This window comes from Kitasatospora sp. NPDC088742 (assembly GCF_055584905.1).
Window position 1 is genome coordinate 140167 of record NZ_JBVJLD010000007.1, and the last position, 45836, is coordinate 186002.

The following is a 45836-nucleotide window of genomic DNA, read 5'->3' on the forward strand; positions in this document are numbered from 1 at the left end:
CGACACGTACAAGGGCACGGTCCCGAAGGGGAGGCTGACGAAGGTTCAGACCTACACCCTGGTGTGCGGCGAGGACGGCCGCTGGCGGATCGCGGCCTTCCAGAACACCAAGCGCAGGCCTCTGATGGAGGCCGTCTCCTTCCGTGCCGCCCCCGGCCTGGTCCCGTCGGCCCAGCGCGGCTGAGTGGGCGACGCCGCCCTGGAAGCCCCCCGGCCCGGACGCGATCGGACTGCGGGACCCGCCACGGTGAACCCTCCGTAGGGGCTCAGGCGTAGGGGTTGAGCGTCCAGAAGCGGACGGTGCCGGTGCGGCGGTCGAACCAGAACCTGGCGCTCGTCCGGTTCCCGGCGCGGTCGACGGCGTCCGGGCGGACCCAGTCCGGGTCCTTCGGGCCGGCGGTCCCCTTCTTCAGCGGCTTCTCGAACCAGGACGCGGCCTCCGGCGGGGCGCCGGGGACGAAGGGGTGAGCCGTCGTCAGCTCGTCCAGCCTGCCCGGGGCCAGGCGGGCGTACCCCGACATCGTGAGCTCGTGCGAGGGGATGCCGCGGTCGTCGTTGTCCCGGCTGCTCACCCATCGCGCGTCGGTGAGCGGGCCGAGTTCGGGGAAGGCCTGTTCCAGCGGCGCGGTGTCAGTGTGCCAGCCGGGCTTGTCCTCGTCCTCTGCCACCGCGGACCGGACCGCCCACACGGCGGGCAGCGCCGTCAGCCCCGCCGCGATGCCGAGCAGCTTCCGTCGTCGCATGATGATCATCATCTCCCCGTGTCACCATGCCGGACGCACGGTGCACCCGCTCGGTTCCGGCAGGTGGAGCATGGAGCGTCAGGCCGCGGCCGTCGGGGGCGTGCTCAGTGCTCTGGGGCTGGGGCTGGAACTGGTCGCGCAGGACGAGCGCACCTACCGCGCGCTGCTGGCCCGGCTGGTGGCGCTGGGGCTGGTCCTGGTCCGCCCCTCGGCACAGGCTCCCTCGGGTTTCCGGGCGGCCCGTCCGGCGAGCGCCATGGAGGCCCTGCCGGCGCGCCAGCAGGCGGAGTTGGTGGCCCATCAGCTGAGGGTCGAGCAGTCCGGGGCCACCGCGGCCCGGTTGATCGCCGACTGCGCGGCCTCCGGCGGGCAGGCGCCGAGCGGTGCCTACGAGGAGCTGATCGGCATCGAGGCGATCCGCGAGCGGCTGGACGATCTGGCCCGGACCGCCCGAACGGGGCCGGGCCGGGCGCCGGGATGTCCTCGCAGGAGTGCGCGGCCATGACCCTGCGCGCCCAGGGGCACACCGGCGAGGGGATCGCCGAACGGCTGGGTGTCTCCCCGCGCACCGCCTGCCGGGTGGCCGCAGACCTGATGGAACGTCTGGAGGCCCGAAGCCGCTTCGGGGCGGGCGTGCACGCCGTCCAGAACGGCTGGCTCCCCGCCACCCGCTGACCCCTCGTCAGGGCCCGTGCCCCGGACACCTCTGACCTCCCTCCCGCCCTCCGGCCGCCCGCCCTCGCCGGTGCACCGACGGCTGTCCGCGGCCGGGTCGGCGCCCGTCCGTGTGGCCGGCCGGGGTGTGCTATTTTTTGTGAGCAGTCGTTCAACTACGGAGGTGGAGATGGGGCGCAAGCAGCTCTGGGACCGGGACGAGGTGCTGGCCTCGGCCATGCGGCTGTTCCGTCACCGGGGGTACGTCGGCGCCTCCCTGCGGGACATCGAGGAGGCCACCGGGCTGCACCCGGGAAGCCTCTACCGGGAGTTCGAGAGCAAGGACGGCCTGTTCCACGCCGCGCTGGAGGTCTACAACGAGCGGGTGGTGCGGGACCGGGTCCGGCTCCACCTGCTGGAACCGGACGACCCGCTGGCCGGCATCCGTTCCTACTTCACGTCGGTCATCGACACCGGTGTCGATCCCGATCCGGGCTGTCTGCTGACCAACACCGCCGTCGAGTCGTTCACCCTTCCCCAGGCCTCGGCCGGGGTACGGAACGGCCTGACGGTGATCGAGGACGGCTTCGCCGACGCACTCGGCCGCGCCCGGCGCCGCGGTGACGTGCCGTTCGAACTCGACGTCGCGACCACGGCAGCCCACCTGCTGGCGCTGTACCAGGGCCTGCTGGTGCTCGTCCGGGCCGGCCGGCCCCGCGCCGCACTGCACGCCGTCACCGAAGGCGCGATGGCGTCGATCGGTTCACTGAGGACCCCACGAAAGCAGGACGACCATGAGTGACACCCAGCAGCTCTGGAACGACTACGCCGCCTGCTGGTCGGCCGACCCCGCCGACCGGATCGCCGCCCTCGGCGCGGTCGCGGTGGACGAGGTCGCCTACCGCGACCCCGGCACCGAGGTCGGCGACCTGACCGAACTCGCCGCCTACATGGCCGGGTTCGCCGCGGCCTTCCCCGGCCACCGGTTCCGCATCGACGAGGTGCTGGAGCACCACGACCGCTCCCTCGCCCGCTGGACCCAGCTCGACGGGCAGGGCGAGAGCGCGTCGGCGGGCATCAGTGCCGCCCGCCACCACGAGGACGGCCGCCTCGCCGACATCTCCGGGTTCTTCCTCCCCGCGTAGCCGGATCCCGGTTCCGCCCGGGTGCCCGGGTGGAACCCGCTGACGACCGGTCAGCCGGGCCCGAGGCCGTGGCCGGTGGTCGCGGTGTGCAGGATCAGGAGCAGGGCCATCGAGGCGTTCAGGCAGGACATCGCCGAGACGGTGGTGCCCGCCGCCGCGACCAGCGCGGCGAGGCCGGCCGGGCTGGCGGCCGGTGGCCAGCGGCGGACGGCCGGGCCGGGGGCCAGCAGGGCGGCGACCCGGCGCGGGACGGGGCCGGGGGCGGCGAACTGGGCGAGGGCGGTGGCGGCGGGCAAGCGGGGGAGGGCGAGCGAGGCGCGGCCGACCGCGCGGGCGACCAGGCGGCGGTCGCCGACGGCCTCGGCGGCCTCCTCGTCGGCCCAGCGTTCGGCGGAGAAGACCACGGCGTCGCGCAGCGGCGCGAGGAAGGGGTTGACGGAGGCGGCGAGCCGGACGGTGAGCAGGTGGCGGTGGTGACGCCCCGTCAGGTGGGCGCGCTCGTGGGCGTACAGGGCGCACCGCTCGTCCTCGTCGAGGTGGTCGAGCATCCCGGTGGAGACCACGATCCGGCCCCGCCCCCGGCGGCCGGGGACGGCGTAGGCGTAGGGGGCCCCGTCCTCCAGCACCGCCACCTCGTCGCCGTTGCTCTGTGAGGCCAGTGGGGCCAGAGGTGCCAGTGCCCAGCGGGCCCGCAGGCGTCCGCGCAGGTGGCGGCCGAGGGTGACGGCGGCGGCGACCAGGACCACCGCGAGGGCGACGATCGATCCGGTGCCGACCGCCTCGTCCCAGGGCACGGCGGCCCGGACCTCCGGGTCGGCCCAGGCGTCGGGCAGCGGGTTGCCGGGGATCTGGGCGGTGCCGACCACGCCGAGCAGGCCGAGGCAGAGCGTGGAGCAGAGGGCCAGCACCCCGCTGATCCAGCTGAGCAGCCGGGTGGTGGTGCGCGGGTGCAGGTGCTGTCCGGCCAGCCGGGCGATCGGCAGCGCGGTCAGCGGCAGGATCAGGGGGAGGAACACGAAGACGCCCACGGGGTGCTCAACTCCCGCTCTCGGGAGGGGAGTCGGAGCCCAGCAGGGCACGGATCAGCTGCTCGTCGTCGGCCGACAGCGCGGTCACGAAGCTGGCCAGCACCGCCTGCCGGTCGCTCTCGGCGTCCAGCATCCGGCGCATCCGCAGCGCGGCCAGCCCGGCCCCGTCGGCGGCCGGGGTGAAGAGGTAGGCGCGGCCGTCCCGGACCCGGGTGACGGCCTTCTTCTCGTGCAGCCGGGTCAGGATGGTGATCACGGTGGAGTAGGCGAGCTCGCCGTCGAAGTGCTGCTGCACCCAGGCCGCCGAGGCGGGCCGCCCGGCGCGGTGCAGCACGTGCAGGATCTGCGCCTCCAGCTCGCCCTGCGCACGCCGTCGCGGACGGTCGTCGTGGCCGGGCTCGGGCTCGGTGTCTCGCACCATCGGTCCTCCTCGGGCACGTCGCGGCGGTGTCGGCCGTTCATCGTAGCGAGACCCCGTACGGTGGCCTCGCCCCAGGGGATCTTACGATCCCTTTACCTCTACATTGCTGTAGATTTAAAACACCGTCAGCTCCGCCGACGGCACCGAGACTCGAAGGAGACCGTTCATGGGTGTCAGCCTCAGCAAGGGTGGAAACGTCTCGCTCACCAAGGAGGCGCCCGGCCTGACCGCCGTCGTCATCGGCCTGGGCTGGGACGTGCGCTCGACCACCGGCACCGAGTTCGACCTGGACGCCAGCGCGCTGCTCCTCGCGGAGGACGGCAAGGTGCGGTCGGCCGGCGACTTCGTCTTCTTCAACAACCTCAAGAGCGCCGACGGTTCGGTCGAGCACACCGGCGACAACCGCACCGGTGAGGGCGACGGCGACGACGAGCAGCTCAAGGTGAACCTGGCCGCCGTCCCCGCGGACGTGCAGCGCGTCACCTTCCCGGTCTCGATCTACGACGGCTCCGGCCGCGGCCAGAACTTCGGCCAGGTCCGCAACGCCTTCATCCGGGTGGTGAACCAGGCCGGCGGCGCCGAGATCGCCCGCTACGACCTCTCCGAGGACGCCTCCACCGAGACCGCCATGGTCTTCGGCGAGCTCTACCGCAACGGCGCCGAGTGGAAGTTCCGCGCCATCGGACAGGGTTACGCCTCCGGTCTGGCGGGAATTGCCCAGGACTTCGGCGTCGCACTCTGAGCGGGCGTCACACCCGGCGAGTAGGGGAAGCAGGAGTATGAGCATCAACCTGACGAAGGGCCAGGGCATCAGCCTGGCCAAGGCCGACGGCGGCGCGCTGAGCGTGGTCCGGATGGGACTCGGCTGGCGGGCCGCCGCGCCCAAGGGCTTCTTCGCCAAGCTCACCGCCCGGCCGATCGACCTGGACGCCTCCGCGGTGCTCTACAACAAGGGCGGCGGTCTGGTGGAGGTGGTCTTCTTCCAGCAGCTCACCAGCCGCGACGGCTCCGTCCGGCACAGCGGCGACAACCTGGTCGGCGGCAGCGGCGCGGGCGGCGACGACGAGACCATCGTGGTCGACCTGTCCCGGGTGCCCGCGTCGGTCGAGCAGATCGTCTTCACGGTGAACTCCTTCACCGGCCAGACCTTCGAGCAGGTGCAGGACGCCTTCTGCCGCCTGGTGGACGAGTCCACCGGCGTCGAGCTGGCCCGCTACACCCTCACCGGCGGCGGCCCGCACACGGCCCAGATCATGGCCAAGGTCCGCCGCGAGGGCGCCGGTTGGACGTTCTCCGCGATCGGCGAGCCCGCCCGCGGCCGCACCTTCCAGGACCTGATGCCGGCCATCGCCCCCCACCTGTAGCCGGCCCGGCCCGGCCCGTCAGCACCACACGTATGGGAGAGAACCCCGATGGCCCTGTGGGACCGCCTCAAGCAGTCCGCCCAGACCATGCAGACCCAACTCGAGAGCAAGAAGAACGAGTTGAAGAGCGGTGGCTTCCGCGACGCCTCCATGGCGATGTGCGCCCTGGTCGCCGCCGCGGACGGTTCGGTCGACCCGTCCGAGCGCCAGCGGGTGGCGGCGCTGATCGCCACCAACCCGGTGCTGCAGAACTTCGAGGCCGCGGACCTGCACCGCCGCTTCGACGACTACCTGACCACCGTCACCTCCGACTTCGAGCTCGGCAAGGTGACGCTGCTCCAGGTGATCGGCAGGGTCGCCAAGAAGCCCGTCGAGGCACGCGCCGTCATCCAGATCGGCATCGTGATCGGCGGCGCCGACGGCGACTTCGACAAGACCGAGCAGGCGGTCGTCCGCGAGGCCTGCTTCGCCCTGGCCATCTCCCCGGACGAGTTCGACCTCTGACGGTTCCTCCGGGTGCGAGGGGCGGTACCGGACCTCTCCGGTACCGCCCCTCGTCGTCTCCTCGCGTCGTGCCGTGCCACGCCCTGTCCGGGCCGTCCGAGGACGGTTCAGGCGGTTGCCGCTATCAGGGCGGGGAGTTCGCGCATGTCGGTGAAGACCACGGTGCCGGGGCCCTCCAGCCAGGCGGCCGGGGTGAGGCCGCCCGCGAAGCCGAGTGCGCGCATGCCGGCGGCCCGGGCGGCGGCGACGCCGAAGCGGCTGTCCTCCACCACCAGGCAGCGGGCCGGTTCGACGCCGAGGGTGGCGGCGGCGTGCAGGAAGAGGTCGGGGGCGGGCTTGCCGTTCGCCACCTCGCTCGCGCTGAAGACCCGGCCCTCGAAGCGGGAGTACATCCCGACCTGGCCGAGGGTGCGGCGCAGCCGCTCGTGGCTGCTGCTGGAGGCCACGCAGGTCGGCAGCCCGATCGCGTCGAGGGCTGCCCCGATGCCGTCCACGGGCGTCAGTTCGTCGGCGAAGGCCTGGTCGTAGAGCGGCTTGAACTCGGCGTCCCAGTCCTCGGGGAGGGCGCGTCCGAGGTGGGCCTCGATCTCCGAGGTCATGTACCGGTGCGAGCGCCCCACGAAACGGTGGACGATCTCCTCCTCGCTCAGCTCCCAACCGAGCGCCGCCAGTACCACCGCGTCGACCCGTACGGCGAGGCGCTCGCTGTCCAGCAGGACGCCGTCGCAGTCGAAGATGACGAGCTCGACCGGCTCGGTGGTGGCTGAAGTGATCATCGGCGCAGTCTACTGAGGGGCTGTCGGGCGGGGTCAGGCCAGGGCTAGTGCCGTGCAGGGAGACGGCGAGGGCCGCAACGGCGAGGCCGGCGAGTTGGCCGCGGTGGATGCGTTCGTGCAGGACGGTCCGGGCGAGCAGGACGGTCGCGGCCGGGTAGAGGGCGGTGACGACCGCTACCACGGTGAGGTCGCCGCTGCGGACGGCGAGCAGGAAGAGCAGGTTGGCGACCGAGTCCAGGGCACCGGCCGCGATCGAGATGCCGTAGGCGGGGCGCTCGGGGCCGAGGCGGCGCCGGAAGGCCGCGGCGGCGGCCAGGACCACGGCGGAGGAGACCGCGCGGCCGACCACCAGCGGCGCGACCCCGCTGTCTGACGCTGGAGGAGTTGAGCCGCCGCGCCCAGGTGAGCAAGGGGGCGCTGGTCGGGCTGGAAAAGGCCCAGGGCAATCCGAACCTCGCCACCCTGGTCCGGCTCGCCGACGCGTTGGGGATCTCGGTCTCCGACCTGATGCAGGGCCGGTCGGAGAGCCGGGTGCGGGTGGTCGCGGCGGACGAGGTGGAGCCGCTCTGGCGGGGCGAGGGCGGTGGTGAGGCCCGGCTGCTCCTCACCACCCGGGGGGCCTCGCCGGTGGAGCTGTGGCGCTGGCGGCTGGAGCCCGGCGAGGAGTACCCGAGCCACCCCCACCAACCCGGCGTGGTGGAGACCGTCACGGTGACCACCGGGCGGATGGTCCTGCTGGTCGACGGCGCCGAACACCCGGTCCGGGCTGGTCAGACGGCGACCTTCGACGGCGACGCCCCGCACGCTTACCGGGGCGCCGGCGCCGAGGCCTGCCACTTCCTGATGACGGTTCAGCTGCCGCCGGGGACCTGAGCCCCTGCCGTCGTCAGCGGCCGAAGGTGGCTGCCGCGGTGGTGGCGAAGGCGTGGTCCTGTTCGGGGGCGCCGCCGCCGACGCCGAGGGCGCCGATCAGGTGGCCTGCGTGGTCGTGGACCGGGATGCCGCCGGGGATGAAGAGGAGGGGGCGGTCGAGGGCGGTGGTGAGGGAGTGGAACGGGCCGTCGGGCTTGACGAGGTCGACCAAGTCGGCGGTGGGGGCGTTCAGTTGGAGGGCGGTGTAGGCCTTGCGGGTGCTGGTCTCGCCGGAGATCAGGACCGCCCGGTCGTCGCGGCGGAAGGCGAGCATGTGGCCGCCCGCGTCCAGGACGGTGATGCTGACGGTGGCTCCGGCGGCCTCGGCGGCGGTCCGGGCGGCGGCGACCAGGGCCTCGGCGTCGGCAGTGGTCAGCGGGGTGACGGTGGTGGTGCTCATGGTGGTGCTTCTCTCGGTTCGGGGCTGACGGACGGTCAGTGGTGGGCGGGTACGGGTACGGGTACGGGGGCAGCGAGGGGGGTCGTCGAGGTGCGGCGCTCCAGGGCGGCCGACCAGAGGGCCAGGACCAGCGCGGCGGCGGCGAGCACGGCGCCGACCCAGTTGGGGGCGGTGTAGCCGAGGCCGGCCGAGATCACCATGCCGCCGAGCCAGGCGGCGAGGGCGTTGCCGAGGTTGAAGGCGCCGATGTTGACCGCCGAGGCCAGGGTGGGGGCGCCGTGTGCCTGGTCCAGGACGCGCTTCTGGAGCGGCGGGACGGTGGCGAAGCCGAGCGCGCCGACCAGCAGAACGGTGACCGCGGCCAGCACCTTGCTGTGCGCGGTGAGGGTGAACAGGGCGAGCACCACGGCCAGGCCGCCGAGGGAGGCGTACAGCATCGGCATCAGCCTGCGGTCGGCGTAGCGGCCGCCGATCAGGTTCCCGAGGAACATGCCGACGCCGAACAGGACCAGCAGCCAGGTGACGGCGCCCTCGGAGTAGCCGGCCACGTTGGTCATCATGGGGGCGATGTAGGTGATGGCGGCGAAGACGCCGCCGAAGCCGAGCACGGTCATCGCCATCGCCAGCAGCACCTGCGGGTTGCGGAAGGCGGTCAGTTCGCGGCGCAGGTGGGCGCCCTCGGGGCGGGGCGTGGCGGGCACCAGGCGGGCGATGCCGAGCAGTCCGGCCGCACCGAGCACGGCGACCCCGGCGAAGGTGGCCCGCCAGCCGACGGCCTGGCCGACGAAGGTGCCGAGCGGGACGCCGACGATGTTGGCCACGGTCAGGCCGGTGAACATGGTGGCGATGGCCCCGGCCTTCTTCTCGGGGGCGACCAGTTCGGCGGCGACCACCGAGCCGATGCCGAAGAAGGCGCCGTGGGCGAGCGAGGTGACGATCCGTCCGGCCAGCATCAGCGGGAAGGTGGGGGCGGCGGCGGAGAGCAGGTTGCCCACCACGAAGAGGCCCATCAGCAGCATGAGCATGGTCTTGCGGCTGATCCGGGTGCCGAGCACGGTCATCAGCGGGGCGCCGAGCACGACGCCGAGCGCGTAGCCGGTGACCAGCAGGCCGGCGCTGGGGATGGTGACGCCGTAGTCGGCGGCGATCTGGGGCAGCAGGCCCATGATCACGAATTCGGTGGTTCCGATGCCGAAGGCCCCGATGGCCAGGGCGAGGAGCGCGAGAGGCATGAGAGCCCTCCGTACGATTGCTTGTGCGCCGGTCTTACGTGCTTCGACAATAGTTGCAGGCGCGGGCTATCGGCAAATGCTTGATACGCGCCTGGGCCGGTATCGGCGGTGTCGGCTTATCCTGGAGGCTGTCGCTCACGGAAGGAGACCGGCCGATGACCGCCACGGACCCGGCGCTGACCGCCCTCGCCAACGGGTGGGGTGCCCTCTACGTGCTCTACGGCCGGATCGAGGCGCACGTCGAACGCGCCCTCCAGGCCGAGCACGAGCTGAGCGTGCGCGAGTACTCCCTGCTCGACGTGCTCAGCCGCCAGCACGACGGGGAGGGCGGGCACCTCCAGATGAAGCAGGTCGCCGACGCGGTCGTGCTCAGCCAGAGCGCCACCACCCGCCTGGTCACCCGCCTGGAGGACCGCGGCCTGCTCGCCCGCTACCTCTGCCCCACCGACCGCCGCGGCATCTACACCAACGTCAGCGAGGACGGCCTCAAGCTCCTCACGGAGGCCCGCCCCACCAACGAACGCGCCCTCCGCGAGGTCCTCGAAGAGGCGGCCCGCAACCCCGAACTCGCTCCCCTGGTGGCAGCCGTCGAGGCCGTCAAGCCCGCACTGCCGCAGCGGCTTCCGTGATCAGTGCGTCGCAGGCCAGCTTCGAACTGAGGCGAATCCGCTCGACGTCGGCGAGGCTCCGGGCGTCCCGGATGGCGAAGGTCGACCCGACCGCGTAGTCGGCCGCGACGGCCAGTTCCGGGCAGATGATCCGCAGTGTGGTGCTCGGGCCGGTGACCGCGCTCCTGGTCCGGTGAACGGCAGTCGAGTAGTGCTCGTCGGTGTCCTCGGCCCCGCCCGTCGGGCCGAGGCCTCGGCTCCGCTCCCTCGCGCGGACCGTCTGCGCCCGGCGGTGGTCGGCGAGTGCCGCCACCAACTCGGTGACAGTGGACAGGACTTCGGTGCGGTGGGCCCTCGCGTCGGCCGCCGCCTCGGTGGCGCGGGCGGCCCGGGATTGAACCCAGGCCGAGAGCAGAGCCCCGGCGAGCGCACCGAACACCGCCGCCGTACTCGCGCCGACCGTGACCCAGGTGCTGGTGTCCATCACATGCCTCTCAGTGTCGGCGACCCTTCGGTTCTGACCCTTCCCGCCGACCCTCCGGTTCAACGGCGAACCGGGCGGTGTCCTCCCGCGAGCGGTCGGCTCCAGCGTGCGGCGCGGGATCTGCCGCACCGTCAGGAGTGGCGCACCGGGGCGCGAACGCCCAGCTGGGAGCGGGTGCGGAGCGCGTTGGAGAAGTCACCAACTCTCTTTGTTGGCAAAGCCGTTCGAAGGGAAATAGGAAACAGGAAACTGGTCGGATCCGTGCTTTGACCAGTGGATCGCATGCCAAGATTCCGACGGGGGCGAGGAGAACCGCTTCCGGCACGCGTCCCCGGTGGGGGTTGCGGACCACGGGAATTCGGAACGGAGTGGCATGGACGGCTCCACAGCACAGCCCGGCGCCTTCGGCCCGGAACTCCGCAAACGGCGGATCGCTGCGGGGTTGACCCTCACCCGGCTGGCCGAACTGCTCAGTTACAGCAAGGGCTATCTCAGCAAGATCGAGCGTGGCCACAACCCGCCCCCACCCGGACTGGCCCGCCGGTGCGACGCGCAGCTGAGTGCCGGCGGCGCGTTGGAGAGCCTGGTGGCGGTCGATCCCCGTCGTGCCACGAAGGGGGCAGTGGGTGCGAGGCGCTCACCGCACCCGGGCGAGGAGGGTGGTGCAGGCCGGTTGCCCGGGCTCGGGCGGCGGCAGCTGCTCGCCGTCGGGGCGTCCTCGCTCCTGGGCGGCGGTCTGGTCGACCCCCGGCAGCCGGCCGCCCTGAGTGCGCCGGCGGCGGAGGGCCTCGGGCCCCTGGAGATCTTCCAGTCGCAGTTCGGGCAGATGCGGCGCCTCGGCCAGACCGTTGCCTCCGGCACGCTCCTGCCGCTGCTCGACGCCCAGGCGCGCACCCTGACCGAGCTGGCGGCCCGGGCCGGAGGGGCGAACCGCGACCGGATGCTCGTCCTCGCGGCCAGGTACGCGGAGTACGCGGGCTGGATCGCCCAGGAGGCCGGAGAGGATTCCACGGCGCTGTGGTGGACCGCTCAGGCGGTCGAACTCGCGGAGGCCGGTGGCGACCGTCATCTCGCCTCGTACGCCCTGGTCCGGCGGGCGTTGGTCACCTTCTACGCGGGCGATGCGGCACGGACGGTTCAGCTCGTCGGGCCGGCCCAGTCCGGTGGCCTCCCGCCGCGGATCCGTGGCCTCGCCGCTCAGCGTGAGGCACAAGGGCACGCCCTCGCGGGGGACGAGAGCTCCTGCATGCGCAGCCTGGACCGGGCGAGGGAGTGGCTGGCGAAGGCCCGGGCCGAGGACGACGGAGGCGCACCGGTCCTCGGGACCGGCAATCTCGCCGATCCCGCCGCGATGGTGACCGGCTGGTGTCTCTATGACCTCGGACTGGCCGACCGGGCGGCGGAAGTGCTCGACGGCGAGCTCCGGAGGATCCCGGTGCACGCCGTCCGCAGCCGGGCCCGCTACGGGTTGCGGTGCGCACTGGCGCACGCCGCGCGCGGCGAGCCCGAGCGTGCTTGCGAGATCGCCTCCGAACTCCTTCCCCACGTGGCCGAGTTGGGGTCGGCCACCATCCGTGCGGACGTCGGGCGGCTTGCCCGTGAGCTGTACCGATTCCGCACGAGTCGTCCGGTGCAGGAGATCCAGCCGCTGCTCGCCGCGGTGCTGCACCCGTAAACGCGGCGGAGCGCGTCCGCCCGCCGTCCCACCAACCGTTTTCCAGCCAGCTCGGAGAGGTGTTCCGCCATGCCCGAAATCTTCGTCAACTACCGCACCAGCGACCAGGGTTCCACCGCGACCACGATCGAACGCGACCTCGCGCGGCGCTTCGGCGAGGACCGGGTCTTCCGCGCGAGCAAGTCGATCGGGGTGGGGCGGCCGTTCCCGCAGGAGCTGCTGACCGCCGTCCGGCGCAGCAGCGTGCTGCTGGCCGTGATCGGTTCGAAGTGGCTCGCCGCGCCGGACGGGAACGGAGGTCGTGCCCTCGACGATCCGAAGGACTGGACCCGACGGGAGATCATCGAGGCGTACGAGACCGGGGCACGGGTGGTGCCGATCCTCGTCGGCGGTGTCGGAGTGCTCAAGCGGAAGGAGCTGCCCGAGGCGCTGGCCTGGCTCGCGGACTGCCAGTACCGCCGGTACGACGACCGCGACGCGGAGTACAACCTCAGGCGGATCGGCGACGACCTGGCCGAGGCGGTGCCCGAACTCGCCGAGGCGGAGCGGCAGGTCAAGGCGGCGACCGGATCGGCCGGCGGCGGAGAGGCCCGGAGCGGAAGTGTGGTGCGGGCGGGGGAGTACCGGCACGAGCAGAGCGGCGGCATCGGCAACGTCGGCGGTGACGTGGGGACGTTCATCAACAACGCCAGCGGCCCGGTGCACACGGGGGACGGGCCGCAGCACACCACCATCCGCAACGGTGGCGTCGAGTTCCACGGCGACGGTGGCAGCTACCTCGAACGCGGCGACGTGCACAACGAGTTCGGCGGTCGGCGCGACCGTGACGGCCGCCGGCGGTGAGCGATGGCCGGGGCGGCCGGGGCGGGACGCGGATCGGCCACACCGTGGGACCGACCCATACGGGCAACGGACCGCAGAACAACTACTACCTGTCGACCGACGAACAGATCCGTCGTAGTGGAGACGATCCGCTGCGCATGGCGAACGACAGCCGGGTGTGGCTGAGCCGGCGTTTCGTCAGCCCCCCTGGGTACGGCGAGGCGGCGGAGCGGCTGGAGAAACCCGGTACGGCCGTTGCCATCGCCGGTCTTCCGGGGGTCGGACGTCGCACCGCCGCGGTCATGCTGTTGCACCACCAGGGCGAGACCCACGCGCCGTTCCGGGAGGTGGCCCTGGACGAGAAGCCGGAGGACCGGCCTCCCGAGGTGGCGGACGGTGAACGCGTCCTGATCGACCTGACCGCGATGGCCGACGGGGAGTTCACGGCTGCACAGGTTCTGGTCAGGGCGTACTGGGAGAAGGCCGAACGGGCCGGCGGCCGGCTCGCGGTGGTCCTCCCGGCCGAGCACGAACACCTTCTCGGGGCGGAGTTCAGCCAGCTGCGCGCCGGCATCGGCCGGCCGGACGGCGCGACTGTGCTGGCGCGGCACCTCAGGGCCGCCGGAGTCGAGGTGTCGGCGGCCGGTGTGCGCCTCCCCGTTCTGACGGAGTTCCTGGAGCGCTCGCCCATGAGGGAGCTGCAACGCCTGGCCGGGCTGATGGTCGCGGCCGGTGCCCGAGGGGGATCGCTGCCCAACTGGGCCGCCGACGCGGCGGATGCACTGAGGAAGCGCGCCCCCGAGGTGGCCCGGCGGGTCGCCGCGCTCGCCGACGGGCGGCAGAAGGCGCTGCTGTTCACCGCCGCGATGCTGGACGGGGCCAGGGCCGATTCGGTGTTCCACCTCTCGGACCGTCTGCTGACCGGTGTCGGCCATCCGGACGACGCGCTGCCGCGCCTGGACCGGGTCGACCTGTTCCGACGCCTGCGAGACCTGGGGCTGAGGGTGGATCAGGATCGCATTCAGTTCGACAAGCTGGCGTACGGGCCGGCCGTGCGAGCCCATTTCTGGCTCTACTACTCCGACCTGCGCCCGACGTTCGGGAAGTGGTTCGACGAGGCGGTCAGAAAGGGCCCGGGGCTGGAGCAGGCCGCCAGGCGCGATCTGGTGAGCCGGTTCACGGAGCAGGCGCTGAAGGTCGACGACGTTCAGGAGTTGACCGGACTGGTCGAGTCGTGGGCCGAGGAACGACGGCTGCTGCCCGAGGCGATGGCGGTCCTGGAGCAGGGACTCCGGGACGAGGAAACGGGCCCGGCCTTCCGCAGGAAGGTCTACGACTGGTCGCTGGAGCAGAAGTTGGAGCCGAACCTGGTCCGGGCCCTGGCGCACATCTGCGTCGACGTGATCGGTCCGGACCATCCCGACCAGGCTCTGGTGCGTCTGCACCATCTCGCCCGACGGGACTCGGACGAGCTCGCGGCGTACGCCCGGGACCACCTGCTGGAGCTGGCCGGGAGGGACCGACGGCTGTACCGGCGGCTCCTCACCCGGGTCTGCGAAGGGATGGAGCGGTGGCAGCCCCTGGCACGGGACGCGGAGATCTTCCTGGAGCTGGTGGCGCGGCCACCGTCCCTGGCAGGCCGTCAGGACCTCGTCCGGGGTTGGCGCGGGGCGCTCGCTACGGTGCCGCCGAAGATCTGGGTGCCGGGAGTCGTGGCCTGGCTCGAGGCCGCCAGGGCGGACCGGGAGCGGGGCGTTCGGCTGATGCGGATCCTGATCGAGGCCACCGAGGGCGGTCCCGGTGTGCTCAGCCGGTACTACCTGTTGGCGCACGCGTGGGCGAGCGAACCAGGAGCGGAGGAGGCGGTGCTGAGCCGGGCGGAGGTCGCGGCACGGTTCCGCAGTGAGATCGATCTGGCGCAGGGCATCGGACCACTGGGCCCGGCCGCGGCCGGGACGACTGAGGGGAGGGGCCGGTGACGGCCACCGAGAAGAAGCTGTACGTGGCCATGACGCTGGCGGCGGGGCTGTTGACCGTGCTCGCCGGGGCGGTGGCCAGATGGCCGGTGTGGATGTGGGCGGTGCCGACCGGTGTGGCCCTGTTGCTCGCCGTCCTCCTCGCCTCCGCACGCTCGGCGCCGAAGCCTTTGGTGCCGGTGTCGGACGGTCCGCCTTGGGAGGAGACCCGGGTGGACGACGTGGCCCTGCCGAGCTGCGTGCCCGACTACGACTTCCGCTTCTCCGCGCTGGTCTGGTGGCGTCCGATCCCGAACAGCTCCGGGCTGATCCACGCCGACCCGGCCGGTCTGGCCATCGAGACGGTGCTGAACCGGGCGCGGGTGCTGACCGAGCGTGAACTGCCCGAGCGGGTCGACCTGGTGGCGCACGCGCTCAACGGCCTGCTCGGCACCCAGGTGCGGGACTCCAACCAGTTGGTGGAGGCGATGGGCGGCCGGGTCGAACTCCGACTGCCGGAGGACGACCGGAGCCGGCTCGGCAAGCTGTCGTCGGTGCGCAAGACGGAAGAGGTCTGGGAGCACGAGCGGCGCTTCGAGCAGAGCAAGCGGGCCTACCTCGGTGAGGACGTGCTGAGGACACCCGGCAGTGCGGTGGGCTGGTGGCTGGCCCGGCACGAGGACCGGATCCTGGAGGCGGTCGACCTGATCGGCCCGCTCGCCCAGCTCTCGGCGGTGGCCAACGGCGAACCGGTGGACAAGCTGTACGAGCACCTGGTCGGCCCGAGGTTCGGTACCGAGGACGGCCCGGTCAGGGGCCCCCGGGTGGTCGGTCCGCTGGCTGACCTGCTGGACGACCTCGACCTCGACGAGGGTGGTCCGGAGCGCAAGGTGTACACGCACCGAATGGCGGACTTCACGGACGCGACGGGCCGGCCGGACGAGGCCCGGCTGATCCGGGAGCGGTTCCTGGGCGACGACGGTGGTGACCAGGGTGAGGGTGCCGGGAGGGGTGAAGTCGGTTCGTAGGACTGGAGATTCACTCTTTTCGGTGCTGGGCACGGGAGGGTGGGGGTGGTGGACTTCGGGCATGAATCGTTCGAGTGCGATGCGACGTGTGGTGGCGGCTGCTCTGGTCATGGGTGGGTGCTTGGCGGTGGCGCCCGTGCAGGCGGTGGCGGCGCCGTCGGTGGGGGCGGGGGTGAGCAGGGAGGTGCGGGCCGGGACTCCGGCGGCGCAGCGGGTGTTGACGTTCTTCGAGGAGTACCGGGCGGCGGCGCTGGGGGAGAGCGGGGAGGATCCGGGGGAGGTGCGGAAGGAGTACCTGTCGCCGCACCTGAACTTCCGGCTGGACGCGTGGGCGGCGCAGTACGACGCGGATCCGGTGTTCCGGGCGCAGAACGTGCCGGGGAACTGGCGGGTGCACCAGGAGGACGAGCGGTGGGGCTTCGCCTCGGTGCGGCTGACCGAGGTGTGGGGTGACGCGGCGGACCAGGACGTCTGGTACACCGTGCGCCTGACGGACCGGAAGATTGTGGAGATCAACGACCAGCCCGCGTTCTGACCGGGTCCTGAAGGGATCCTGGACGGCTCGGCGGCCCCGGCCACTCCGCCGGGTCGTCCAGGTACGTGGCGCGGACGTGGGAGAGGTAGGCGTCGGGGGAGGCGAAGGGGCGGTCCTGGGCGCCGCGGCGGTGCAGGTCCAGGCGGGCCTCGGAGTGGAGGCGCAGGGTGGTGGTGGCCGCGCGAGGCCCTTCGGGGGAGGAGGAGGGGGAGGGGGAGTCGAGGACGGGGACTTCGGGCGGGAACATCGCCAGGGCCTCGGCGGTGGTGGCGGCCGGTGGGTGGCCGGTGCGGTTGGCGCTGCTGACGTAGAGGACGGGGTGGTCGTCGAGCAGGGGGAGGACCGGTTCCCAGCGGGCGCCGAAGAGCATGGTCCAGCCGTCCCTGGTGGCCGGGGCCAGCCAGGACGGGGCGTCGGCCCGCAGGGGGAGGAGGAGGGTGACGCGTTCCTCGGTGAGCAGGCGGCGGATGCCGGCGGTGAGGCCGAGCGGGCCGTCCAGGGCGGTGAGGGTCCGTGGGTGGTGGGCCCAGAGTGCGACGGCCTGGTCGGCGGGGCGGCCCTTGGCGGCGTTGACGGCGAGCGGGTCGGTGCCGGCCACCACGTGGGTGAGGGGGGACGGGTTGGGCAGGACCACGGCTGCGCCCCGGTGGAGCGCGGCGCGGACGGTCTCGACGTTCCGGGCGGGCGCAGCGGTAGGAGAGGCTGCGGCGGGCTGAGGGGTGGTCACTTCGTCGCCTCCTGGAGGCCGTCGAGGTAGGCGGCGAAGGCCTCGTCCTCCACCACAGCGCGGCCGGTACGGTACACCCTGGCCTTGGCCCAGGCCGTCGCCGTCCGGGCCCGGCCCTCGTCGAGGTGGTGGCCGAGGCGGGCCGCGACCGCCTGGACGACGCGGGCGTTGGCGAGGTGGGTGAGGACGACGTGCGGGGCGGTGCCGAGCACCCGCTCGTGGTCGTACGGCTGGAAGAGCTGCGGATCGACGAACGGCGTGCCGGTGGAGATGGTGCCGACGCCGGTGCCGACCACCGGCATGGTGACGGTGAGCGGGTGGCCGGTGTGGTCGGCGACCGCCGCGGCCAGGCGCGGGAGGGCGGTGAGGTCGGGGGTGGTCCACCAGGCGGGGGCGTCGGTGCCCAGCAGGGCGGCCGCGCGGGCCGGGTCGTGGGCGAGCAGGAGGAGGAGCTGCTCGGTCGCGGGCAGGCCGCTGCGTTCGGCGAGGCCGAGCCAGGAGGCGGTGACCACCCGGACGCCGGTGCGCAGCGCCTCCACGGTGTTGGCCAGGCCGAGGCCGAGGTCGTTGTGCGCGTGGGTGGCGAGCACCACGTCCTCGCCCGCTCCGGCCGCCACCTGGGTGAACATCGCCGAGGCCTCGGCCGGGAGTTGACGCCCGACGGTGTCGGCCAGCAGCACCACGGCCGCTCCGGCCGCCGTCGCCTCGCCGGCGAACGCCGCCATCAGGCCGTGGTCGGCCCGGGAGGCGTCCGCGAAGCAGAGGTCGACGGCGACGGACGGGTCCGCGTCGCGGGCCGCCTTGACCAGCGGGACGGCCGACTCCAGGGCGGCGCGGGCGGGCTGACGGGTCATCACGTGGGCCATCGCCTCGGAGGCCGGCACCACCACCATGACCCGCGCGTGCGCACTGCCCCGCACCGAGGCGACGGCCTGCCGCACGTCCGCCGCCCTCCCGCGGCAGACCGCCGCGACGCCCACCGCGCCCTCGGCCTCCGCCGCGACCCGGCGCACCGCCTCGTACTCCTCGCCGCAGACGGCCGGGAACCCGGCCGCGAACACCACGTGGCGGGGCCCGTCCGCGCCGAACATCCGGCCCTGCTCCAGGGCCAGCCGCACCCGGAAGTCCGCCGACATCAGTGTCTTGGCCTGCGCGCCGTCCCGGGCCGACTCCTCCCAGAGCACGATCCGCCCCGCCCGCGCCGACTCCCGTACCAGGTCATGTCCCATGGGCACGCACCCTAGAGCGCCGGTGTGCGCCCCCGGGAGCGTAATCAGGGAAGTATGCCGGAGGGGAAGGGAATTCGCCGATCCGCTTGCGCGGCGGGCGCGGGGCGGCTACTGGATCACGGTGTCGCGTGGACGGTCCGCCAGGCGGCCGTCGAGGTGTTCCACCGGTCGCCGGTGAGCTCGGTCAGGGCGGCCGGGAAGAGGCCGCCCTCCTCGCCCTCCCGGTGCGCCCGCAGCTCCCCGGCCATCCGGACCACCAGCGGCCCGGCTCCGTCGAGGTCGTCCTGCTCCAGCAGGCGGACGGCCTTCCCGGCGAGGTCGGTCACCGACTCGTGCTCGGCGGTGAACTCCTTGAGCAGCGGGATCTCGCGGCACCCGCGGTAGTGGCACATGCCCAGATCCTCCCCGCCGCCCGGAGAGCGCCGGGGCCCGCCACGCCGTACGGCTGCGGCAGGGCGCCGCGAGCCGGGCGTCCGGCCAGAATGGCGCCCGTGAGACTCGACAGCGCACGTGCCGCCGCCCGCCACTGGATCACCACCGAGGGACGCGCCCGCCCCGGCTACCTCGGGGCGTACCTGACCGGTTCGACCACCGCACTGCCCGCCGGGGCCGAGCTACCCCAGGGCTCGGGCCTGGACGTCGTGCTCGTCACCGCGGCGGAGGGGGAGGTCCCCCGGCACGAGCGGGCCGAGCACCAGGGGGTGCCGCTGGAGGTGACGCACCTGCCCGGGGAGCGGCTCGGCTCCGCCGAACGGGTGCTGACGGACCACCACCTGGCGCCCGGGCTCCGGCACGGCGTGGTGGTGGACGACCCGGGCGGGGCGCTGGGCCGGCTCCAGCGGGAGGTCGCGGCGCGGTTCGCCGAGCCGGACCTGGTCCGGGCCCGCTGCCTGAGCGTCCACGAGGAGATCACCACCGGGCTCGGCCACCACGACTCCGGCCAGGCCTGGTACCGGCAGGTGGCCGGCTGGCTGTTCCCCACGGCCGCCACCGCCCACCTGGTGCTGGTCGCCGCCCTGCGGGACCCGGCGCTGCGGCTGCGCTACCTGCGCGCCCGCGAGGCCCTCGCCGAGCACGGCCTCTCCGAGCGCTACCCGGAGCTGCTGCGGCTGCTAGGCGCCGAGGAGCTGACCCAGGGTCAGGTCCGCCACCACCTCGACAACCTGGCCGTCACCTTCGACGAGACCGTGGCGGCCGCCCGCACGCCCACCCCGTTCGCCGCCGAGCTCTCCCCGCAGGCCCGCCCGATCGTCGTGGACGCCGCCCACCACCTGGTCGCCCGGGGCGACCACCGGGAGGCGATGTTCTGGACGGTGGCCACCTTCGTCCGCTGCCACGCCGTCCTGGCCGTCGACGCCCCGGACGCCCACGAACGCCTGACCCCGCACCTCACCGCCGCCGTCGCCGACCTCGGCATCAACACCGCCACCGACCTGACGGCCCGTCGCAAGGCCACCCTCGCGGCCCTGCCGGGCCTGCGGGAGCTGACGGAGCGGATCATCGCGGCGGGGAAGTGACGGGCCCCCGACGGAGCTTCAGGGGTGGTCGGCCGCCCGGGTACGACCGGGGACCGGGATCCGGCGGGTGAGTTCCCGGATGGCGCGGGCCGTCGCCGCCGCTGCCTCCTCGGGCGACGGCCGCGGGCCGCTGCGGTCCCAGTACCAGTCGGTCAGTTCGACCACCGGCGCCAGTTCCTCGCAGTCGCCGTAGGCCTCCGCGACGTTCTCCAGGATGAGGGCGAGGCCCTCGCCCGGGTCGAGCCAGCCGTCGACGACCTCGGCGGCCCACCACCCGGCCAGGGAGAGGCGGCCGTCCCAGTAGCCCTGCGGTGGGTGGAAGCCGAAGCCGAGCTCGTCCATCACCCGGTCGAACAGGTCCGGTGCCTCGTCGCGTTCACCACTCATCAGCGCGGCGAGGTGCAGCAACGAGGGCGTGTAGAGGCCGGCCTCCAGGGACCGCAGCGCGGCCGCGATCAGCGACCGGGGGTCCTCGTGGCGGCCGTCGACCCAGTGGTGGGCGATCCGCCGCAGCTCCAGTGCCGCCTCCGCCGCCGTGGCCGGCACCGCGTTCGTCTCCATGGCGGGCATGCTGCCACGGGGCCCGGCACGGCCGGTACCGGATTCGGGTGTGAGGGAGGGGGCCGGGCCGGCAACCTGACGGTCTGTCGGGAGGGCCGAGTCGGGTCGCCCCGTAGGCAGCCGTGGACGTCCGGGTGGGCCGTAGAATCACCCACTGCCTCCCCGGTGCCGCTGGCGCTGCCGGGCCACCCACACCGCCCCGTCCCACCGCCGGGGCCGGGCCCGAGCACGACGAGGTCCACCACGCATGTCCTCCTCCACCGCCGCCACCCTGGCCGGCCGCCTCCGCCCCGACTGGCTGTCGGACCCGAGGGTCTGGCGCACCGAGGTGCTGGCCGGCCTGGTGGTCGCGCTGGCCCTGATCCCGGAGGCGATCTCCTTCTCGGTGATCGCCGGGGTCGAGCCGCAGGTCGGGCTCTTCAGCTCCTGCACCATGGCCGTGGTCATAGCCGTGGTGGGCGGGCGGCGGGCGATGATCTCGGCGGCCACGGGCGCCGTCGCCCTGGTGATCGGGCCGCTCAACCGGGAGCACGGTCTCGGCTACCTGGTCGCGGCGGTGATCCTGGCCGGGGTGTTCCAGATCGTGCTGGGCGCGCTCGGGGTGGCGAAGCTGATGCGCTTCGTGCCGCGCTCGGTGATGGTCGGCTTCGTCAACTCCCTGGCCATCCTGATCTTCCTGGCACAGATCCCGGAGCTGACCCACGTGCCGTGGGCGGTCTACCCGCTGCTGGCGGCGGGCCTCGCGCTGATGGTGTTCTCCCCGAAGCTCACCCGAGTGGTCCCGGCGCCGCTGGTCACCGTCGTGGCGCTCACCGCCCTGACCCTCGGCGCCGGGATCGCCGTCCCGACGGTCGGCGACAAGGGCGGCCTGCCGGACTCGATGCCGCTGCCCGGCCTGCCCGACGTCCCGTTCACCACGCAGACCCTCGCCACCATCGCCCCGTACGCGCTGGCGATGGCCCTGGTCGGCCTGCTGGAGTCGCTGATGACCGCTCAGCTGGTGGACGAGCTCACCGACACCCGGTCCGGCAAGACCCGCGAGTCCGTCGGCCAGGGGATCGCGAACATCGTGACCGGTCTGTTCGGCGGCATGGGCGGCTGCGCGATGATCGGCCAGACGATGATCAACGTCAAGGTCTCCGGCGCCCGCACCCGCCTCTCCACCTTCCTGGCCGGGGCCTTCCTGATGGTGCTCTGCGTGCTGTTCGGCCCGGTGGTCTCCGAGATCCCGATGGCGGCCCTGGTCGCGGTGATGGTGATGGTCTCGGTCGGCACCTTCGACTGGCACTCCGTCATGCCCCGCACGCTGCGCCGGATGCCGGCCGGGGAGATCGCCGTCATGGTGGTCACCGTCGTGGTGGTGGTCGCCACCGCCAACCTCGCGGCCGGGGTGCTGGCCGGATCGCTCAGCGCCATGGCGGTGTTCGCCCGCCGGGTGGCCCGGCACGCGGAGCTCTCGGCCGTCCGGGACCCGGAGGGCGGGCGGGTGGTCTACTCGCTGGACGGCGCGCTCTTCTTCGCCTCGGCCAACGACCTGGTCACCCGCTTCGACTACGCAGGCGACCCGGACCGGATCACCATCGACCTGAGCCGCGCCCACGTCTGGGACGCCTCCTCGGTGGCCGCGCTGGACGCCGTCACCGCCAGGTACGCCCAGCGCGGCAAGACCGTCGAACTCACGGGCCTGAACGCCCCGAGCGCCGACCTGCACGCCCGCCTCTCCGGCGAACTCGCTTCCGGAAACTGACCGTTGGCGCCCGCACGGCCGCTCAGAGCCTTGACGCGATCCCCTTGGCCAGCGTTCCGAGGCGGCTGCGGATCTGGCCGGAGTACTCGTCGGTCATGCCCCGGACGGTCGGCTCGAAGGCGTAGTTGACGGCGAAGTTGACCGAGCCCTTGCGCACGTACAGGTGGCCGCCGATCTTGGCTTCGTCGTACAGCGCCAGATCGCCCACGTCGGCCACCGGGGTGCCCGGTTTGGTGCTCCGGTTGACCTCGTAGGGCAGCAGGACGATGAACAGGCTGCGGCCCTTGGCGGGGTTCAGATAGCTGCACTGGGTGAGGCCGGGTACGGCGGTGTCGTCCCGGCGCCCGGTGGCCGGCTGCCCGAGGACGGCCGTGACCTCGTCCGCGGTCGCCAAGGCGCAGACGTCCGGCGAGGGCTTCGTGGGTGCGGCGCGCGTCTCGGCATCGGAACCGCTCCCGCACGCGCTCAACGCGGACAGGATCACCAAGCCCAGGACCCCCGACCGGAATCCGTGCCGTGCCGGCCTCCCGAAACGCGCCATGCCCGACCCCTCTCGTCCGATCGGCGGTCGCGGCGCCATCGGCCCGAGACCTCTCCTGAACAACATCCCTTTGGCAGTGACGATATGACGATCAGTCAGATCATCGCTAGGTGCTTGTCGAGAAAGTGATGTTCACGCACCGGCCGACAGCCGGGGCCTCAGGCCCCGCGCGCCCGCAGGCGGCCGCGGTGCTCCAGCCGGGTCAGCCGGGCGTCCTCCCGCTCGGCCCAGCGGCGGACCCGGTCCGGGTCGAGGGCCGGGCCGTGGCCGACGTGCAGGCGGGTGGGGGAGAGGTCGAGCATCCGCCGCAGGCTGGTGAGGTTCTGCCGGGCGTCGTCGTGGAAGGGCGGGTTGGCCGGGCGGCCGGGGAGCAGGCCCATGAAGGAGTTGGCGATCAGGTCCCCGGCCACCAGGTCGCCGTCCCCGGTGAGGACCGAGACCGAGCCGGCGGTGTGCCCGGGGGTCGGCACGATCCGGGCGTCCAGCCCGAAGTCCGCCAGGTCGGTCTCGCCGGTGACGGCCAGCGCGGGCTCGAACGGCTCGACGCGGACGTGCAGTTCACGCCGCCGCGCCATCAGCCGGCCCATCGGCCCGGTGGGCAGGTACGGCTCGCGCACCCGGCCGGAGCGGTACGGGCCGAGGTCCGCCACGTGGGCGGCGACGGGTGCTCCGGTGAGGCGGTGCAGCTCGGCGGCGGAGCCGAAGTGGTCGAGGTGGCCGTGGGTGATGACGATCAGCGCCAGCTCGGCTGGATCCACCCCGTGGGCGGCGATCCGGTCGAGGACCCGCTGCCCGCTGCCGGGGACGCCGGAGTCGACGAGGACGGGGCGGCGGCCGAGCAGCAGGTGGGCGTTGACGGCGTGACGGCCGAGTACCGGGATCGGGACGACCCGGGTGCGGGTGGTGGCGGGCATGGCTCTCCTCGGGAGGTTGGCAGGACGAAGTGCCGCCGTGGGTACGGCGGTTGTGCTGTTGCGGTGGGTGTCAGGTGGGCGTCAGGCGGATGTCGGGCGGGCGTCAGGTGGGTGTCAGAAGCGGCGGCGGTACTCGGCCGGGGTGGTCCCCAGTCGGCGTCGGAAGGTTCGGTGCAGCGTCTCGACCGAGCCGAGGCCGCTGGCGGCGGCGACCTCCGGCAGGCCGAGCCCGGTCTCCTCCAGCAGCCGGCGGGCGGCCTCCAGCCGGGCCGACTCCACGTAGGCCGCCGGGGTCCGCGCGGTGCGTTCGCGGAACAGGCGGGAGAAGTGGCGCACGCTCAAATGCATCCGGGCGGCCAGGACTTCGGCGGACAGGTCCTCGGTGAGGTGCTCGGCGATCCACCGCCGCAGCGCGTCGATCCGGTCGTCCTCGGCGGTCCGTACGGAGAGCGGGACGCTGAACTGGCTCTGCCCGCCCGGCCGTTTGACGTACATCACCATGGCACGGGCGGTGGCGAGCGCCAACTGCTGGCCGTGGTCCTCGGCGACCATGGCGAGCGCCATGTCCAACCCGGAGGTGACCCCGGCACAGGTCCACACCCGGCCGTCCCGGACGAAGATGGGGTCGGCGTCGACCCGGACCTCCGGGTGGTCGGCGGCCAGGCGGGCGGCGGTCAGCCAGTGCGTGGTGGCCGGCCGTCCGTCGAGCAGCCCGGCGGCGGCCAGCAGGTGCGCCCCGGCGCAGATCGACCCCACCCGCCCGGCGCCGGGCGCCGCCCGCCGTAGCCACTCAACCACCTGACGGTCCACCACCGGCTCCACCGCGCCGCCGTCCCCGGCCGGCTCGATCGCCCCGGCGACCAGCAGGGTGTCCAGCGGCCCGCGTACCTCCTCCAGCCGCAGGTCGGCCAGCAGCCGCAGCCCGCTGGAGGTGGCGAGCGGGCCGCCGTCCGCGGTGGCCACCCGCACCTGGTAGCGGCCGTCCGCAGGGCCTCCGGCCGCGGCCCCGGCGGCGAGCCGCGAGGCGACCGAGAAGACCTCGGCGGGGCCGGTGACGTCGAGCAGTTCGACTCCCGGGAAGGCGGCGATCACCACACGGTGCGGAGCGGGCATGCCCCGATCCTGCCGCCCGCCCGCAGATGTCCGCAATGACGGGCTTCTGTCACATCCGGCCACCGGTCCCCGTGCGCTGACCCCTCGGGCGGCCCGCGTAGGCTGCGGACATGACCGGGACGGGCGGCGACCGCCGCATGGCACAGGCCTTTGACGGACTGTCAGCCGACTACGACGACGCGCACCACGACGCCATCGCGGCCGCCCTGACGGACTGGCTGGCCCCGGCCCCCGGCGAGGCGGTCGCTGACGTGGCCTGCGGCACGGGTGCGGTCACCCTGGCGGTGGCCCGGCGCCGGGGCGGGCGTCACGGGGGAGTGCCGGTCCTGGCGGTGGACCTGTCGGCCGGGATGGTGGCGGCCGGGAGGGCCCGGGCCCTGGCGGCCGGTGTGAGCGAGGCCGTCGACTGGCGGGTGGGCCCGGCGGTGCCGCTGCCCGTGGCGCCCGGCGCGTTGGACGTGGTGCTCTGCGCCTCCTCGCTGCACTTCCTCGGCCGGGAGGCCCTGGCGGACTGGCAGCGCGCGGTCCGCCCCGGCGGCCGGGTCGGGTACAGCCTGCCGCTGGCCTCGGGGTTCCGCCCGCGCGGGGTGTTCGCGGAGCTGCGGGCGGACCTGCCGCTGCCGGAGACGGCGGAGGACGCCGTCCGCTCGGCCGGGGAGGCCGGGTTCACCGGGGCCGGGGCCCGGGTGCTCCCCGTGGGCGAGCGCGCGGTGGTGCTGGTGCGGGCTCAGGTGGCGACGGTCGCCACCGGGTCGAGGCCGTAGGTGCGGGCGTAGCCGTTCTCGGTGCCGACGAGGAGCTCGACCACCTCGAAGTAGCGGTCCCAGAACGGGGTTTCCCGCAGGGCGTCGACCAGCAGCTGGTAGGCGTGGTGGTCGTCGGCCTCCCAGACCCAGACGTCGGTGACCCGGGTGGAGTAGAACTCCGTGTCGTAGAACCGGGACCGGACCCCCGTGGTCCTCGCCTCGACGGCCGGCAGCACCCGGGTGGTGAAGGCGTGCAGCCGCTCCTCGACGGTCAGGGCGAGCCACTCCGGCGTGGTCTTCAGCAGCATGAACGCCGTCACCGGCGCGGCGGTTTCGTGGGTGGCGTGGTGCGTGGTCATCAGGAGGCCTCCAGGACGGCGGGCTTGAGGGTTTCGGCGCACCAGCGGGCGAAGGAGAGGGCGGACGCGGCCGAGGCCGGGCGGACGGCCGTGGCGTCCAGCCCGGCGTCCTTGGCGCGCTTCATCTCGACCACGCCGCGGGCGAAGTCCTCGTCGAGGCCGTAGCCGGCCAGGGTGGCGTACAACTCCTCGTATGGCTGGTGCTCGTAGCGGACCGGGCGGTCGAGCTGCTCGGTCAGGATCCGGGCCCGGTCCACGGGGGAGAGGTCCTCCGGGCCGAGCACCGGGACGCTGCCGACGCCGCTCCAGGAGCGGTCCAGCAGCAGTCCCGCCGCGGCCGCCGCGATGTCGGCGACGGCGACCAGCGGAGCCTTCAGCCCGGGGTCGACCGAGTCGGTGAAGACGCCCCGCCCGACGATCGACGGGACGTCCTCCAGCAGGTTCTCGTAGAAGGAAGGACAGGCCAGGGAACGGTAGGCGACGCTGGAGCCGGCGATCAGGTCGTCCATCGCCAGCGAGGCGGTGACCAGGCCGGCCCGGTCGGCGAGCAGCGTCCCCCGGCCGAGCGCGGAGATCCCGACCACGTGCCGGACGCCGTGCGCGGCGAAGGCCCTGACGGCGGGTCGGGTGAACCCGCTGTACGCCTCCTCGGGCGTCCGCGAGCCGTCCGGCGGGACCAGCCAGAAGACGGCGTCCGCCCCGTCGAAGGCTTGGTCCAGGACGGCGGCGTCCCCGTGCGATCCGGTGACCACCTCGACCCGGCCGCGCACGGTGGCCGGCAGCCGGGCGGGGTCGCGGACCACCACCCGGACCGCCTCCTCGACGGACGGGGCCAGCAGGAGGGGGAGCAGGTGGCGGCCGATGTTCCCGGTGGGAGCAGTGATGACGATCATGAAAACCTCGTGGGTTCGTGCGGGTCGGTACGTCCCTCATCCTGCTGAGGCACGAGGCCCTGCCACAATGGGAATCCCAGCACGCAATCATTGCCCGAAATGGAATGATGCAGGTGAACGCCCCCTTCCCGGCCATCGACGCCAACCTCGCCGTCGCCCTGGACGCCCTGCTGACCGAGCAGAGCGTCACCCGCGCCGCCGCCCGGCTGCACACCTCGCCCGCCGCCATGAGCCGCACCCTGGCCCGGCTGCGCCGCCTCCTCCAGGACCCCCTGCTGGTCCGGGCCGGCCAGGTGATGGTCCCCACCCCGCGTGCCCAGGAGTTGCGCGAGGAGGCCGCCGCCGTGGTCCGCAGCCTCGGGGCGCTGCTCAGCCCGGGCGCGGGCGTCGACCCCACCGAGCTGCGCAACACCTTCACCCTCCAGGCCGCCGACCTGGTCGGCTCGGCCCTCGCGCCCGGGCTCCTGCGCCTGGCCCGGCAGGAGGCGCCCGGGGTCTCGTTCCGCATCCTGGCCGAGGAGTTGGAGGCCGGGCCCGCGCTGCGCGACGGCCGGATCGACCTGGAGGTCGGGTCGATCGACCACGTGGACCCGGAGACCCGGGTGGAGGAGCTGGCCTCGCTCCGGATGGTGGCGGCCGTCCGTCCCGGACACCCGCTCACCGAAGGGGAGTTGACCCCGGCCCGGCTGGCCGCCGCCGAGCACGTGGCCGTCAGCCGGCGCGGCCGGTTCAGCGGTCCGCTGGACGCGGCCCTGGCCGAGCACGGTCTACGGCGCCGGGTCGGTGTCGTCCTGCCGGGCCACCTGGCCGCGATGACCCTGGCCGCCCGCAGCGACCTCGTCTGCCTGGTCCCGGCGGCGCTTCCCGGAGCCGCCCCCTCGCCCCTCACCCACGACGCCGAGGCGCTCGGGCTCCACCTGCTCGACGTCCCGCTGCCCCTCCCGCCGCTGGCCATCGGCATGGCCTGGCACCCGCGCCACACGGCGGACGGAGGCCATCACTGGCTCCGCCGCGCCGTACGGCGTGCGCTGCGCGCGGCGTGAAGGGGCCGCGAGCGGATTGGGTCGTCAACGGGACTGCGGGGCGGCCGAGTTGTCCTCCCCCCAGAGCTCCAGGTGGCGCCCGGCGACCACGCTCGCGATCCGGTCCGCCAACTCGCCGACGGCCACCCCCGGCACCTGCCGGCCGTCGCGCAGCCGCAGTGCCACCGAGCCCTCCGCGGCCTCCCGTGCCCCGATCACCGCCTGGTAGGGCACCAGCCGGGCCTGCCGGATCCGCGCGCCCAGGCTGCCCTGCTCCGGCCCGGCCAGTTCGGCCCGCAGCCCGGCGTCCAGGAAGCGGGCCACCAGCCGCTCGGCGTCCGGCAGTTGGGCCTCCGAGACGGGCAGCACCACCAGCTGGACGGGTGCCAGCCAGGCCGGGAACGCGCCGCCGTGCTGCTCGATCAGATGGGCGACGGCCCGTTCCACGCTGCCGATGACCGCGCGGTGCACCATCACAGGACGGTGCTTGGCGCCGTCCGGGCCGACGTACTCCAGGCCGAACCGCTCCGGCTGGTGGAAGTCCACCTGCACGGTGGAGAGGGTGGACTCCCGTCCCGCCCCGTCGGTCACCTGCACATCGATCTTCGGCCCGTAGAAGGCGGCCTCGCCCTCCACCGCCTGGTACTCCACGCCGGAGGCGTCGAGCACCTCGGTCAGCAGCGCGGTGGCCCGCTCCCACTTCTCCGGCGCCGCCACGTACTTGCCGCCGGGGCCGGGCAGCGAGAGCCGGTAACGGGCGCCGGTGATGCCGAGGTCACGGTGCGCCCGCCGGATCAGGTCGAGCGCGGCCCGGGCCTCCCCGGCGACCTGCTCCAGGGTGCAGAAGACGTGCGCGTCGTTCAGCTGGATGGCCCGCACCCTGGTCAACCCGCCCAGCACGCCCGACAGTTCGGCCCGGTACATGCCGCCGAGTTCGGCCATCCGCAGCGGCAGCTCGCGGTAACTGTGCGCTCGGGAACGGTAGATGAGGGCGTGGTGCGGACAGAGGCTGGGCCGCAGCACCACCTCCTCGCCGCCCAGCTCCATCGGCGGGAACATGTCCTCGCTGTAGTGCGCCCAGTGCCCGGAGATCTCGTAGAGCTCGCGTTTGCCCAGCACGGGGGAGTAGACGTGCCGGTACCCGGCCCGGCGCTCCGCCTCGCGGACGTACTCCTCCAGGGCGTGCCGGACCACCGCGCCGTCGGGCAGCCAGTACGGCAGCCCGGCGCCGATCAGGGGGTCGGTGTCGAACAGGTCCAGCTCACGGCCGAGTCGGCGGTGGTCGTGCACGGTGGTCTCCTCGCGGTACGGCGGAGCGAGTCACCACACGGCGAAGCCCCGGGGCACTCGCCCCGGGGCTTCGGACTCAGATCATGGGTCAGCGCGCCGGGACGTTCTCCGGCGTCGTCGTGCGGAACATGCCTGCGCGCTTCATGCCTCCGACGGTAACACCGGCGGGCCGGGCCCGTCGAAGGGCTTTTCCGTGATCCGTCCGACGAGGGTGACGAGGGTTCAGACCGCCGCGGTGACCACGATCTCCACCCGCACGTCCGGGTGGTAGAGCGAGGCCTGCACGGTGGCCCGGGCCGGGACGGCACCGGCCGGGACCCAGGCGTCCCAGGCCTCGTTCATCCGGGCGAACTCGGCGATGTCGGCGAGGAAGATCTCCGCGCGCAGGATGCGGGTCTTGTCCGAACCGGCCTCGGCCAACAGCTTGTCGATGCTCGCCAGGACCTGCACCGTCTGCTCCGTGGTGCCCGCCGAGAGGTCACCCGCGACCTGGCCGGCCAGGTACACGGTGCCGTTGTGGACGACCGCCTCGCTCATGCGCGCGTTGCTGCCGATTCGCTGGATCATGGGGGACCTCCTGGAGGTACGTGGGGCTTGATCGCTCCGAGCGCGCCGATCATAGGGGTGGCCCGCCCCGCGCGTCCGAGCTGTCCGTATGGAGAAATGGGGTGGCGGCGGCAGGCCTCAGCGCCTCGTCCCCGGCGCGGGGAGGGTGAGCAGCACCTCGAAGCCGCCTCCGGGCCGGGGGCCGGCGCTCACCGTGCCCCGGTAGACCCGGGCTCGTTCCCGCATCCCGATCAGACCGTGACCGGCCGAGCCGGCGCTGTCCCCGGTGTCCTCGCCGTCGCACCGGGGGCCCGCGCCGTCGTCGGTCACCCGGATGGTGAGCTGCTGCGGCCGGTAGTGGAGGGCGACCGTCGCGGTGGCCGGGCCGGCGTGCTTCAGCACGTTGGTCAGGGCCTCCTGGACCACCCGGTACGCGCACAGGTCCATCCCCGGTGGCAGCGCGAACGGCTCGCCCTCGCACCGGAGTTCGGCCGGAACGCCCGCACCCCGCACCCGGGTGAGCAACTCCTCCACCCGGCCCAGCCCCGGCGCCGGCCCCTCCTCCTCGGCGCCGTCCTCCGCCCCGGCCTCGGCCTGCCCGATCCGGAGCAGGGTCAGCATCCGCCGCAGCTCGTCCAGCGCCTCCCGGCCGGTCTCCGCGATGGTGTCCAGCGCGCCGCGCGCGGCCTTCGGGTCGCCCTCGAAGACGTACGAGGCGACGCCCGCCTGGAGCGAGACCACGGACAGGTGGTGCGCCACCACGTCGTGCAGCTCCCGGGCGATCCGCACCCGTTCCTCGGTCAGCGCCTCGGTCACCGCCTGCGCCGCCCGGGCCTCCTGCTCGGCCCGCAGACGACGCGTCAACTCCGCCAGCCGGACGCTCCGTTCGGTCGCCAGCCCGGCCGTCCGGCCCAGCAGCGCCACCACCAGCGGGAACGCGACCGCCTGCACCAGCACCGAGGCCATCGACCCGTACTCCCGGTAGATCAGCCCGGCCAGCACCCAGGCCAGGCCCACCGCGGTGGCGCACAGCACCGTCGCCACCCGCCCCGAGGCCGCCGCCACGGCGTACAGCGCCAGCAGCACCGCCGGGGAGTTGACGACGGGCCAGTACCCGAGGGCGATGGACGCCAGCCAGATCGCCACCATCGTCCCCAGCACCGGTACCGGCGCGACCCGCCGGGCCGCCAGCGCCACGCCGATCAGCACCGTCAGCAGCGCACCCCGGGTGTCCAGCGAGTGCCAGCCCCCGGGCGGGGCCTCCCGCCCCAGCACCAGCCCCGCCAGGGTGTACGCCGCCGCCAGCCCGGAGTCCACCACCCGGGGCCGACGCAGCCACGGCCCTACCCGTCCGAGGAGTCCCTGTTCCGCCAGCACCGGCGCAGCCTAGTGCGCCCGCCCACCCGTTCCAACAGCTGCCCGCCCCTTGGGCCGGCGGGTGGCCGCCGAGGTCGCGGACGCGCTCCGCCGGGCGCGGCAGGGGGCCCGGTGACCATGGAAGGTCCCGCGAGTCAGTAGGCTTCCCCCATGACCGAGGTATCCCGTTCCGTCCGCGTCCGTTTCGCACCGAGCCCCACCGGCATGTTCCACGTCGGGGGTGCCCGCTCCGCCCTGTACAACTGGGCGACGGCGCGACAGCAGGGTGGCACGTTCGTCCTGCGGATCGAGGACACCGACGCCGCCCGCAACAAGCCCGAGTGGACCGACGGCATCATCAGTGCCCTGGCCGCCATCGGGATCCACGGTGGCGACAAGGCCTTCGAGGGCCCCTACTTCCAGTCCGCCAACGCCCCGCTGCACCGCGCCGCCGCCGAGAAGCTGTACGCGGCCGGCCGCGCCTACCACTGCGACTGCACCCGCGAGCAGCTCGCCGAGCGCACCGGCTCCGCCCAGACCGGCTACGACGGCCACTGCCGCGACCGGGGCCTGGAGTACGCCGAGGGCCGCGCGCTGCGCTTCCGCACCCCGGACGAGGGCACCACCGTCGTGGTCGACCTGATCCGCGGCGAGCCCGCCTTCCCCAACTCGGCGATCGAGGACTTCGTCATCGCCCGCGGCGACGGCAGCCCGGTCTTCCTGCTGGCCAACGTGGTGGACGACGTCGAGCAGGGCGTCACCCAGGTCATCCGCGGCGAGGAGCACCTCTCCAACACCCCCAAGCAGCAGCTGCTCTGGGAGGCCCTCGGGGCCACCCCGCCGGTCTGGGCCCACCTGCCGGTGATCGTCAACGAGAAGCGCCAGAAGCTCTCCAAGCGCCGCGACAAGGTCGCCCTGGAGGACTACCTGGCCGAGGGCTACCTGCCCGAAGCCCTCGTCAACTACCTGATGCTGCTCGGCTGGGGCCCCAAGGACGACGTCGAGATCCGCCCCTACGAGGAGATCGAGCAGCTCTTCCGGGTCGCCGACGTGAACGCCGCCTCGGCCTTCTTCGACGTCGCCAAGCTGCGCTCCTTCAACGGCGAGTACATCCGGGCGATGGGCGTGGAGGAGTTCACCGCAGCCTGCGCGCCGTGGCTGGCCGCCGACCGCGCCCCGTGGGCCGCCGAGGACTTCGACGCCGAGGCCTTCGCCCTGCTGGCGCCGCTGGCCCAGTCCCGGCTCGCGCTGCTCTCCGAGATCACCGAGCAGGTCGACTTCCTCTTCCTGCCCGAGCCCGTCCAGGACGAGGCCTCCTGGAACAAGGCCATGAAGGCCGGCGCGGCCGACCTGCTGCGCAGCGCCCGCACCCGCCTGGCCGAGGCCGCCTGGCAGGCCGAGGTGCTCAAGGCCGAGCTGGAGGCCGTCGCCGCCGAGCACGGCCTGAAGCTCGGCAAGGCCCAGGCCCCGGTCCGCGTCGCGGTCACCGGCCGCACGATCGGCCTCCCGCTCTTCGAGTCGATGGAGGTCCTCGGCCAGGAGCGCACCCTGGCCCGGCTGGACGCCGCCATCGCGAAGCTCGGCTGACTTCTTGGTCCGCTGCCCGGCCTGACGCCTCCTCAGGGCCCGCCCTCCCCCTCCGGGGTGGGGCGGGCCTTTCGCGTTCCTCCGCTCACGCTCCTGCATCCTTCGGTGTACCGCGTACTCGCCCCTGCGGAGGACGATCACGCGGCAGGGCCGCGAGAGGCTCGGTCCATGCGGACGACCATCGGATACACCATCGAGAGCATCGGCTACGTCGTGGGGGCCCAGGGCCTGATCGGCTTCGTGTCACGGACCTTCTTCGGCGCCGAGTGGGGCTGGCTGCACAAGCTCGTCGACCTGCCGCCGGTCGCCCACCTCGGCGTGGCGGGCGTCGGGGCGGTGCTCGTCCTCGGCGGGATGCGGGCCCGCAGGCAGCCCGGGCGCGCGGGCTGACGGTGACTCAAGAGCGTTCGTCGGGGAAACCCCTTGCGCAATGGTCAAGAAGTGTTGACCATTGGGGGTGTGACCGACGATGATCTTCCCGAGGCGCTCCACGTCTCCACCGACGAGCAGTTGCGCGCCGTCTCCAACCTCACCCGCCACCGCATCATGGCCGTGCTCCGCTTCGAACCCTCGACGATCACCCAGATCGCCGACCGGGTCGGGATCGCCAAGGGCAGCTCCAGCTACCACGTGCGGATCCTGGAGCGGGCCGGCCTGATCAAGGTGGTGCGGACGCGGAAGGTCCGCGGCGTCATCGAGCGGTACTACGCGATGGCCGCGCGCTCGATCGTGCTGCCGACCCCGGGGGAGGGCGGCCCCGACGTGCTGATGCGGCACGCGGTGGCCGACCTGGAGGCATCGCCCGCCGAGGGCGAGCGGCACGTACGGATGGCCCATCTGCGGCTCACCGACGAGCAGTTCGCGGAGCTGGGTGCCCGGCTCCAGGCGCTCGCGGACGAGTACCGCGAGCTCTCCGACCCGTCCCTCCCGGACGCCTCGCTCGTCTTCGCGCTCTTCCACCCCAGCACCCGTGACCAGGCCGACCAGGTCGAGGAGAACACCAAGTGACCTTTGCCGTACAGAAGTTGCCGACCGGCTTCGGACGGCTGTGGACCGCTCAGACGGTCTCCTCCCTCGGCGACGGAGTCCTGCACTCCGCCCTGCCGCTGATCACCCTCGCCCTGACCCGCGATCCGCTCGCGATCGCCGTCGTCACCGCCGCCGGCACGCTGCCCTGGCTGTTCTTCGGCGTCATCGGCGGTGCGCTGGTGGACCGTTGGGACCGCCGCCGCACCATGTGGGTGGCGGACGCGGCCCGCGCGGTGCTGCTCGCGATACCGGCCGCGGCCGTCGCGCTCGACGCCCTGACCATCCCCCTCCTCGCGGCCGTCGCCTTCCTGCTCGGCCTCGGCGGACTCTTCTTCGACACCGCCGCCACCGCCTACCTCCCGAGCCTGCTCGGCCGCGACCCCGCCCAGCTCGAGCGCGCCAACTCCCGTATGCGCGGCACCCAGACCGCCGCCTCCGGCTTCGCCGGCCCGCCCCTCGGCAGCGCCCTGCTCGCGCTCGGCCGCTCGGTGCCGCTGGTCGCCGACGCGCTCTCGTTCGCGCTCTCCGCCGTGCTGGTGCGCTCGCTGCCCGTCGTCCCGCAGCCGGAGCCCGAGGTCCGCGAGTCGCTGCTCAAGCAGGCCCGCGCCGGTGCCTCCTACGTCTTCCGGGACCGCCTGCTGCTCGGTCTCGCGCTGCGCCCCGCGGTCGGGAACATCGCCTTCCTCGCCATGGAGACCGTGCTCGCGCTCTTCGCCCACGACCGCCTCGGTGTCGGCACCTTCGGCTACGGCCTGCTGCTCACCGCCGAGGCCGTCGGCGGTCTGTGCGGCGCGGGCTTCGCCTCCCTGCTCGGCCGTCGGCTCGGCACCGGTACCGCGCTGACCTGCACCGCCGCGGTCGAGGGCCTCGCCATCCTGACCGTCGCCGCCGCCCCGAACGCGTACGTCGCCGGCCTCGGCCTGGCCGTCTGCGGCGCGGGCATCGGCGCCACGATGGTGCTCGCCCCGTCGCTCCGTCAGGCGATCGTCCCCGCCCACCTGATGGGCCGGGTCGCCTCCACCTCCCGGATGCTCTCCATGTGCGCGGCCCCCTTCGGCGCCTTCCTCGGCGGCTGGCTGGCCACCGCCTACGACGTCCGCACCCCGATCTTCGTGGCGGCCGGGCTCCTCCTCACCATGACCGCCGTCACCGCGACCATGACCACCAACCGCCGCGTCGATGCCGCCCTCGCCGTCGCGGCCGGCGGCGCCGCCGTTGTCGAGGACGAGGCCTCCTCCCGCCCGGCCGCCCTAGTGTGACGGTGCGTCGGCCGGGGGAGCGGGCTCCAGGACGAAGACCGGGATCACCCGGCCGGCTGTCCGCTCGTACTCGGCGTACTGCGGGAAGGCGGCCACCGCGCGCTCCCACCACCGGGCCTTCTCCTCGCCGGTCACCTCGCGGGCCGTCATGCCCTGTCGCTCAGGGCCGTCCTGGAGCTCCACCAGGGGGTTGGCCTTGAGGTTGTGGTACCAGACCGGATGGTGCGGGTGGCCGCCCTTGGTGGCCACCGCCGCGTACCGCCCCTCGTGCTCGACCCGCATCAGGGGCACCTTGCGGATCCGGCCGCTCCGCGCGCCGCGCATCGTCACGACGACGACCGGCAGACCGGTGTCCCAGAGCGTGGTGCCCCGCGTGCCGCCCGAAGTCTCGTACAGCTCCACCTGTTCACGGATCCACCGCATCGGACTCGGGTCGTACTCGTCCTCGAGAGACATCGCACCCTCCCAGACATCGTGCACGGACTACCACGGGACATTCCAACACGGACCCGACGCGAAACCGGCGACCGCCGTTCCCGACCCGTTGGTGGCCTCCCACAAACCCCTTTGACCTGCTGTTATCCGCCCGCCACGATGACCGGGTGACAGTCGAGAGCACCTTCCTGAAGGTCGACGCGGACCTCGCCGCCGGCCGGATACCCGTCGCACGCCAGCGCCTGCGCGGCCTGGCGTCCTCCTACCCGGCGGACCTCACGGTCCGGCGGCGGCTGGCCGAGGTCTACCGGCTGTACGGCGAGCCCGTCGAGGCCGGCCGCTGGGCCTACCTCGAAGCGGACCGGGACCCGGAGGAGACGGCGGCCTTCGAGGCCCGCTACCCCGATCCCCGCCTCCGGATGGGAGCGGTGCGCTGGTACGGCTCCGAACGGCTGGTGGAGACGGACTTCGCACGGGCCCGGCTGGCCGGGCTCCGGGAGGCGGCCTCGGCCCACGCCGGCCGCCCGGTCGGCTGGCACACCGTCAAGGAGCCAGCCGTCCCGGCCGAGCCCGAGGGGTCCTCCGGCGACGACTGCCTGTTCCTTACGGTGCTCGCCGTCCTCCTCCTCGCAGTCCTGGGCCTCGCGGTCCTCGGCGTCGTCACCCTCGTCCGCTGGCTGCTCTGACGGCGGCGTTCAGCGGACCGGCCGATGCCGGACGTGGTGCGGCCCGGCGGGGCCGAGTTCGACGAGGTTCTCGTCCATGCCATTGGCGATCCGCAGGAAGCCGTGGTCGAAGGCGAACTCCACCGCCACCGATCCTGTCGCTGGGCGGTCCCTGACGTTGGATCACGCCAGTTCGCCCGGCACCGTGGGGGACGGTGCCGGGCGAACCGGGAGGGGGGAGGGAGTGGTCAGCGGGCGCGGAAGGTGCGGAGGCGGAGGCTGTTGCCGACCACGAAGACCGAGGAGAAGGCCATGGCCCCGCCCGCGATCATCGGGTTGAGCAGTCCGGCGGCGGCGAGCGGGATGGCGGCGACGTTGTAGGCGAAGGCCCAGAAGAGGTTGCCCTTAATGGTGGCCAGGGTCCGGCGGGAGAGCCGGATGGCGTCGGCCGCCGAGCGCAGGTCGCCTCGGACCAGGGTCAGGTCACCCGCCTCGATGGCGGCGTCGGTGCCGGTGCCCATGGCCAGGCCGAGGTCGGCCTGGGCGAGGGCGGCGGCGTCGTTGACCCCGTCGCCGACCATGGCGACCGAGCGGCCCTCGGCCTGGAGGCGGCGGACGGTGTCCACCTTCTCCTGCGGCAGCACCTCGGCGATCACGTCCGCCGCGTCGATCCCGACCTCGGCGGCCACGGCCCGGGCCGCGGCGGCGTTGTCGCCGGTCAGCAGGATCGGGCGCAGGCCCAGCGCCCGAAGGCGGGTGATCGCCTCGGCGCTGGTGGGCTTGACGGCGTCGGCGACCACCAGGACGGCGCGGGCCCGGCCGTCCCAGCCGACCGCGACGGCGGTCCGGCCGTCGGCCTCGGCCGCGGTCTTCGCCTTCGTCAACTCCGGGGTCAGGTACTGCGACCAGGAGGTGAGCAGCTGCTCGCGCCCGGCGACCACCGCGTGGCCGTCCACCACTCCCCGGACGCCCAGGCCGGGGATGTTCTCGAAGCCGTCGACCGCGGGCAGCGGACCGAACTTCTGGGCAGCGGCGGCGGCGATCGCGGCGGCGATGGGGTGCTCGGAGGCGTGCTCCAGCGCTCCGGCCAGCCGCAGCGCGTCCTCCTCCGACACACCGTCAGCGGTGTGGACGGCGAGCAGGGTCATCTTTCCGGTGGTGACGGTGCCGGTCTTGTCGAGCACGATGGTGTCGACCTTGCGGGTGTTCTCCAGCACCTCCGGGCCCTTGATCAGGATCCCGAGTTGGGCACCTCGCCCGGTGCCGACCATCAACGCCGTGGGGGTGGCCAGGCCGAGGGCGCAGGGGCAGGCGATGATCAGCACGGCGACCGCGGCGGTGAAGGCGGCAGTCCAGCCCTCGCCGGTGGCGAGCCAGAAGACCAGAGTGGCCAGCGCCAGGGAGATGACCACGGGGACGAAGACCCCGGAGATCCGGTCGGCGAGACGTTGCGCGGCGGCCTTGCCGTTCTGCGCGTCCTCCACCAGCTTGGCCATCCGGGCGAGTTGGGTGTCGGCCCCGATCCGGGTGGCGCGGACGACCAGGCGGCCACCGGCGTTGACGGTGGCTCCGGTGACGGCGTCGCCGGCCCCGACCTCGACGGGTACGGACTCGCCGGTGAGCATCGAGGCGTCGACGGCGGAGGACCCCTGCTCGACCACCCCGTCGGTGGCGATCTTCTCACCGGGGCGCACCACGAACAGGTCCCCGACGGCGAGTTGGGCGGTCGGCACCCGTACCTCGGCGCCGTCCCGCAGCACGGTGACGTCCTTGGCCCCGAGCTGCAGCAGGGCCTTCAGCGCCGCACCGGCGGTCCGCTTCGACTTGGCCTCGAAGTACCGCCCGGCCAGGATGAAGGCGGTGACTCCGGCCGCCGCCTCCAGGTAGATGTTCGACGAACCGTCGGAGCGGGCGATGGTGAGTTCGAAGCCGTGCCGCATCCCCGGCATGCCCGCGTGCCCGAAGAACAGTGCCCACAGTGACCAGAGGAACGCCGCCCCGGTGCCGAGCGAGACCAGGGTGTCCATGGTCGCGGCGCCGTGCCGGGCGTTGGTCCAGGCGGCCCGGTGGAACGGCCAGGCGGCGTAGGTGACCACCGGCGCGGCCAGGGTGAGGGAGAGCCACTGCCAGTTGTCGAACTGCAGCGCCGGGATCATCGCCATCGCGATCACCGGCAGGCTGAGCACCACGGAGGTGACCAGCCGCTGCCGCAGCGGAGCCAGTACGTCCGGGTCCCCGGCGGCCCCGGCCTCCGGCTCGGCGTCCACCGGCCGGGGGACGGCGGCGGTGTAGCCGGTCGCCTCGACGGTGGCGATCAGGTCGGCGACCTCCACCGCGTCGGCGGCGAAGGACACCCTCGCCTTCTCGGTGGCGTAGTTGACGATGGCTTCGACGCCGTCCATCCGGTTGAGCTTCTTCTCGACCCGGGCCGCGCACGACGCACAGGTCATGCCGCCGATCTCGAGTTCCACCTCGTGGGAGGCGGGTGCCTGCGTGCTCATGTGTGCTCCTCGCTGGGTCGTGAAGGCTTCCCGGATCACCGCCCGTGGCGGTCACTCAGGGCCGAACTATCAGGCACGGCCGGTCAGTTCGTAACCGGCCTCGTCGACGGCGGCACGCACGGCCGCGTCCTCGGGCTCGCTCACCGAGACGACGGCGACCAGGCCGGCCGTGACGTCGACGTCGACGGAGGTGACGCCCGGCAGGGCGGAGACGGCGGCGCCGACCGACTTCTCGCAGTGGCCGCAGGTCATCCCGGCGACGGTGTAGACGGTCGTGGTGCCGGCGGTGGCGACGGCCGTGGTGGCGGCGGACTCGATGGTGAGGGTGGCCGAGCCGGTGGCGGTGGTGGAGCAGCAGGACATAGCGTTCTCCTCTTGACGGTCCGTCATATACCCACGGGGGGTATCTCCTCTGCACATATTTATACCCCTGGGGGGTACCTGGCGCAAGGGGTTCCCCGACGGACCGTCAGCAGGGTTCCGCGGCGGGCGGACAGGCGAGATGGACACGGCGGACCGATGCGAGGACCCCTCGCCCGGCCCTGATCGGCTCGGCGGACGGGGCGGCCCTCATGGTCATGGCCGGCGGACGGGGCAGGGCTGCGCTGGCCTCGCGGGGGTGGAGCTGCGTCTCGCGCGCATCCGCAACTCACCGGCGCCGTAACCCTGGTGGCTCAAGCTCCTCAGGGTCGGCCCGGCGGTTCCCGGCCCGTCACGCCGCTGACCTCGGCCGAGGAGTCAGGAGACCAGCTCGCGAACCAGCAGCACCACCATGAGGACCGCCAGCGCGACGACGACTCCGCAGCCGAGCTGGTAGGCGAACCTGGTCCAGAACTCCGCCCGTCGCCCCTTCGCGGTGTCGGTGCGCCACACCGGCGGGATGTCGACGCGGCCCTCGGCGATCTCCACCGCGGCCCGCCGCACGTCGGCGGGGTGGTAGTGGTAGAAGGTCGGCGCCGCCCCGTACGTCCCCCGGCTCTCGCCACCGAACTCCCGGAGGCGAACTCCGCTGCGGCGCGCCACACTTGGCAGCCAGTCCGGCCGGACCGGCCACAGCGCGGCGACCGCACGACTGCTCAGCCAGTCCTCCTCGGCTGGCTCCTGCGCTGGCTCCTCCGGGTCCAACTCGGCTTCGGGATCGGGTACTTCCGGATCGGGCGTCCGTGCCACGCTCTCCCCCTCGAAGCAGCCGGACTCCAGTACACACCCGCCGCCCCGCCCACCGAAGGGGTTCCGCGAACCGGACGGGCCGGAAACCGGGTGGCCGCCGGCGACGGGTGATCGATAGCGTCGGGGCAGGAAGACGGCTGGAGGTGGGCGGGCTGATGCGGCCGTTGCTGATGGTGGACGTGGACGGGCCGTTGAACCCCGAGGCGGCGAAGCCGCACCGGCGGCCCCCGGGGTACGGGACGCACCGGTTGATGACGCCGCGCTGGGAAGCGATGGAGCGTCGGCGGCTCACCGAGTACGGGCTCCCGCACAAGCGGCCCAAGCCCCTGCGGGTCTGGCTCAACGAGACCCACGGCCCGGCACTGGCCGCGCTGCCCTTTGACCTGGTCTGGGCGACCACCTGGGAGGAGGCGAACGCGTTCATCGCGCCGCTCCTCGGCCTCCCCGAACTCCCCTTCGTCGCCTGGTCCGAGCCCCGCCCCGAGCCCGGAGACGGGGTCTTCTGGAAGACCCCGGACATCGTGTCCTGGGCCGGCGGCCGTCCGTTCGCCTGGGTCGACGACCTGATCACCGAGGCGGACCGCGCCTGGGTCCAGACCCACCACCCGGGCCCGGCCCTGCTGCACCATATCGACCCGGCAACCGGTCTCACCCCGGACGACTTCGCACTCCTGGCGGAGTGGGCGGGCCGGCTGGAGCAGCGTTCCTGACAGGGAATCAGGCCGCCAGGCCGGGGGCGTACAGCTCGAGCTCCGAGGCACCCAGAAGCGGCCGGGGTCAGTGCTGGTCGATCACGCCGGTGGTGGTCGACGGTGGCCAGATGGCGTGGGTGAGGAACCCGGCGTGCTCACCGGTGGGGGCGAACCCGGCCTTGACGAGGACGCGGCCGGAGGCAGCGTTGTCCGGGCGGTGCTTGGCGTGGACCTCCGGTAGTCCGAGATGGCCGAAGGCGAGTGCCAAGACCCGGCGGACGCCTTCCGTGGCGTGCCCCCGGCCCCAGGCGTCGGCCCGAAGGATGTAGCTGATCGTGGCGACCGGCCGGTCCAGGTGGAGCTTGACGACTCCGAGGAGGTCACAGTCCACCGTGAGGCCGAGGGTGTAAAGCGTGCGCGGGTCCTGCTCCGCCGAGGCCAGCGCTCCGGCCACGAACTCTGCGGCCTCGCGGGAGTCCATCGCTGCCCGGCCCAGGTGCCTGACCGACTCGGGGCTGTAGATCCGGTGCACGGCGCCGGCGTCGCCGAGTGCCAGTTCCCGAAGGTCAGTCACCCGTCGGCCTTGGCGACGAGGCCGGCCAACTCTGCGGCTGTCGGCCGGTCTTCGGCGGCGCACAGCAGGACGTACCGCAGCCGGGCCTGGAGGGAGGGCCAGGGCATCGTGGTGGACATCGGCACGGCACGGTGGGCGATGGCCTTTCGGAGGTCTTCCACCGGCGCGCCCTTCCCCAGGCCGGCGGTCTCGTAGTCCAGGGGCCAGGCCCCGGTGACGCAGGTCCACAGGGTCGCGGCGAGGGCGTAGACGTCAGCGGTGGAGGTGGGGAAGACGGGTTGGGGCCCGTTCATGATCCGGGCGGCCAGCTCGGGGGCGGTGAGGTGGATCATCGTGCCGTCGAACCGCTGCCACGGTGTGGTGCCCATCCGGTGGGCCCATGCGAAGTCCAGCAGGCGGACGCCGTCGTCGGTGTGGATGCCGTGCTGGGGCTGGAGGTCCCCATGCACCCACCCGGCCTCGTGCAGGTCGGCCACGGCGCGGCACAAGGCCGCAGCCCCCGCCAGAGCTTCGTCGCGTCCACCTTCGTCCTTGCGCACTCGGCGGAACAGGTCCCAGGTGGAGGGCCCGGCCAGCCACGGGGTCACGAGCCACGCGCCGCCGTCGAAGTGTCCGGCGGTCACGGTGTAGTCGGGTAGCTGGTCCAGCACGGACGCTTCATGGGTGGTGACCTCGGTGGCTTCGCCCGTGCCGAGCTTGATGCTCACCACGCCGTGTCGGCCACTGGCCTTCCACACCGCCGAACCCCGACGGTCGCTGATCTCCGCCAGCTCCACGGGGCCGCAGATGGACTCCGCCGCGTTCAGCGCGGCTCTGGCCTCGGGAGGGAACTCGCCCATTCTCGTACTGCCTTCCACTCGCAGGGGATGTTCTCGAAGATGTTCCGGCCGTCGTCCACCGCCACGGACAGCGCCATGGCCAGGCTGGGCGTGGCCTCCAGGAACGCCGGGTCCAACGGCCGGACGCCCGCCCGCACCGGGAGGAACGAGAACGGCGGGGGCGGGATGCTCTGGCCGCGCCGACCGGTCTCGACCGCCCGCTGGGCGAACTTCCCGAACATGACCCCAACCGGGGCGTACAGGTTCTTCAACGCCCAGTGCGGCCATGTCATCAGCTCACGGTGGGACGCGCCTTCGCACTGCCCGCGCAGCACGATGTTCTCGCACGCGAGAACGCCGAAAGGGCGGTTCATCAGTGGGCGGACCCATTCCGCGGCCTGTACCCCGGCGTAGAACACCTCCGCTTCCACGGCGTAGCGGTGGCTGCCGGGCGCGATCTCGTAGACCGTCCAGCCGGTCATGTCCCGGAGGGTGGACGGCTTCAGGAACGGGCAGTGCTCGTGCAGTTCGGAGAGGTAGCCGTTCACGTCCACGCTGACGGGCTCTACCGTGCGGGGCTCGGTGAGGCGGAGCGCCCCGGCGGTGGGCCGGGACGCTCCGTCGAATGGTGCGGTGATCACCGGTTGGACTTCTCCGGAACCACGTCGTCGCCGTCGCCGCCACCCACGGGCCCGCAGTCCCACTCGGCGGTGACGGTGCCGGTCTCCCGGTACTGCGCGAGGACTTCGGTGTTCACGGTGCCGTCGGCGTTGGTGAACCACACCTCCGGCAGGGGGCCGTACGCCTCCTCGTACGCGGCCACCCAGCCGATCGGGCCGAAGCCCTGCATCTCGACGTGGGCCAGCTTGCGGCCGGCGTGCTTGAGCGCGAAGGCGTCGTGGGCGGCCGGGTCCGCGACGAGGGTGTGCCACGCCGAGTCGATCGCGGCGGAGAACATCTGCGGCGCGGTCTCGCCCGCGTCGATCTGCCGGGCGGCGATCGTGAAGAACTTGCCCAGCTCGTCCAGCTCGGTGCCGTGCTTGATGGTGGCGGTGCTCATGTGCCTCTCCCATCGGGTTGACTCTGTCCGGCCGGGTGCGGTCGGACAGTCGTGCGGTGGTACCCCCGCCAGTGGGACGTCCCACTGGCGGGGAGTTCATGGGCGCCCGAAGGCGCGGGGTGAAGGTCAGAAGCGGCCGGAGGTGACGAGTGCAGTCGCCGCCAGCGCCAGCAGGACCAGCGCAACCGTCTGAGCGATGGCGACCGCCAGCGGCGTCGGGAGCCCCCTCGCGGCCCGGTCGGCCGCCTCGCGGTACTCCTCCTGCCCGTCGTCCACGGCGGCCTACGCCGGGCGCTTGTCGAGCGCGGCTCGCATCGCGGCGCGGCGCTGGGGCCGACGGGCTCGGTCGATGCAGTCCTCGCAGATCGGGTGACAGGTGCCCTCGGTCTCGCCGGGGGCCTGGAGCGTGATGCCGGCGTAGACCAGGGCATCCCGGTTGCAGACCCAGCAGGTCCCCTCCCGGAAGTCGTCGGGACGGTCAACGACCGTTCGGTCAACCATGGTTCGAACCGGCATCGGCGGCGGGGTGCTCGCTCGGATGGGCAGCGGCGCGGTCACGCGGACGGGCAGTGGCGGGGTACTCATTCCGCGGACTCCAAGTCGGTCAGCAGAACCATCTCCGGGTAGGGGTCGGCGGAGCTGTCCCGGTTCACCCAGGCGTGGTTGGCGAGCGCGCTGGGGGTCTCGGCGACGACGCCCGTCCAGCCGTCGGTGCGGTGCCGGACCGGGTCTCCCTCAATCACACTGTTCACAGTTGCGCCTCTCCATCGGGTCGGGGGCGTGCGATGTGGTGGTGCTTGTCGTTGATCAGGCCGCGCGGCCGGTGCGGTGGCGGTCGACGCCCGCCACGACCACCGCGCCCTCGCCCGGGTGGGCCCTGATGTACTCGGCCGACAGCAGGAAGCCGAAGCGCCCGCAGATGTCGCACCCCCAGGTGGCGTCGGTGGGCGACAGGGAGTCGTACGACGTCTGGAGGAAGCAGGCCGGACAGAGCGGGGGCGGTTCCATCCGCGAGCGCGGGGCCATCACTTAGGTCACACGGCCGATCTGCGGCCCGCACAGTTCTGGCACGGACAGGTGGATCGCACCGCGTCGAGCTGTATCAGACTGCCTACCGACGGCGCACGCCCCTTGGGATTGGCGGCCACGTAGTCGGCCAGCGGACTCCAGTCAGCGGGAGGCTGGCTAAGTTCCTGCTTCGAGGGGCCGGTCACTACCTCGCGGTACACGCGCCTGGTCGTGGGTGTCGCCATCGATCTCTCCTCCTTCGCCGTGGCGGTGGCTAGCACCAGTGAACGGCCGAGGAGTTGTGCGGAACCAGAGCGAAAGGTGAGCATCAGTCAGGCATAATCAACGCACTGTCCGGCCTGACCTGGGCCTTCGATCTGCACGGGGGTGCTGTGGCTCGGAAGAGGACGCACTTCGCCCAACGCCGCAAGGCGTTGGGCTACAGTCAGGAGGCGTTCGCCAATGCACTCGGGGTGGCGGTCTCCACCGTCACCCGCTGGGAGGCCGGCACAACCGACCCCCAGGGCTACATCAACCCAAAGCTGGCAAGGCTCTTAAAGGTCACCCAGGAGGGGCTGGCGGACCTCCTCTCACCAGCGGTGCTGGTCCCTGATCGTTCGGCGGTCTACGCCGCTGCCCCCTCTCCTGGTGGTACTGACGACATGAAGCGCCGCGATGTTCTGGGCCTGCTCGCTGTAACTGGTGCGCTCATCGCGCTACCAGGCTCTGAAGTGCCCGAGTCTCGGCCCGGAGTGGCCGCGTCCCTGTTGGAGACGGGGTCTGAGTTGAACTCGCACCTCTGGAAGGTGTTCGGGCTCTCTGACTCCAAACAAGCTGTCTATCCGATGGTCAGGCACCAACTAGGTCTCTTGGCCAAGGGCCTCGGCGAAAGCCAAAGCGAGACCTCTCGCCAAAAGCTGTGTGCGCTCGTGGGGGACCTCTACCAGCTTGCCGGTGAGATCTTCTTCGATGCCAACCGGTACACCGACGCCGCGTACTGCTACACCCTGGCCGCCAGCGCAAGCCGGGAAGCTGGCGACTTCGACATGTGGGCTTGCGCATTGACCCGCCATGCGTTCGTGGAACTCTACGAGCAACGATTCTCAGCCGCAGCCCCGATACTGGAGACGGCTTCGCGGGTCGCCGAACGTGGCGACCCGCAGCTATCGACCCGATATTGGGTAGCAGCGGTCCACGCAGAGGTGCACGCGGGCCTCGGCGACCTTGACGCGACCAAACATGCACTCGACAGCGCGAGCGAGGTGCGCAACCTTTCTGGGAAGCTTCATAACGGGGGGTGGCTTCGCTTCGACGGCTCTCGCCTTGCTGAAGAACGCGGGACTTATCTCGCTCTTGGTCGGCCAGATTTGGCCGAGGAAGCCCTGATAGCCGCACTCTCGCAATCCCTCTCAATGCGCCGTCGAGGAGCGGTACTTGCTGAGCTGGCGGCCCTAGGTGCCGAGCGCCGCGACCTTGATCAAACGCTCCACTACACACGGGCGGCCTTGGAGCTGGCAGACCAGACCGGGTCGGGCTACATCGGCCGGAAACTGGAAGGCGTCCGCAACCGTCTCGCCCCCCTGATGGCCGACGGCCGGGCTTCAGTACTGCACCAACAAATCTCGGCGCTCGAAGGCGCTATCTGATGAAGGAGTTTTCCTTGTCGGCTGACGGACGAATCTTCCGCGAGGCGTGGATCGCTGGAGTGCTGAAGCACTTCCCCGGCGAGCCAAAGGCCGGCTACATCACCCCATGGGAAGACACCCCTCAGTGGGAGCGCGACTGCGCTGCGGCGGTGTCTGGCCAGATCCACGAGTTCATCAGCGTGAGCAGTGGGAACACGTCCAAGCTCACCCGCGAGCAAAAGGGACGGTTCGTCGCTACGTGCTGGATCGCCCAAATCTACAAGCACATCGAAGATCCGAAGCCCGGATACGTGGCTGACTGGAGCGACCTGCCGCCCTGGCAGCAGGAGACCGATGCGGACATCTTCGAGACGATCGAGCAGACCCACTCCTGAGTTCGGCGCTTCAGCGCCTCGATTGGCCCGCCACGGTCCCCACCACCGAGGCCCCGCCCATCCCCCGCGCCGGGGTTGGGCGGGGCCTCTGGCGTGCCGTCACGCTGGGGTAGTAAAGCGTACTGGCTATGTCGTTATGCCTTTTGAGAGCGACATTCTCACAAGAATATA

General features: G+C 72.7%; 58 protein-coding genes and 1 pseudogene (1 of these 59 running past the window's edge). 27 read left to right on the forward strand and 32 right to left on the reverse strand.

The features are described from left to right. Positions 1–184 carry the end of an SgcJ/EcaC family oxidoreductase gene (locus ACZ6ZR_RS09155; protein WP_465640956.1) on the forward strand. The gene continues 275 nt to the left of window position 1, outside the view, so 184 of the gene's 459 nt are visible here — the last part of the coding sequence; its start codon lies off the left edge, out of view; it ends in the stop codon at positions 182–184. Between the two features lie 82 nt (positions 185–266). Here ACZ6ZR_RS09155 and ACZ6ZR_RS09160 read toward each other — a convergent pair whose 3' ends face one another. Next, positions 267–743 carry a hypothetical protein gene (locus ACZ6ZR_RS09160; RefSeq protein ID WP_465640958.1) on the reverse strand — a complete coding sequence of 159 codons (477 nt, stop codon included), beginning with the start codon at positions 741–743 and terminating at the stop codon, positions 267–269. Positions 744–813: 70 nt separating this feature from the next. Between ACZ6ZR_RS09160 and ACZ6ZR_RS09165 the strand changes: the two genes are divergently transcribed. From ACZ6ZR_RS09165 to ACZ6ZR_RS09180, 4 genes are all read left to right on the forward strand, one after another. After that, positions 814–1248 carry a hypothetical protein gene (locus tag ACZ6ZR_RS09165; RefSeq protein WP_465640960.1) on the forward strand — a complete coding sequence of 145 codons (435 nt, stop codon included), beginning with the start codon at positions 814–816 and terminating at the stop codon, positions 1246–1248. Beyond that, positions 1245–1418 carry a helix-turn-helix domain-containing protein gene (locus ACZ6ZR_RS09170; protein WP_465640961.1) on the forward strand — a complete coding sequence of 58 codons (174 nt, stop codon included), beginning with the start codon at positions 1245–1247 and terminating at the stop codon, positions 1416–1418. The genes ACZ6ZR_RS09165 and ACZ6ZR_RS09170 overlap by 4 nt, the downstream gene beginning before the upstream one ends. A gap of 169 nt (positions 1419–1587) precedes the next feature. Further along, entirely contained in the window at positions 1588–2199 is a 612-nt protein-coding gene (locus tag ACZ6ZR_RS09175) for a TetR/AcrR family transcriptional regulator (protein ID WP_465640963.1), read from the forward strand. After that, on the forward strand, positions 2192–2542 hold the full coding sequence (locus tag ACZ6ZR_RS09180) for a nuclear transport factor 2 family protein (protein WP_465640965.1): 351 nt from the start codon (positions 2192–2194) through the stop codon (positions 2540–2542). Before ACZ6ZR_RS09175 ends, ACZ6ZR_RS09180 begins: the two co-directional genes overlap by 8 nt. A 50-nt stretch (positions 2543–2592) precedes the next feature. Here ACZ6ZR_RS09180 and ACZ6ZR_RS09185 read toward each other — a convergent pair whose 3' ends face one another. Together ACZ6ZR_RS09185 and ACZ6ZR_RS09190 are read right to left on the reverse strand one after the other, a co-directional pair. Beyond that, the gene (locus tag ACZ6ZR_RS09185; protein WP_465640967.1) at positions 2593–3570 is read right to left on the reverse strand and encodes a M56 family metallopeptidase; all 978 of its coding nucleotides are present in this window, start codon (positions 3568–3570) and stop codon (positions 2593–2595) included. Positions 3571–3577: 7 nt separating this feature from the next. Continuing rightward, the gene (locus tag ACZ6ZR_RS09190) at positions 3578–3991 is read right to left on the reverse strand and encodes a BlaI/MecI/CopY family transcriptional regulator (protein ID WP_465640969.1); all 414 of its coding nucleotides are present in this window, start codon (positions 3989–3991) and stop codon (positions 3578–3580) included. A gap of 166 nt (positions 3992–4157) precedes the next feature. Here ACZ6ZR_RS09190 and ACZ6ZR_RS09195 point away from each other — a divergent pair, with 166 nt between their 5' ends. Genes ACZ6ZR_RS09195 through ACZ6ZR_RS09205 form a run of 3 tightly spaced genes read left to right on the forward strand, consistent with a single transcriptional unit; the run spans position 4158 to position 5859 of the window. Beyond that, a complete protein-coding gene (locus tag ACZ6ZR_RS09195; RefSeq protein ID WP_465640971.1) occupies positions 4158–4733 on the forward strand; it encodes a TerD family protein in 576 nt (191 codons plus the stop codon). Between the two features lie 37 nt (positions 4734–4770). Beyond that, on the forward strand, positions 4771–5355 hold the full coding sequence (locus ACZ6ZR_RS09200; RefSeq protein WP_465640973.1) for a TerD family protein: 585 nt from the start codon (positions 4771–4773) through the stop codon (positions 5353–5355). A 48-nt stretch (positions 5356–5403) separates the two neighbouring features. Beyond that, the gene (locus tag ACZ6ZR_RS09205) at positions 5404–5859 is read left to right on the forward strand and encodes a tellurite resistance TerB family protein (RefSeq protein WP_465640975.1); all 456 of its coding nucleotides are present in this window, start codon (positions 5404–5406) and stop codon (positions 5857–5859) included. A 107-nt stretch (positions 5860–5966) separates the two neighbouring features. Here the strand turns inward: ACZ6ZR_RS09205 and ACZ6ZR_RS09210 are convergent, their stop codons facing one another. Together ACZ6ZR_RS09210 and ACZ6ZR_RS09215 are read right to left on the reverse strand one after the other, a co-directional pair. Continuing rightward, entirely contained in the window at positions 5967–6635 is a 669-nt protein-coding gene (locus ACZ6ZR_RS09210; protein WP_465640977.1) for an HAD family hydrolase, read from the reverse strand. Positions 6636–6690: 55 nt separating this feature from the next. Continuing rightward, a pseudogene (locus ACZ6ZR_RS09215) lies at positions 6691–7008 on the reverse strand (EamA family transporter); the annotation flags it as partial. Between the two features lie 11 nt (positions 7009–7019). Between ACZ6ZR_RS09215 and ACZ6ZR_RS09220 the strand changes: the two are divergent. Then, positions 7020–7508, forward strand: a complete 489-nt coding sequence (locus tag ACZ6ZR_RS09220) for a helix-turn-helix domain-containing protein (protein ID WP_465640979.1) — start codon at positions 7020–7022, stop codon at positions 7506–7508. A gap of 13 nt (positions 7509–7521) precedes the next feature. Here the strand turns inward: ACZ6ZR_RS09220 and ACZ6ZR_RS09225 are convergent, their stop codons facing one another. Further along, positions 7522–7947 (reverse strand): GlcG/HbpS family heme-binding protein, encoded by a 426-nt coding sequence (locus ACZ6ZR_RS09225; protein WP_465640981.1) that lies wholly within the window; start codon positions 7945–7947, stop codon positions 7522–7524. A 35-nt stretch (positions 7948–7982) separates the two neighbouring features. Beyond that, positions 7983–9179 (reverse strand): MFS transporter, encoded by a 1197-nt coding sequence (locus tag ACZ6ZR_RS09230; protein ID WP_465640983.1) that lies wholly within the window; start codon positions 9177–9179, stop codon positions 7983–7985. Positions 9180–9334: 155 nt separating this feature from the next. Here ACZ6ZR_RS09230 and ACZ6ZR_RS09235 point away from each other — a divergent pair, with 155 nt between their 5' ends. Next, positions 9335–9808, forward strand: coding sequence for a MarR family winged helix-turn-helix transcriptional regulator (locus tag ACZ6ZR_RS09235; protein WP_465640985.1), 474 nt, complete (start codon positions 9335–9337; stop codon positions 9806–9808). Here ACZ6ZR_RS09235 and ACZ6ZR_RS09240 read toward each other — a convergent pair. After that, positions 9777–10271, reverse strand: a complete 495-nt coding sequence (locus ACZ6ZR_RS09240) for a hypothetical protein (RefSeq protein WP_465640987.1) — start codon at positions 10269–10271, stop codon at positions 9777–9779. The genes ACZ6ZR_RS09235 and ACZ6ZR_RS09240 overlap by 32 nt on opposite strands. A 373-nt stretch (positions 10272–10644) precedes the next feature. Here ACZ6ZR_RS09240 and ACZ6ZR_RS09245 point away from each other — a divergent pair, with 373 nt between their 5' ends. The 5 genes from ACZ6ZR_RS09245 (at position 10645) to ACZ6ZR_RS09265 (ending at position 16286) form a co-directional block, all read left to right on the forward strand. Next, positions 10645–11946, forward strand: coding sequence for a helix-turn-helix domain-containing protein (locus ACZ6ZR_RS09245; RefSeq protein ID WP_465640989.1), 1302 nt, complete (start codon positions 10645–10647; stop codon positions 11944–11946). 69 nt (positions 11947–12015) lie between these two features. After that, on the forward strand, positions 12016–12789 hold the full coding sequence (locus ACZ6ZR_RS09250; RefSeq protein WP_465640991.1) for a toll/interleukin-1 receptor domain-containing protein: 774 nt from the start codon (positions 12016–12018) through the stop codon (positions 12787–12789). A 44-nt stretch (positions 12790–12833) separates the two neighbouring features. Then, positions 12834–14747, forward strand: a complete 1914-nt coding sequence (locus tag ACZ6ZR_RS09255; protein WP_465640993.1) for a hypothetical protein — start codon at positions 12834–12836, stop codon at positions 14745–14747. Next, positions 14744–15751 (forward strand): hypothetical protein, encoded by a 1008-nt coding sequence (locus ACZ6ZR_RS09260; protein ID WP_465640995.1) that lies wholly within the window; start codon positions 14744–14746, stop codon positions 15749–15751. The genes ACZ6ZR_RS09255 and ACZ6ZR_RS09260 overlap by 4 nt, the downstream gene beginning before the upstream one ends. Before the next feature lie 172 nt (positions 15752–15923). Beyond that, complete coding sequence (locus ACZ6ZR_RS09265; protein WP_465640997.1) at positions 15924–16286, forward strand: hypothetical protein; 363 nt, start codon at positions 15924–15926, stop codon at positions 16284–16286. Here ACZ6ZR_RS09265 and ACZ6ZR_RS09270 read toward each other — a convergent pair. The 3 genes from ACZ6ZR_RS09270 to ACZ6ZR_RS09280 form a co-directional block, all read right to left on the reverse strand. Beyond that, a complete protein-coding gene (locus ACZ6ZR_RS09270) occupies positions 16264–17013 on the reverse strand; it encodes a hypothetical protein (RefSeq protein ID WP_465640999.1) in 750 nt (249 codons plus the stop codon). The genes ACZ6ZR_RS09265 and ACZ6ZR_RS09270 overlap by 23 nt on opposite strands. Further along, positions 17010–18242, reverse strand: a complete 1233-nt coding sequence (locus ACZ6ZR_RS09275; RefSeq protein ID WP_465641001.1) for a 2-isopropylmalate synthase — start codon at positions 18240–18242, stop codon at positions 17010–17012. The genes ACZ6ZR_RS09270 and ACZ6ZR_RS09275 overlap by 4 nt, the downstream gene beginning before the upstream one ends. A gap of 116 nt (positions 18243–18358) precedes the next feature. Beyond that, positions 18359–18634: a hypothetical protein gene (locus ACZ6ZR_RS09280; RefSeq protein WP_465641003.1), complete on the reverse strand. Its 276-nt coding sequence runs from the start codon at positions 18632–18634 to the stop codon at positions 18359–18361. A gap of 99 nt (positions 18635–18733) precedes the next feature. Here ACZ6ZR_RS09280 and ACZ6ZR_RS09285 point away from each other — a divergent pair, with 99 nt between their 5' ends. Next, on the forward strand, positions 18734–19759 hold the full coding sequence (locus ACZ6ZR_RS09285; RefSeq protein WP_465641005.1) for a hypothetical protein: 1026 nt from the start codon (positions 18734–18736) through the stop codon (positions 19757–19759). 18 nt (positions 19760–19777) lie between these two features. Here ACZ6ZR_RS09285 and ACZ6ZR_RS09290 read toward each other — a convergent pair whose 3' ends face one another. Then, complete coding sequence (locus tag ACZ6ZR_RS09290) at positions 19778–20320, reverse strand: hypothetical protein (protein WP_465641006.1); 543 nt, start codon at positions 20318–20320, stop codon at positions 19778–19780. Positions 20321–20567: 247 nt separating this feature from the next. Here ACZ6ZR_RS09290 and ACZ6ZR_RS09295 point away from each other — a divergent pair, with 247 nt between their 5' ends. Then, positions 20568–22067, forward strand: coding sequence for a SulP family inorganic anion transporter (locus ACZ6ZR_RS09295; RefSeq protein ID WP_465641008.1), 1500 nt, complete (start codon positions 20568–20570; stop codon positions 22065–22067). A 22-nt stretch (positions 22068–22089) separates the two neighbouring features. Here ACZ6ZR_RS09295 and ACZ6ZR_RS09300 read toward each other — a convergent pair whose 3' ends face one another. The 3 genes from ACZ6ZR_RS09300 to ACZ6ZR_RS09310 form a co-directional block, all read right to left on the reverse strand. Continuing rightward, a complete protein-coding gene (locus ACZ6ZR_RS09300; RefSeq protein WP_465641010.1) occupies positions 22090–22461 on the reverse strand; it encodes a hypothetical protein in 372 nt (123 codons plus the stop codon). A 305-nt stretch (positions 22462–22766) separates the two neighbouring features. Beyond that, positions 22767–23522, reverse strand: a complete 756-nt coding sequence (locus ACZ6ZR_RS09305; protein WP_465641012.1) for an MBL fold metallo-hydrolase — start codon at positions 23520–23522, stop codon at positions 22767–22769. A gap of 114 nt (positions 23523–23636) precedes the next feature. Beyond that, positions 23637–24635 carry a GlxA family transcriptional regulator gene (locus tag ACZ6ZR_RS09310; RefSeq protein WP_465641014.1) on the reverse strand — a complete coding sequence of 333 codons (999 nt, stop codon included), beginning with the start codon at positions 24633–24635 and terminating at the stop codon, positions 23637–23639. 110 nt (positions 24636–24745) lie between these two features. Here ACZ6ZR_RS09310 and ACZ6ZR_RS09315 point away from each other — a divergent pair, with 110 nt between their 5' ends. Next, positions 24746–25399, forward strand: a complete 654-nt coding sequence (locus ACZ6ZR_RS09315; RefSeq protein WP_465641016.1) for a class I SAM-dependent methyltransferase — start codon at positions 24746–24748, stop codon at positions 25397–25399. On the opposite strand, the gene ACZ6ZR_RS09320 is transcribed toward ACZ6ZR_RS09315, so the two are convergent. Together ACZ6ZR_RS09320 and ACZ6ZR_RS09325 are read right to left on the reverse strand one after the other, a co-directional pair. Then, positions 25363–25740: a darcynin family protein gene (locus ACZ6ZR_RS09320; protein WP_465641018.1), complete on the reverse strand. Its 378-nt coding sequence runs from the start codon at positions 25738–25740 to the stop codon at positions 25363–25365. The two genes, ACZ6ZR_RS09315 and ACZ6ZR_RS09320, sit on opposite strands and share 37 nt — an antisense overlap. After that, positions 25740–26633, reverse strand: coding sequence for an NAD(P)H-binding protein (locus ACZ6ZR_RS09325; protein ID WP_465641020.1), 894 nt, complete (start codon positions 26631–26633; stop codon positions 25740–25742). The genes ACZ6ZR_RS09320 and ACZ6ZR_RS09325 overlap by 1 nt, the downstream gene beginning before the upstream one ends. Positions 26634–26737: 104 nt before the next feature. Between ACZ6ZR_RS09325 and ACZ6ZR_RS09330 the strand changes: the two genes are divergently transcribed. Next, complete coding sequence (locus tag ACZ6ZR_RS09330) at positions 26738–27676, forward strand: LysR family transcriptional regulator (protein ID WP_465641021.1); 939 nt, start codon at positions 26738–26740, stop codon at positions 27674–27676. A gap of 24 nt (positions 27677–27700) precedes the next feature. Here the strand turns inward: ACZ6ZR_RS09330 and thrS are convergent, their stop codons facing one another. From thrS to ACZ6ZR_RS09345, 3 genes are all read right to left on the reverse strand, one after another. Beyond that, entirely contained in the window at positions 27701–28945 is a 1245-nt protein-coding gene (gene thrS / locus ACZ6ZR_RS09335; RefSeq protein ID WP_465641023.1) for a threonine--tRNA ligase, read from the reverse strand. Positions 28946–29167: 222 nt separating this feature from the next. Beyond that, positions 29168–29512, reverse strand: a complete 345-nt coding sequence (locus ACZ6ZR_RS09340) for a RidA family protein (protein WP_465641024.1) — start codon at positions 29510–29512, stop codon at positions 29168–29170. Between the two features lie 117 nt (positions 29513–29629). Next, on the reverse strand, positions 29630–30868 hold the full coding sequence (locus tag ACZ6ZR_RS09345) for a sensor histidine kinase (RefSeq protein WP_465641026.1): 1239 nt from the start codon (positions 30866–30868) through the stop codon (positions 29630–29632). Between the two features lie 204 nt (positions 30869–31072). Between ACZ6ZR_RS09345 and gltX the strand changes: the two genes are divergently transcribed. The 4 genes from gltX to ACZ6ZR_RS09365 all read left to right on the forward strand — a co-directional run bounded on the left by gltX (position 31073) and on the right by ACZ6ZR_RS09365 (position 34722). Further along, positions 31073–32434, forward strand: a complete 1362-nt coding sequence (gene gltX, locus ACZ6ZR_RS09350) for a glutamate--tRNA ligase (protein WP_465641066.1) — start codon at positions 31073–31075, stop codon at positions 32432–32434. 168 nt (positions 32435–32602) lie between these two features. Further along, a complete protein-coding gene (locus ACZ6ZR_RS09355; RefSeq protein WP_465641028.1) occupies positions 32603–32824 on the forward strand; it encodes a hypothetical protein in 222 nt (73 codons plus the stop codon). A gap of 69 nt (positions 32825–32893) precedes the next feature. Beyond that, entirely contained in the window at positions 32894–33442 is a 549-nt protein-coding gene (locus ACZ6ZR_RS09360) for an ArsR/SmtB family transcription factor (protein WP_465641030.1), read from the forward strand. After that, entirely contained in the window at positions 33439–34722 is a 1284-nt protein-coding gene (locus ACZ6ZR_RS09365; RefSeq protein ID WP_465641032.1) for an MFS transporter, read from the forward strand. The genes ACZ6ZR_RS09360 and ACZ6ZR_RS09365 overlap by 4 nt, the downstream gene beginning before the upstream one ends. Here the strand turns inward: ACZ6ZR_RS09365 and ACZ6ZR_RS09370 are convergent. Next, positions 34714–35178 (reverse strand): nitroreductase family deazaflavin-dependent oxidoreductase, encoded by a 465-nt coding sequence (locus tag ACZ6ZR_RS09370; RefSeq protein WP_465641034.1) that lies wholly within the window; start codon positions 35176–35178, stop codon positions 34714–34716. The two genes, ACZ6ZR_RS09365 and ACZ6ZR_RS09370, sit on opposite strands and share 9 nt — an antisense overlap. A gap of 146 nt (positions 35179–35324) precedes the next feature. Here ACZ6ZR_RS09370 and ACZ6ZR_RS09375 point away from each other — a divergent pair, with 146 nt between their 5' ends. Continuing rightward, entirely contained in the window at positions 35325–35843 is a 519-nt protein-coding gene (locus ACZ6ZR_RS09375; protein WP_465641036.1) for a DUF6584 family protein, read from the forward strand. Positions 35844–36070: 227 nt separating this feature from the next. On the opposite strand, the gene ACZ6ZR_RS09380 is transcribed toward ACZ6ZR_RS09375, so the two are convergent. The 3 genes from ACZ6ZR_RS09380 to ACZ6ZR_RS09390 form a co-directional block, all read right to left on the reverse strand. After that, a complete protein-coding gene (locus tag ACZ6ZR_RS09380; protein ID WP_465641038.1) occupies positions 36071–38323 on the reverse strand; it encodes a heavy metal translocating P-type ATPase in 2253 nt (750 codons plus the stop codon). A 69-nt stretch (positions 38324–38392) separates the two neighbouring features. Next, positions 38393–38713, reverse strand: coding sequence for a heavy-metal-associated domain-containing protein (locus tag ACZ6ZR_RS09385; RefSeq protein WP_465641040.1), 321 nt, complete (start codon positions 38711–38713; stop codon positions 38393–38395). 348 nt (positions 38714–39061) lie between these two features. Next, the gene (locus ACZ6ZR_RS09390) at positions 39062–39493 is read right to left on the reverse strand and encodes a hypothetical protein (RefSeq protein ID WP_465641042.1); all 432 of its coding nucleotides are present in this window, start codon (positions 39491–39493) and stop codon (positions 39062–39064) included. A gap of 155 nt (positions 39494–39648) precedes the next feature. Here ACZ6ZR_RS09390 and ACZ6ZR_RS09395 point away from each other — a divergent pair, with 155 nt between their 5' ends. After that, the gene (locus ACZ6ZR_RS09395) at positions 39649–40203 is read left to right on the forward strand and encodes an HAD domain-containing protein (RefSeq protein ID WP_465641044.1); all 555 of its coding nucleotides are present in this window, start codon (positions 39649–39651) and stop codon (positions 40201–40203) included. A 67-nt stretch (positions 40204–40270) separates the two neighbouring features. Here ACZ6ZR_RS09395 and ACZ6ZR_RS09400 read toward each other — a convergent pair whose 3' ends face one another. The 8 genes from ACZ6ZR_RS09400 to ACZ6ZR_RS09435 form a co-directional block, all read right to left on the reverse strand. Continuing rightward, the gene (locus tag ACZ6ZR_RS09400; protein WP_465641046.1) at positions 40271–40759 is read right to left on the reverse strand and encodes a GNAT family N-acetyltransferase; all 489 of its coding nucleotides are present in this window, start codon (positions 40757–40759) and stop codon (positions 40271–40273) included. After that, a complete protein-coding gene (locus tag ACZ6ZR_RS09405; RefSeq protein WP_465641048.1) occupies positions 40756–41598 on the reverse strand; it encodes a protein kinase domain-containing protein in 843 nt (280 codons plus the stop codon). The genes ACZ6ZR_RS09400 and ACZ6ZR_RS09405 overlap by 4 nt, the downstream gene beginning before the upstream one ends. Continuing rightward, positions 41562–42131, reverse strand: coding sequence for a hypothetical protein (locus ACZ6ZR_RS09410; protein WP_465641050.1), 570 nt, complete (start codon positions 42129–42131; stop codon positions 41562–41564). Before ACZ6ZR_RS09410 ends, ACZ6ZR_RS09405 begins: the two co-directional genes overlap by 37 nt. Positions 42132–42214: 83 nt before the next feature. Beyond that, on the reverse strand, positions 42215–42637 hold the full coding sequence (locus tag ACZ6ZR_RS09415; RefSeq protein WP_465641052.1) for a hypothetical protein: 423 nt from the start codon (positions 42635–42637) through the stop codon (positions 42215–42217). Positions 42638–42763: 126 nt separating this feature from the next. Then, entirely contained in the window at positions 42764–42913 is a 150-nt protein-coding gene (locus ACZ6ZR_RS09420) for a hypothetical protein (protein WP_465641054.1), read from the reverse strand. A 6-nt stretch (positions 42914–42919) separates the two neighbouring features. Then, a complete protein-coding gene (locus ACZ6ZR_RS09425) occupies positions 42920–43138 on the reverse strand; it encodes a hypothetical protein (RefSeq protein WP_465641056.1) in 219 nt (72 codons plus the stop codon). Between the two features lie 80 nt (positions 43139–43218). After that, positions 43219–43389: a hypothetical protein gene (locus ACZ6ZR_RS09430; protein WP_465641058.1), complete on the reverse strand. Its 171-nt coding sequence runs from the start codon at positions 43387–43389 to the stop codon at positions 43219–43221. Positions 43390–43444: 55 nt separating this feature from the next. Continuing rightward, complete coding sequence (locus ACZ6ZR_RS09435; RefSeq protein ID WP_465641060.1) at positions 43445–43645, reverse strand: hypothetical protein; 201 nt, start codon at positions 43643–43645, stop codon at positions 43445–43447. A gap of 392 nt (positions 43646–44037) precedes the next feature. On the opposite strand from ACZ6ZR_RS09435, the gene ACZ6ZR_RS09440 reads away from it, so the two are divergent. Together ACZ6ZR_RS09440 and ACZ6ZR_RS09445 are read left to right on the forward strand one after the other, a co-directional pair. After that, on the forward strand, positions 44038–45291 hold the full coding sequence (locus ACZ6ZR_RS09440) for a helix-turn-helix domain-containing protein (protein WP_465641068.1): 1254 nt from the start codon (positions 44038–44040) through the stop codon (positions 45289–45291). Then, a complete protein-coding gene (locus tag ACZ6ZR_RS09445) occupies positions 45291–45665 on the forward strand; it encodes a hypothetical protein (RefSeq protein ID WP_465641062.1) in 375 nt (124 codons plus the stop codon). Before ACZ6ZR_RS09440 ends, ACZ6ZR_RS09445 begins: the two co-directional genes overlap by 1 nt. The last annotated feature ends 171 nt before the right edge of the window (positions 45666–45836 follow it).

Coding starts and splice junctions, on each gene's coding strand:
- ACZ6ZR_RS09160 (WP_465640958.1), bottom strand. CDS start 743: ATGCGACGACGGAAGCTGCTCGGCATCGCGGCGGGGCTGACGGCGCTG.
- ACZ6ZR_RS09165 (WP_465640960.1), top strand. CDS start 814: ATGGAGCGTCAGGCCGCGGCCGTCGGGGGCGTGCTCAGTGCTCTGGGG.
- ACZ6ZR_RS09170 (WP_465640961.1), top strand. CDS start 1,245: ATGACCCTGCGCGCCCAGGGGCACACCGGCGAGGGGATCGCCGAACGG.
- ACZ6ZR_RS09175 (WP_465640963.1), top strand. CDS start 1,588: ATGGGGCGCAAGCAGCTCTGGGACCGGGACGAGGTGCTGGCCTCGGCC.
- ACZ6ZR_RS09180 (WP_465640965.1), top strand. CDS start 2,192: ATGAGTGACACCCAGCAGCTCTGGAACGACTACGCCGCCTGCTGGTCG.
- ACZ6ZR_RS09190 (WP_465640969.1), bottom strand. CDS start 3,991: ATGGTGCGAGACACCGAGCCCGAGCCCGGCCACGACGACCGTCCGCGA.
- ACZ6ZR_RS09195 (WP_465640971.1), top strand. CDS start 4,158: ATGGGTGTCAGCCTCAGCAAGGGTGGAAACGTCTCGCTCACCAAGGAG.
- ACZ6ZR_RS09200 (WP_465640973.1), top strand. CDS start 4,771: ATGAGCATCAACCTGACGAAGGGCCAGGGCATCAGCCTGGCCAAGGCC.
- ACZ6ZR_RS09205 (WP_465640975.1), top strand. CDS start 5,404: ATGGCCCTGTGGGACCGCCTCAAGCAGTCCGCCCAGACCATGCAGACC.
- ACZ6ZR_RS09210 (WP_465640977.1), bottom strand. CDS start 6,635: ATGATCACTTCAGCCACCACCGAGCCGGTCGAGCTCGTCATCTTCGAC.
- ACZ6ZR_RS09225 (WP_465640981.1), bottom strand. CDS start 7,947: ATGAGCACCACCACCGTCACCCCGCTGACCACTGCCGACGCCGAGGCC.
- ACZ6ZR_RS09230 (WP_465640983.1), bottom strand. CDS start 9,179: ATGCCTCTCGCGCTCCTCGCCCTGGCCATCGGGGCCTTCGGCATCGGA.
- ACZ6ZR_RS09235 (WP_465640985.1), top strand. CDS start 9,335: ATGACCGCCACGGACCCGGCGCTGACCGCCCTCGCCAACGGGTGGGGT.
- ACZ6ZR_RS09240 (WP_465640987.1), bottom strand. CDS start 10,271: ATGGACACCAGCACCTGGGTCACGGTCGGCGCGAGTACGGCGGCGGTG.
- ACZ6ZR_RS09245 (WP_465640989.1), top strand. CDS start 10,645: ATGGACGGCTCCACAGCACAGCCCGGCGCCTTCGGCCCGGAACTCCGC.
- ACZ6ZR_RS09250 (WP_465640991.1), top strand. CDS start 12,016: ATGCCCGAAATCTTCGTCAACTACCGCACCAGCGACCAGGGTTCCACC.
- ACZ6ZR_RS09275 (WP_465641001.1), bottom strand. CDS start 18,242: ATGGGACATGACCTGGTACGGGAGTCGGCGCGGGCGGGGCGGATCGTG.
- ACZ6ZR_RS09280 (WP_465641003.1), bottom strand. CDS start 18,634: ATGTGCCACTACCGCGGGTGCCGCGAGATCCCGCTGCTCAAGGAGTTC.
- ACZ6ZR_RS09290 (WP_465641006.1), bottom strand. CDS start 20,320: ATGGAGACGAACGCGGTGCCGGCCACGGCGGCGGAGGCGGCACTGGAG.
- ACZ6ZR_RS09295 (WP_465641008.1), top strand. CDS start 20,568: ATGTCCTCCTCCACCGCCGCCACCCTGGCCGGCCGCCTCCGCCCCGAC.
- ACZ6ZR_RS09305 (WP_465641012.1), bottom strand. CDS start 23,522: ATGCCCGCCACCACCCGCACCCGGGTCGTCCCGATCCCGGTACTCGGC.
- ACZ6ZR_RS09310 (WP_465641014.1), bottom strand. CDS start 24,635: ATGCCCGCTCCGCACCGTGTGGTGATCGCCGCCTTCCCGGGAGTCGAA.
- ACZ6ZR_RS09315 (WP_465641016.1), top strand. CDS start 24,746: ATGACCGGGACGGGCGGCGACCGCCGCATGGCACAGGCCTTTGACGGA.
- ACZ6ZR_RS09320 (WP_465641018.1), bottom strand. CDS start 25,740: ATGACCACGCACCACGCCACCCACGAAACCGCCGCGCCGGTGACGGCG.
- ACZ6ZR_RS09325 (WP_465641020.1), bottom strand. CDS start 26,633: ATGATCGTCATCACTGCTCCCACCGGGAACATCGGCCGCCACCTGCTC.
- ACZ6ZR_RS09330 (WP_465641021.1), top strand. CDS start 26,738: ATGATGCAGGTGAACGCCCCCTTCCCGGCCATCGACGCCAACCTCGCC.
- ACZ6ZR_RS09340 (WP_465641024.1), bottom strand. CDS start 29,512: ATGATCCAGCGAATCGGCAGCAACGCGCGCATGAGCGAGGCGGTCGTC.
- gltX (WP_465641066.1), top strand. CDS start 31,073: ATGTTCCACGTCGGGGGTGCCCGCTCCGCCCTGTACAACTGGGCGACG.
- ACZ6ZR_RS09355 (WP_465641028.1), top strand. CDS start 32,603: ATGCGGACGACCATCGGATACACCATCGAGAGCATCGGCTACGTCGTG.
- ACZ6ZR_RS09370 (WP_465641034.1), bottom strand. CDS start 35,178: ATGTCTCTCGAGGACGAGTACGACCCGAGTCCGATGCGGTGGATCCGT.
- ACZ6ZR_RS09380 (WP_465641038.1), bottom strand. CDS start 38,323: ATGAGCACGCAGGCACCCGCCTCCCACGAGGTGGAACTCGAGATCGGC.
- ACZ6ZR_RS09385 (WP_465641040.1), bottom strand. CDS start 38,713: ATGACGGACCGTCAAGAGGAGAACGCTATGTCCTGCTGCTCCACCACC.
- ACZ6ZR_RS09395 (WP_465641044.1), top strand. CDS start 39,649: ATGCGGCCGTTGCTGATGGTGGACGTGGACGGGCCGTTGAACCCCGAG.
- ACZ6ZR_RS09405 (WP_465641048.1), bottom strand. CDS start 41,598: ATGGGCGAGTTCCCTCCCGAGGCCAGAGCCGCGCTGAACGCGGCGGAG.
- ACZ6ZR_RS09415 (WP_465641052.1), bottom strand. CDS start 42,637: ATGAGCACCGCCACCATCAAGCACGGCACCGAGCTGGACGAGCTGGGC.
- ACZ6ZR_RS09425 (WP_465641056.1), bottom strand. CDS start 43,138: ATGGTTGACCGAACGGTCGTTGACCGTCCCGACGACTTCCGGGAGGGG.
- ACZ6ZR_RS09435 (WP_465641060.1), bottom strand. CDS start 43,645: ATGGAACCGCCCCCGCTCTGTCCGGCCTGCTTCCTCCAGACGTCGTAC.
- ACZ6ZR_RS09445 (WP_465641062.1), top strand. CDS start 45,291: ATGAAGGAGTTTTCCTTGTCGGCTGACGGACGAATCTTCCGCGAGGCG.